Source organism: Streptomyces sp. ISL-11 (genome assembly GCF_018614525.1).
Taxonomy (GTDB): Bacteria; Actinomycetota; Actinomycetes; order Streptomycetales; family Streptomycetaceae; genus Streptomyces.
Map to the genome: position 1 here is coordinate 1 of NZ_JAGGOL010000090.1, position 52451 is coordinate 52451.

Consider the following 52451-nt stretch of genomic DNA (forward strand, 5'->3'; position numbering starts at 1 on the left):
CATGTAGCCGAGCACGAAGAGGATCATGCCGATGGTGGCCCACGTCAGGTACGGGAACAGCCACATCTTCACGACGTGCCGCTCCGGCATCTCGCGCTGGATGATGCCGCGCATCTTCAGCTGGGTGAAGCAGATGACCAGCCACACGAAGAGCGCGACGGCGCCCGAGGCGTTCAGCAGGAACTTGAAGACGGTGTCCGGCCACACGTAGTTGAAGATCACCGAGAGGAAGCCGAAGACGACCGAGCCCAGGATCGCGGCCCGCGGCACACCGTTCTTGCCGACGCGGGAGAACGCCTTGGGGGCGTCGCCGCGCTGGCCGAGCGAGAAGGCCATGCGGGAGGCGGTGTAGAGGCCGGAGTTCAGGCAGGACAGGACGGCGGTCAGAACGATGACGTTCATGATCTGGCCGGCGTGCGCGATGCCGATCGAGTCCAGGGCCGCGACGTAGCTGCCCTTGTCCGCGATCTCCTTGGAGTCCCACGGCAGCAGGCTGACCACGATGAAGATCGAGCCCAGGTAGAAGACGCCGATGCGCCAGATGACGCTGTTGGTCGCCTTGGTGACCGCGCGCCGCGGGTCCTCGGACTCGCCGGCGGCGAGGGTGACGATCTCGCTGCCCATGAAGGAGAAGACGACCATCAGCACACCGGTGAGGATGGCGCCCGGTCCGTTCGGCAGGAATCCGCCGTGGTCGGTGAGGTTGGATATCCCCGCCGTGTCGTTGTGCGAGCCCGGCAGCACGCCGAAGACGGCCAGCATGCCGATGACCACGAAGGCACCGATCGCGACGACCTTGATGCCGGCGAACCAGAACTCGAACTCACCGTAGGAGCTGACCGACGCCAGGTTGGTCGCGGTGAGCACGACCATGACGATCAGGGCCCAGCCCCACTGCGGCACCGCCGGGATCCAGCCCTCCAGGATCTTCGCGCCCGCGGTCGCCTCGACCGCCAGCACCACGACCCAGAAGAACCAGTACAGCCAGCCGATGGAGAAACCGGCCCAGCGGCCCAGCGCGCGGTCCGCGTAGGCGGAGAAGGAGCCGGAGGTGGGGTTGGCGGCGGCCATCTCACCGAGCATCCGCATCACGAAGACGACCATCGCGCCGACGAGTGCGTAGGAGATCAGGATGCCCGGGCCGGCCGCGGCGATGCCGGAGGCGGAGCCCACGAAGAGGCCGGCACCGATCACGCCGCCGATGGCGATCATGGAGAGGTGGCGGTTCTTCAGACCGGCCTTCAGGCCGTCCTGGCCCGCGGCGCCGGTCTGGCCGGGATCGCCGGAAGTCGACGCCTTTGTCATTGTCGGCGGTGTCGCGCTCATGGTGCGGGTTCCTTAGGTTCTCGGGTTACGAGCCTCCGCATTAGAACTTTTCGAAGGTGTGTTTAGGAAGGCCCGAATCCGTATCGTTGTGATCACCGGATGTACACCTGAACCTCCGGTGAACCCTGTGACCGGCCTTTCCCCCGGGACGTGCCACACTCGGTCGCATGCGCGTGTACCTCGGCTCCGACCATGCCGGCTACGAACTCAAGAACCACCTCGTCGAGTGGCTCAAGGCCCACGGCCATGACCCCGTCGACTGCGGCCCGCACATCTATGACGCCCAGGACGACTACCCCCCGTTCTGCCTCCGCGCCGCGGAGCGGACCGCCGCGGACCCCGACTCCCTGGGCATCGTGATCGGCGGCTCCGGCAACGGCGAGCAGATCGCCGCGAACAAGGTCAAGGGCGTACGGGCCGCCCTGGCCTGGAGCGAGCAGACGGCGGCGCTCGGGCGTGAGCACAACGACGCCAACGTGATCAGCGTCGGCGGCCGGATGCACACCCAGGAGGAGGCGACGAAGTTCGTCGAGATCTTCCTGGCCACGCCGTACTCGGGTGAGGAGCGCCACACGCGGCGCATCGAGATGCTCAGCCGGTACGAGCGCACCGGCGAACTCCCGGAGATTCCGGCGCACCACCCGCAGGGCTGACGTTTCCCGAACCGCCGGACGGGCTGAATGGCAGCCCGCCCGGCGTTTGAGGGCACCGCGCGAAGCGCGGTAGGGGGCCCGGGGCGGAGCCCCGATCTTTGACCGCAAGCACTCCGCAGGAGAAACCGTGCCAGAGGGGCATACGATCCACCGCCTCGCGGCGGACCACCGCACCCTCTTCCAGGGCGAGCACGTCCGGGCGACCAGCCCGCAAGGGAAGTTCTCGGACAGCGCCGCGTTGATCACCGGTCAGGAACTGGACACCGCCGAAGCCCACGGCAAGCACCTCTTCCTCGGCTTCGCCGAAACCGGCTGGATCCACATCCACCTGGGCCTCTTCGGCAAGTACGCCTTGGGCGGCACGCCCGTACCCCCGCCCACCGAGACCGTGCGCCTGCGCCTGGTCACCCCGTCGGCGTACGCCGACCTCCGCGGCCCCACCACCTGCGCGCTGATCACCGACGGCGAGAAGCAGGCGATACACGACCGCCTCGGCCCCGACCCGCTCCGCGACGGTGACGACCCGGACAAGGCGTGGCGGCGGATATCGAGGAGCCGCACCACCGTGGCCGCGCTCCTCATGGACCAGAAGATCATCGCCGGTGTCGGCAACGTCTACCGCGCCGAGGTCCTCTTCCGGCACGGAATCGACCCTTACCGCCTCGGCCGTGATCTCATCCGGTCCGAATGGGACGCGATGTGGGCAGACCTCGCCGAGCTGATGCGCGAGGGCGTCCGGCACAACAGAATCGACACCGTACGCTCCGAGCACACCCCCGAAGCCATGGGCCGTCCGCCGCGGGTGGACGACCACGGTGGCGAGGTGTACGTCTACCGCCGGGCCCACCAGCCCTGCCACATCTGTGGCGGCGAGATCCGCACCGCCGATCTCGCCGCCCGCAATCTCTTCTGGTGCCCCGGCTGCCAGCGGCGCTGACGTAGCGTCATCGCGCGCGGTCCCTCGCGCGGTGGCTGCTGCGCGTGCTCCTTCACGCCCCGCCGCAGGTGGACGTGTCGGCGCGGCGTGAGTCGACGCACCGCCGAATGGGTGGATAAGGTCACGATGCAATGACTGGCGGTGCGGAGACTCCGACGGCCCGGATGCGCAAAGCACTGCACCGGGCCCGCACGAGCCTGCGCAAAGCCGGGGTCGACTACTTCCGCGGCGACGGCTCCGACTGGATCGCCCTCGGCGCCCTGCTGTTCGCCGTTCCCGCCCTCGCGCTCGGCACCCTCGCGATGCCCGAGTGGTGCGCGCCCTCGGCCCTCGTCCTGCCCATCGTCGCCGGCGGACTGCTGCTGCGCCCCGCCAGCCTGCTGGCCCTCTACGCCGCGTCCGCCCTCGCGCTCATCGTGGAGGCCGCGGTCCTGAACCCCGGCGGGTACGGCGACGCCGACCGCGTCACACCGGGCACGATCCTCGTCGTCGCGGCCGTGGGCTTCCTCGGACTGCTCATCGCGCAGTTCCGCAGCCGGGTCGGCGTGCCCTGGCGGCGCGGCGGCACCATGCTCTTCGACCTCCGCGAACGCATCCGGGTGCAGAGCAAGCTCCCCAAGCTGCCGCGCGGCTGGCACCGGGAGATGGCGCTGCGGCCGGCCGGCGGCCAGTCCTTCTCCGGGGACTTCGTCGTCGCCGCCCGCACCAACGGCGGCCGCACCCTGGAGGTCGTCCTCACCGACGTCTCCGGCAAGGGCATGGACGCCGCCTCCCGGGCCCTGCTGCTCTCCGGCGCCTTCGGCGGCCTCCTCGGCTCCCTGCCGCCGCACGCCTTCCTGCCCGCCGCCAACGGCTATCTGCTCCGGCAGGACTGGGACGAGGGCTTCGCCACCTCCGTGCACCTGGTCCTCGACCTCGACAGCGGCGACTACGAGATGTACTCGGCGGGCCACCTGCCCGCCCTCCAGCTCAGCGCCGGCACGGGCCGCTGGGAGGAGATGGCGGCCGAGGGCCCGCTCCTGGGCGTGTACGACGGCGCGCAGTTCGACCCGATAAAGGGCACGCTGCGCCCCGGCGACGTCCTGATGCTCTTCACCGACGGGCTCGTCGAGACGGCCGAGCGCGATCTCACCGAGGGCATGGACCGCCTCACCGGCGAGGCCGACCGCTATGTCTCCGTCGGCTTCCAGGGCGCCGCCTGGCACCTGATCGAGGCGGTTGCCAAGGACGTCAACGACGACCGGGCCCTGCTGCTGCTCTGCCGGCACTGACGGGGGCCATGATCGCCCCGGGCCGGGCGAGCGGCGAGAATCCCCGTACGCAGGTACACACGGACGTACGTGGTGACGACGGCCGGACGCGAGGAGCACGAGATGTCGACCGATCCCCGGGCGGGTACGCACGCCGACCCGCCCCTGACCACCGGCCCGTTCGGCCTCGGCGCCGTCGAGGAGATCGCGCGGCGGGCGCACGCCGGGCAGACGGACAAGGCGGGCCGCCCGTACACCGAGCACCTGGCCGCCGTCGCCGAGGGCGTGCGGGAGCGCGGCGGGAGCGACGAGCAGATCGCCGCCGCCTGGCTGCACGACGCCGTCGAGGACGGGGCCGTGAGCGAGGAGTGGCTCGCGGCCGCCGGGCTGGCGCCGGAGACCAAGGACATCGTGCGGGCGGTGACCAAGCGGCCGGACGAGCCGGCGGAGGCGTACGCCGCGCGGATCCTCGCCACGCCCGGGGCGCTGATGGTCAAGGCCGCGGACCTCGCGCACAACTCCGACCCGAAGCGGGCGGCGGACCTGGAGCCCGCCACGCGCGAGCGGCTCAAGGAGAAGTACGCGCGCATGCGGGCGCTGCTCGGCCTCAAGGACCCCGACGACTGGCTGCTGCTCGCCCAGCTCGACCGCGACGACCACACCTCCTGGCGCACGCTGCGGGAGGCCACCGCCGCGCTCACCGAGGCCGACCGCGACGTGCGCTGGGCCGGCGGTGGACAGCTGCCGAGCGGTGCGTACCTGGTGAAGTACCCGGACTACGGCGAGGCGCTCAGGCGTGCGGTCGGTGCCCTCTCGAGCGTCGGGGCCGTGACGCCGCGCTATCACTGGATGGACCACCCGATGCCCACGCCGGGCCCCGACGGCCGCCTGGACGCCGCCGACGCCGTACGGGCGGCGACGGCGATCGTGCGCGGTGAGCGGTTCAGCGACGGAACGATCGCCAACGCCGCCGCGAACGGGCTGCTGGACGCGGTCTGGACGGCCCTGCTGGACTGGTACGACGCCGGGCGGTGACCGCGGGGCCTCACCGCTGCTTGCGGAAGGCCCACTCCATCCTCGGCTCCATCGCGAAGCGGAACACCCGCCGCACCGGCGTGGTGCACAGCGCGGTCATCACGGCGATCGCGAGCACCGTCACCACGACCTCGCCCACCGGCTCCCTGATCCACGCGTAGGCGTCGTACCACTCCCACCAGCGCGAGAGCTTGATCAGGAAACCGTGCAGCAGGTAGCCGTACAGGGTCCCCGCGCCGAGCGCCGTGAACCACGTGGTGCGGCGCGGGACCCAGGCGAAGAAGCAGGCGATGAGCACCGCCGCGCAGCCGGCCATCGCCAGCTGCATCACCGGCGCGCTCCACAGCGGCGCGGCCAGCTCCTGGACGCTGTCGTTGTGGTAGAACCACGAGCTGTTCATGCGCGGCGCCGCCCAGTAGGCGACGGCGATGGCTCCCGCGAACACCGGGACGGCCGCGACGCGCACCCAGCGCCGCCGGACGAGCCGGAAGTGCTCGGCCTTCATGTGCAGGCCGATGACGAAGAACGGCAGGAACTGCAGGATCCGCTGGAGGTCCAGGTCGTTGCCGACCTCGGGGGAGAGCGCCGCCAGGATCGCGACGGCGAAGGCCACCGGCACCGGCCAGCGCACGGTCTTCCAGATCGGCGTGGTCAGCCGCCAGACGAACAGCGCGGCCAGGAACCAGTTCAGGTACCAGGGATTGAGCAGTGAGACGGGCTCCGGCGGCTCGTCGTACTCCGCCCAGTGCTGGAAGTAGGTGTACGCGACCTCGAAGACCACGTACGGCACGACGACACCGGTGACGAGCCGCTTCACCTTGGCCGGGCTCAGGTCGAAGCCGCGCGAGAAGTAGCCCGAGATCAGGATGAACGCCGGCATGTGGAAGGCGTACACGGTGAGGTAGAGCGCCAGTGCGAAGCGGCTGCTGTGGGTGAGCGGCTCCCAGGCGTGGCCGAGCGCGACGAGGACGATCGCCAAGTACTTGGCGTTGTCGAAGAACGGGTCGCGGGCCCGGCCGTCCGCGGCCGGGGCGGGGGACGGGGCCGCTGTGGGGAGCGTCGGCGCGGGTGCCGCTGTGCGTGGGACCGGAGTGGCAGCGGGGGACATCCGAGGCACCCTAGTGGGGGAACTGGAAGCGGTAAAACCTCGTTCCACTTATTTGGTTAATCGCCGCGAATCGGGGCACTTTTTGGCAAGTCACCCGATACCCTTCCCCCACAGCTATCCGGCCGCTTCTCGACCAGGTGTCGACGAAACGTCACACTGCCCCTATAGCAGGCGAGTTGATGGCACGATGGTTGATGTGTGGGGGCTGCGGGGCAGCATGTTTCCGGGGCCGATCGGATGTTCCGACCGAGGGTGTGATCAGTTGTGGCCATTTCACTGTCAGTGGTGCTGCTCTTGGCGATCGTGCTGGTGGTGATGATCCGCGCCGGCAACATCAAGGGCGGCCCGGCGATCGTGGCCATCCTGTTCGGCTTCTTCCTCGCCTCCACGGGCATGGCACCGTCGATCCAGCGATTCCTGAACTCGATCGCCGAAACGATAAACGGCATCAAGTTCTGATCAAGATCTGCGCGTACTGATCGTGATCGGAGCAGGATCGGACAGGTTCGGAGCAGGATCCGCACGAGATCCCGAGCGGGGCCCCGGCATGAAAAACGCCGCCAGGCACGAAAAACGCCTCCGGCCGAGGCCGGAGGCGTTCATGGAGCGGGCGACGGGAATCGAACCCGCGTAGCCAGTTTGGAAGACTGGGGCTCTACCATTGAGCTACGCCCGCGTGCGCCGCGGGTCCGGGGACACCCGGGGCCGTGCGGCTACGTTGTGCATCGTAGCGGGTCGGGGCCGTGCCCCGCACACCCCGGTGGCGCCACGGGCAATCGGCAGCCGGAAGCCCCTGGGGCATGTACCCTACGTGTCGCACCGACGGGGTGTGGCGCAGCTTGGTAGCGCGTCCGCTTTGGGAGCGGAAGGTCGTCGGTTCGAATCCGGCCACCCCGACCATCAAGATCACATTGTGGGCCCCATCCTGCTTGCGGTTACTATGCAAGCTGCGCGCCCGTGTGTCTCTGTGCCGGGCGCGATCCGCTGAACCTCAGCGAATCCCAGAAGTCAGCCCCAAGGAGACCGAACCGTGAAGAGCGCCGTGGAGACCCTGAACCCGACTCGGGTTCGGCTCACTGTTGAGGTGCCCTTCGAGGAGCTCAAGGCCAGCCTCGACGCGGCGTACAAGAAGATCAACCAGCAGGTCACGGTGAAGGGCTTCCGTCAGGGCAAGATCCCGGCCCGCGTCATCGACCAGCGGTTCGGCCGCGGTGCGGTCCTCGAAGAGGCCGTCAACGACGCACTGCCGAAGTTCTACACCGAGGCGGTCAACGAGGCCGACCTGAACCCGCTGGGCCAGCCCGAGGTCGACATCACGGAGCTGAAGGACGGCGAGCTGCTCTCCTTCACCGCCGAGGTCGACATCCGTCCGACCCTGGAGATCCCGGACTACTCCGGCATCGAGGTCACCGTCGACGCCGCCGAGGTCACCGACGAGGACATCGAGAAGTCGGTCGAGCAGCTGCGCGACCGCTTCGCGACCACCTCCCCGGTCGAGCGCGCCGCCGCCGAGGGTGACATCGTCACCGTCAACCTGGAGGCCAAGGTCGACGGCGAGGTCCTGGAGGACGGCGTCGCCGAGGGTGTCGACTACACCATCGGTTCCGGCCAGCTCCTGGACGGCATCGACGAGGCCGTCACCGGCCTGGAGGCCGGCGGCACCGCCACCTTCACCTCCGAGCTCAAGGGCGGCACCGCCGAGGGCAAGGAGGCCGAGGTCAAGGTCGACGTCACCGCCGTCAAGGCCCGTGAACTGCCCGCGCTGGACGACGACTTCGCCCAGCTGGCGAGCGAGTTCGACACGCTGGAGGAGCTCCGCGCCGACAGCGCCAAGCGCCTCGCCCGCATGAAGAAGTACGACCAGGCCACCCAGGCCCAGGAGAAGGTCCTCGACGAGCTGATCAAGCTGGTCGAGGTCCCGATGCCCGAGAAGCTGCTCGAGGACGAGGTCAACACCCGCAAGCACAACCTCGAGCACCACCAGCTGGGCCAGATGGGCCTGGACCTGGCGAAGTACCTGGAGATCCAGGGCAAGTCCGCCGAGGAGTTCGACGCCGAGCTCAAGGAGCAGGCCGAGAAGGGCATCAAGACCCAGTTCATCCTCGACGAGATCGTCAACAAGGAGAAGCTGTCGGTCGGCCAGGAGGAGCTCACCGAGCACCTCATGCGCCGTGCCCAGTCCTCCGGCATGAGCCCCGACCAGTTCGCCCAGGCCGTCGTCGAGGGTGGCCAGGTGCCGATGCTCGTCGGCGAGGTCGCCCGCGGCAAGGCCCTCGCGGCCGTCGTCGAGGTCGCCGTGGTCAAGGACAGCAACGGTGAGGTCGTCGACCTGGACGACGAGGACGAGACCGCCGAGACGGTCGAGGCCACCACCGAGACGGTCGAGGCCGGCGAGGACAAGACCGAGGCCTGAGCCCCGGCCCCCTCGTAGCCGGTTCACGCACCGGTACGCGCCAAGGGCCCGGCCGCGACATCCCACCAGGGTGTCGCGGCCGGGCCCGCCGCGTCTGCCGGGCCCGGTGAACCTGCGCTCAGAGCGAACAGTTCCTGATGCGGGATGGCCGCCGCCTACCAGCGCGTTAGGGTCCGTAGATACGGGGGCAGGGGAGTCCCGGGAGCGCGCCACGGGGATCCGGACGGCACCGCCCGTACCCCGCCCTTTGAAGAAGACGCTGAGACGGCTCGCGGCCGTCTAACAACGAGCAGGTGGATACGTGACGAATCTGATGCCTTCCGCCGCCGCCGGCGAGCCGAGCTTCGGTGGCCTCGGCGACCAGGTCTACAACCGACTGCTCGGGGAACGGATCATCTTCCTCGGCCAGCCGGTCGACGACGACATCGCCAACAAGATCACGGCGCAGCTGCTCCTCCTTGCCGCGGACCCGGACAAGGACATCTACCTCTACATCAACAGCCCCGGCGGCTCCATCACGGCCGGCATGGCGATCTACGACACCATGCAGTACATCAAGAACGACGTGGTCACCATCGCCATGGGCCTCGCCGCCTCGATGGGCCAGTTCCTGCTGTCCGCCGGTACGCCCGGCAAGCGCTTCGCGCTGCCGAACGCCGAGATCCTCATCCACCAGCCCTCCGCGGGCCTGGCGGGCTCCGCCTCGGACATCCGGATCCACGCCGAGCGGCTGCTGTACACCAAGAAGCGGATGGCGGAGCTGACCTCCTTCCACACCGGTCAGACCGTCGAGCAGGTCACCAAGGACTCCGACCGCGACCGCTGGTTCTCCGCCGACGAGGCCAAGGAGTACGGCCTCATCGACGAGGTCATGAACACTGCCGCAGGCGTTCCGGGCGGGGGCGGCACGGGGGCCTGAACCCCGGCACACCCCATACCGAACCCCCCGGCCCCCCGAACGCCACCAGGATGGTGAAGAAGCAGATGAACAACCACGCCGGCAGCGGCCTGCACACCGGCTCCCGGTCCGAGTTCTCCGGACCCCGCGCCGAGTCCCGCTACATCGTTCCGCGCTTCGTCGAGCGCACCTCGCAGGGCGTGCGCGAGTACGACCCGTACGCGAAGCTCTTCGAGGAGCGAGTGATCTTCCTGGGCGTCCAGATCGACGACGCCTCGGCCAACGACGTCATGGCGCAGCTGCTGTGCCTGGAGTCGATGGACCCCGACCGCGACATCTCGATCTACATCAACAGCCCGGGCGGCTCGTTCACGGCGCTCACGGCGATCTACGACACGATGCAGTTCGTGAAGCCCGACATCCAGACGGTCTGCATGGGCCAGGCGGCCTCCGCCGCGGCCGTGCTGCTCGCCGCCGGCACGCCCGGCAAGCGGATGGCGCTGCCGAACGCCCGCGTCCTGATCCACCAGCCGTACAGCGAGACGGGCCGGGGCCAGGTCTCCGACCTGGAGATCGCCGCGAACGAGATCCTGCGGATGCGTGCCCAGCTGGAGGACATGCTGGCCAAGCACTCCACCACGCCGATCGAGAAGATCCGCGAGGACATCGAGCGCGACAAGATCCTCACCGCCGACGAGCTGCTCGCGTACGGTCTGGTCGACCAGATCGTGTCGACGCGCAAGACGTCCGTTTCGGTCTGACCTTTTCCGGTCCGGCCACCGTGCCGCCGGCCACCCCCTTGGACCGAGTAGGTCCAAGGGGGGCCCGCTCGGGGGGCCCGGCAAGGTACCGTCGATAGGCAAGCACCCGGGTTCGCAGAGCAAGGCGGATCCCAGGCGAAGGGGAAGCACCTCGTGGCACGCATCGGTGACGGCGGCGATCTGCTCAAGTGCTCGTTCTGCGGCAAGAGCCAGAAGCAGGTGAAGAAGCTCATCGCGGGTCCTGGTGTGTACATCTGCGACGAGTGCATCGACCTCTGCAACGAGATCATCGAGGAAGAGCTCGCGGAGACCTCCGAGGTGCGCTGGGAGGAGCTTCCCAAGCCCCGTGAGATCTACGAGTTCCTCGAGGGCTATGTGGTGGGCCAGGAGGCCGCCAAGAAGGCCCTCTCGGTCGCGGTCTACAACCACTACAAGCGCGTGCAGGCCGGCGAGAACGGCGGCCACCGCGACGACGGCATCGAGCTGGCGAAGTCCAACATCCTGCTGCTGGGCCCGACCGGCTCCGGCAAGACGCTGCTCGCCCAGACCCTCGCCCGGATGCTGAACGTCCCGTTCGCCATCGCCGACGCCACGGCGCTGACCGAGGCGGGCTATGTCGGCGAGGACGTCGAGAACATCCTCCTGAAGCTGATCCAGGCCGCCGACTACGACGTCAAGAAGGCCGAGACCGGGATCATCTACATCGATGAGATCGACAAGGTCGCCCGTAAGAGCGAAAATCCGTCGATCACACGGGACGTCTCCGGCGAGGGCGTCCAGCAGGCCCTGCTGAAGATCCTGGAGGGCACGACGGCCTCGGTGCCCCCGCAGGGCGGCCGGAAGCACCCGCACCAGGAATTCATCCAGATCGACACGACGAACGTCCTCTTCATCGTCGGCGGTGCCTTCTCCGGCCTGGAGAAGATCATCGAGTCGCGCGCGGGCGCGAAGGGCATCGGCTTCGGCGCCACGATCCGCTCCAAGCGGGAGATCGAGGCCAGCGACCAGTTCCAGGAGGTCATGCCGGAGGACCTGGTGAAGTTCGGGATGATCCCGGAGTTCATCGGCCGCCTCCCGGTCATCACCTCCGTCCACAACCTGGACCGCGAGGCCCTCCTCCAGATCCTGGTCGAGCCGCGCAACGCCCTGGTGAAGCAGTACCAAAGGCTGTTCGAACTCGACGGTGTCGAGCTGGAGTTCGACCGTCCGGCCCTGGAGGCCATCGCCGACCAGGCGATCCTGCGTGGCACCGGCGCGCGCGGCCTGCGCGCCATCATGGAAGAGGTCCTGATGTCGGTGATGTACGAGGTGCCGTCCCGCAAGGACGTGGCCCGCGTCGTCATCACCGCGGACGTCGTCCACTCCAACGTCAACCCGACCTTGGTGCCGCGCATCGTCCCGAAGGACGAGCGGCACGAGAAGAGCGCGTAGCGCTCGCCGTCGTACGCACGTGAGGGGGCGCCCGGCACAGCATGTGCCGGGCGCCCCCTTGTGCGTACCCACCCCATGGGGTGGTTTAGCGCACCTGAGAGGCTTCCGCCCCTGTTGGGTACGGTGTGACCACTTTCCGCGCCTTGCGGCGTTCGGCCGCCGTTGCCGCCCTGCTTCTGGCGGCCGTCGCCCTTCCCTCCACGCCCGCGGCCGCCGTCCCGCGGGCCCATGGCGTACTCCGTCCGGCCGATGTCATCGACCCACCCGTTTCGGCCCGCAGCCTTCCGGCACAGGTCAAGAACGCCTGTGACATCTGGCGAGGACTGAGCTGGCCGACGGCGGACCGGGCCGAGGACTACGCGGTGCCGGACACCCGCTTCGTCATCCGCGGCAGCAACGTCTACGTGAACCGCAACGGCGACCTCCCGCTGGAGGGCTACTACCGCGAGTACGACGTCAACCCGCGCTCGCCCGGCCAGCGCCGCGACGCCGAGCGCCTCGTCCGCGACACCGATTCGCACACGGTCTGGTACACCAACGACCACTACAACAACTTCCGGAGGATCGCGTCCGGTTGCTCCTGACGGGGGCGGGGCGCCGCCTGGACGACCCGTCGGCGGAAGGCCGTTGGGCGCCACGGTGTTCAGGCCCGGTCGCGGGAGACCGCAGAGCCGGGCGGGGCGGCATCGGTTCGCACCGCAGTAGCCACCAGCGTGGCGTAGCGCATGGTGAAGCCGCCTCCCGCCGCGTCGATGGCGGCGCCGACGCCTGCCAGCACCTTGTCCAGCTCGACCGGCGGGAGCCGGGTGTGGCCGCCGGTGGTGGGCAGCTGGTCCAGCCACTCGTTCTTGGTGTAGGACCGCTCCCAGCCGAATCGCCACTGTTCCGGGTCGCCGAAGGTGCCCACTTGACGCATCCCGTCGGCTGCCCGGGTGCACAGCTCCGTGTACCCGTCCACGGCCGGCGTCGCCCATTGGCGGGCGGCAAGGGAGTCGGGCAGCACCCGGCGGTAGACCTCGGCGAAGGATTCCGCCAGCTCGGAGGGGAGTCGGCCCGCGTTCCAGAACACGGCGAGCCGGCCACCGGGCCGCAGCGCCCGCGCCGCCTTGGCCGCTCCCGCGACCGGGTCCACCCAGTGCCAGGTCTGCCCGGAGACGACCGCGTCGAACTCCCGGCCGGCGGGGTCCCAGGCTTCGAACGCCGCCACCTCGACGTCCAGCCCGCGCTGCCGCGCCAGGTCGGCCATCCGCGCGTCGACGTCGACGCCCAGCACCCGGCAGCCGGCGGCCTCGAACTGCCGGGCCGCGATGCCGGTGCCACATCCGACGTCGAGGATGTCGGGGCCTGTGGCGGCTATCCGGTCCACCATGGCCCGGGGGTAGCGGGGCCGGGCCCGGTCGTAGCGTTGCGCGTCGGCACCGAACGATTCCGCCAACTGCCGGTGCCGATGGGGCTCGTGGTCGGAGAAGGACGCTCGCTCAGGCGGTAAAGTGGGCATGCGCCCACTATTAATGGGCAAACGCCCACTCGTCAACGGGTGCAGCGAGAGGAGACGCACGATGCCGACAGGGGTGGCCATCCGCGACGCGCGCGAGCAACTGTTCGACGCGGCTGAGCGTGTCCTGCTGCGTGCCGGGCCGAGCGCGCTGACCAGCCGAGCGGTCACCACCGAGGCAGGCTGCGCCAAGGGCGTCCTGCACCGGCACTTCGCCGACTTCGACGCCTTCCTCGCCGAGCTCGTACTCGACCGCGTCGCCCGGATCGACCACCAAGCCGCCACCCTGCGCGACTCCGCCGGGACCGGTACCGTCGCCGACAACCTCACCGGCGCTCTGAAGGGCCTGTTCGGGCCCGTCGCGGTGGCGATCGTCGGCCTCGTCACCTCCCGGGACGACCTGCGCGCCCGGCTCCGCCGGACCACGCCGACCGGCATCCCGCTGCTGACGGAGGCCACGACCATGATCGCCTCCTACCTCGCCGTCGAGCGTGAACTGGGCCGCATCGCGGCCGATGCCGATGTCGACACCCTCGCCCCCACGCTCATCGGGACTGGCCACATGCTGTTCGCCGACCGCAAGGGCGTGCCGCCGGAGGCGGAAGCCGTTCGCAAGGTCGTGACCGCGGTGGTCGCCGGCGTCGGCCGTTCGGCGGCTCCCTCGCTTGACCTCAAGTCGGGTTGATTGTCGAGACTGGTCCTCGTCCCCGGCTCCTGCCGGGGCGTGGTGACTGAAGAGGATCGACATGCACGCGATACGGCTGCACGCCTTCGGCCCTGCCGAGAACCTGGCGTACGAAGAGGTGCCCGACCCGGTGCCGGGTGCGGGGCAGGTGCGCATCGACGTGCGGGCGTCCGGTGTCCACCTGATAGAGGCCAGACTCCGGCGTGGCCTGCCCTTCGGTCCGCATCAGCCGCCCACCCTGCCGGTCACGCCGGGCAGCGAGGTCGCCGGTGTCGTCGGGGCGGTGGGCGAGGGCGTGGACCCGGACTGGCTGGGTCGGCGCGTGGTGGCCAAGCTGCGATCGGGCGGCGGTTATGCCGAGCAGGCCGTGGCTGACGTGGGCTCGCTCCACCGGCTCCCCGATCACCTGGACGACGACACCGCCGTCGCGATGATCACCACCGGGGCCACGGCCCAGGGCATCCTCGCGGTGGCGCGGATCTCCGTCCGTGACGTCGTGTTGGTGATGTCCGCGGCGGGCGGGCTGGGCAGCCTGTTCGTGCAAGCCGCGCGCCATGCGGGTGCGGTCGTGGTGGGAGTGGCGGGCGGCCCGGCGAAGGTCGACCGCGTCCGTACGCTGGGCGCCGACGTGGCGGTCGACTACCGCGACGGCGACTGGCCGGCCCGGGTCCGCGAGGCGCTGGACGGGCGCCGGGTGTCCGTCGTGCTGGACGGGGTCGGCGGCGCGTCCGGCCGCGCGGCGCTGGAGCTGCTGGGCTCTGGCGGCCGCTTCCTGATGCACGGCTGGGCGGCGGGCGAGCCGACCGAGATCACCAGTCGCGACCTGATCGAACGCGGGCTGACCGCGACGTGGGCGTTGGCCCGGCCGGAGATGACACCGCCGGGCGGCCAACGCGAACTGGAGACCCGCTCCCTGACGGAGGCGGCGGCGGGCCGCCTGATCCCGTTGATCACGAGCTTCCCGCTTGAGCGGGCGGCGGAGGCGCATGCGGCGCTGGAGGGGCGGGGGGCCGAGGGGAAGGTGGTGCTGACGGTGTAGCGGTTGTGCCGGACTATCGATGGCCCAGCACGTTGACCACGCGGCCGTTCGGGTCGCGGACGAAGAAGCGGCGGACTCCCCACTCCTCGTCCCGCAGCGGATACACGATCTCCGCACCGCTCTCCCGCATGGCGGCATGGGCCGCGTCCACGTCGTCCACCTCCACGCTCATGTCCGGCGGGACGGGCGCGGTCGCGTCGCTGGTCATGAAGCTCGCTTGCGCCGACGGTTCGGACGTGGAGGCGAGCGTCATGATCCAGCCGTGATTCATGACCTCCTCCAAGCCCAGCAAGCCGTAGAAGTCCCGGTTCGCCTCCATGGTTTCGGGGCTCGTCCGGATGTTGGGTACGACGCGGCGGACGGACATGGACGACTCCTGTCGGTGGGAGGGCGAGGTCATGAGCGCACCGATGCCCACGTTCTCGCCGACGCCGGGAGGGTCTGCGGTCAGCCGTCGCCCGGCTCGTATCCTCACGGCTCGGCGCATTCGACGAGCACCTGGCCCACGCTGCCACTCAAGCACAGCACCGTGCCGCTGAGGTCGTTCACCGACTACTGAGCTTGTAGTCGTGGTGTCGGCAGTGTCCGAGGCAGCACCCCGCAGGCGGGCCGACCAGGACAGGTCCACCCGCAGGCCGCCGGAACCCGACCGGAACCGCTGCGACACCCGCACTTTGCCGAGCACTGCCAGCGGCGCCCTGCCGAGCGCGGCCAACCGGCACACAGACCATCCCGCCCCCCGGCGGCCGGCCCGGCCAGCGCGTCGGCATCGTCATCGGTGGACCAGCCGGACAACCGGTCCTTCCCTTCCGCGTCGCCGCCGGGACCAGCCATGGGTCATCGAGGCGGAACCGGTGCGTACTGCCCCGGCGACGACGAGCGAGGCCGCCGGCATCCCCGTGGGGACGGCGATCGTGCCGGGGGCGAGGAGCCAGTCCATCGCCGCGCGCCGGTCGAACTGCGGACGCACGTCCGTGCCGCCCATCGGGTCCGGGAAGTCTTCGTGTTGGCGGCGCCAGTTCATCACCGCTGCCCGACCTACCCCCGCCAGCAGCACCGTGTCCCACCCGCCGGCGACCTGCGCGAGGGCGGCGAGCGGGGAACGACGGCCCGCCGCCACGGTGTGGACCGCCCGCCGGTCCACCTCGGGGTGCACCATGCGGACCAGGGCGACGTCCTCGGCCAAGTAGAGCCGGACTGTGGTCACGCCCCCGGGGTGCTTGTAGTCCACCTCGACCGAGGGTTTTCTGCGTCGGCGTTCGTACCGGTGCCGCCCTGGCACCGTGTGGCTGGTGGCCACATGGGGGCATGTACGAGGCGGTTTCCAGCCCTTCGCATGGGCTTTGGCGCGGGTGGATAGCGGGGAAGTGTGGGTGCGCGTAGCGTCCGGGCAGGCCGTGGGCGGTGTGCCCAGGGCTGGGCGGAAGGGGAACCGGGTGTCCACTGCGGGTCTGGCGGCGGAGGAGCGGCGGGAGTGGTTACGGTCGCTGTTGTCGGGTGAGCGTGCTGATTCGCGGGCGGCGCGGAATATGGCGCGCGTGGAGCAGGGCAATGTGCTGTTCGGGGCGGCGCTGCATGCTGCGGACCGGTTGCGGGCGGGTGAGCAGGCGACCGATCTGGAGGAGATGCTCCTGAAGGTGCTGCGGGCCGCGGTGCCGGATGAGGAGATCAAGGGCTGGGGTCAGGTCTACCGGGAGGCGGTGACCGCGCGTGGACGGCTGGCGGGGGTGCCCGAGGCCCTCACCGGCCGGCCGGTGTCCGAGGGCTACAGTCTCGCCGACTGGGCCAAGGACCTGGGGCCGGCGGGCGAAGAGTGGATGGCGCAGTCGAACACGGCGCTCATCGACCCGGAGGCCCTGGCCGCGGGCGAGGAGTTCGACAGCCCGGAGTTCATCGAGGGCATGCGCGAGTGGGGCTTCGCGGTCACCGCCTCCAACCCGGCGGGCCGGTCGGCGGGCCGGCAGCAAATCCTGGAGCAGGAGGCGGACGGTGAGCAGGCCGCGCAGGCGGCCTCCGACGGGGTCCGGGTGGAGTTCGAGAACTTCCACGTCCACCGGGTGGTGGGCGACGGGTGGCCCAACACCCGGGATGAGATCCGCTGGCTCTCCGGTGGCAGCAGCGCCACCACCCCAGCCCAGCCGTTCATGTCACGGGAGTTCGGGGACGACGAGGCCTTGGTGGGAATGACCCCGGAATTCCCCCCTTTTCTCTCTCAGCGGGTGGCCTTCGACGGCCGGGCAGGAACCGGGCTGGCCCTGAACATCGACTGCTGGGAGTGGGACACCGGCAACGGCAACAACGACGACATCGTTGAAGCCCTGCGGGCCTTCAACCGTGACGTCATGCTCTCTACGGCCTGGTCCGTCATCATGGAACTGTCGGGGATCGGAATCCTCGCGTTCCTCTCGGACATCACCTTTCTCGCCGTCAACTTTCTCGGCTGGCTGGCGAAGAACGACCTCTCCTGCCGGCGCGCCTTCTTCCTGGACCGCTACGACCTGGCCCTGCTGGCTCGCGGTGACGGCAAGGTGAACTGGCACTTCAACGGAGACGGTTATCACGAGCTGCGCGTGAAGTTCACCACCTCGATGCCGTTCCCGACCGGCTCCCTGGAGTACGTGGTCCACAACGGCCTCGACGCCTGGGGCACCCCGATCCCCCTGCCGTGGGTGTCGATGTCCGCCCCGGCCCTGGCCTCCTACGCAGGCGCGCTCCACGCCCTGTATGTCCGCCCCAGTGACCAGGCGGTGCTGTGGACCCGCCTGCGAGGCAGCTCCTGGAGCGAACCCGAACACATCCAGGGCTGGCGGTCCCTCCTCGCGCCTGCCCTCACCGCGTTCGACGGCAAGCTGTACGCCGTCCACGCCGGCCAGGACGGCAGGCTGTTCCAGTCCCGATACGACGGATCCGGCTGGACCACGGCGGCGGCGCTGCCTCAGGGCAAGGTCCACAAAGCGGGCCCCAGCCTGGGAGCCAACGCCCGGCAGATGGTGCTGTCGCACGTGGAGGCATCCGAGGTGACCTACGACCGGCTCGGCACGGCGGCGGGATGGCAGGCTCCGTACGAGTTCCCCTTCGGGAAGACGCAGAACCCCGTCTCCCTGACCTGCTCCGACCAGCAGATCTACAGGGCCGTCCGCACCTTGGACAACCGGGTGTCCATGATCACGGAGATGTCCAACTCCCCCAGCGGCTTCCCCTGGGCCAGAACGGATGCTCCCACGCGGGAAGTCACCTGCGGGCCCACCGTCGTCAAATGGGTCGCGCTGTGGATCCTCATGCGCGCAACGAACGGCACTCTGGTCGCCGCACGCCGCACCGCTGACAGCCACCCCTGGCACGAGTACCCCGTCAGCGCCGGCAGGGTCAAACCCCTGGACGAAGTGGCCGCAGCCATCCACCTGGGCAAGATGTACGTCATGTACCGCCGCTGATGCCTGGCCCCGGGGTGACGCCGCCCAGCCGGGCGGCGTCACCCGGAACCGGGCCGCCCCTCGCGACGCGAAGTAGGCCCGGCCCTGGTTTACGACGGGCCGGAACCTGATGACTCCAGCCATGCCGCCGCAGCATCTGGGAGATTCCCGACAGCGTCATGGACTTGTGAAACCGTCGGCCGATCAGGGTCTTGATCCTGGCCAGCGTCCATCTCTGGTCCGGCCGCCCATGCGCGGGAGGGCCCTTGGCCAGCTCTTCCGTCGTCAGCCCCTACGACAACCCGCCTTCAAGGTCAGTAATGGGGCATCGTCGTGGCCGTCGAGCGCGACCCCGAGCGCGCGGCGCGGTCCACGAGCTGGAAGCGGTGGTCGACGCCGGGCTCGACCCGGAGGCGGCACAGGGCGGCGGTCAGCGAGATCGGCGAGCTGGTCGACAAGGCCCGTGCGTCACAGCACTACGCCGGTTCCGCCTCCCCCGGCGGGCCGATGTAGAGCTCCGCCAAGCCCATCCCCTCGCGGAGGCCGGCGGGGGAGAGGCACGCCGTCGGCAGGTCGGTGTGGAGCAGCTGGGCGGTGCGGAAGGCGTGCCCGCCCTTGGCGTGGCCCTTGATCACCGTGCCTTCCAGTTTGATGAGGCTGACGGCGCCGGCGCGGGCCCGGACATTGGACGTGTACTCGATCACGGACTCCCGTCCATCCGCGAAGCGCACGACCTCGCGGAACGGTGAGGTGTTCACCCCCAGGCAGGACGCCGGAAGCGTGCCCTCGAAGCGCCCGGTGGCCTTGACCGCCTTCCCCGAGCCCTCGGCGCAGCTGTACGTCTCGGTCGTCGAGATCCTCGTCGGCCGGGTGGACAGGGTCAGCCCGGGAGTCCACGTCGTGCGGTACTGCCCGGCGCAGACCACGGGCTCCGGGCCGGTGTGGGCCTGGGCGGCCGTCGGGGACCACGTCAGACACATCGCGGCCGCCAACGCCGCCCCCGCCGCTCTCCGACCGAACATGGGTCCCTCCTCGGCTCGCGGGGGCGCCCCCTCACCAGCGGCGCCCTGCCGGCCCCTGCCTACCCGGGGACGCTTTCGGCGACCCGCGACGCACAAGGCGCCCCGAAGCGCGGTACCGCCGTGCGCGCCATGGTGCGCACGCCCTCAGCCGCCGGTCTCCCGCCGGACGGTCACGGCACCCGCGCCGTACGAGGAGTCCGTGCCCAGCCAGACACCGCCCTCGCCGCCCCGGTCGAAGGGCCGGAGATCCAGCGGTGCGTGGGCGTGGTGCGTGAAGCGCACGCAGACCTCGCTGATGAGCGGGCACGCGTCGAGCACGGCCGCCGCCGACAGGTACGCGGAATGCTGGGACGAAGCGCTGCGCCGGTCGGCCGTCGCCTCCATGAACGCCCGTAACGCCGTGGCGCGGTACTGGTCGTAGTCGGCCGGCGGGCCGCTGTACTCCCAGCGCATGTCGCCGGACATGCGCAGGACGCGGTCCTCGGCGTTCACCTCATCGGCGCGGGTGTAGTCGTCCACCAGAAACCCCGTGAAGCTCGACCCCGTCGTCACCGCCCGGTGCAGACCGCTGATCCCGCTCACCACCGTCGCCGGCCGTCCGCGCCGGGCCGTCGCATCGGCCAGCCATCGGTCGGACGGGCCGGTGGCGAAGATGTGGTGACTGTCCGTCAGGAGTTTCCAGGGGTGTTCGATGACGGCGACCCGCGCGGTCGTCGCGGCGGGGCACTCCTCCAGCAGGCGTTCGGAGAGCGCCAGGGCGAGCACTTCGACGGCGGTGTCCAGATGGTCGTGGACGAAGGCGGCAGCGGTGTTGGCCATGCTGCGGGTCGGCAGGATGCTCCGGTTGTCGCCGTCGGTGAAGGCGTCGGCGAAGCCGCCTTCGAGGTCCATCGTCAGCTGGAGATCACGGGCAGCGTGCGCGTCCGCGCCGGGACGGACGCCGAGCAGGCGTAACTCATGCCGTCCATAGCTCGTGGAGACGACCTGATGCATGGGCGGGGGGCTCCTTCGACGGGACGATCAGAGCGTGGGCAGGGCGGCGAAGGCCGCGTCCCAGGGGTAGTCGGGCGCCGCGAGCGGCCGGCCGTTCTCGTCGAGCAGGACCGTCACCCCGCACTCCCGGAGGAAGGACACGCTGCGGGCGAACGCCGGGTGAGCGGCCTGTCCGTCGCTCAGGTGGGGGAGCGCCACGAGCGGCAGGCGCAGGCCGAGCGCCTCGTTGACGAGGCTCATGACGAGCGTGTCGCTGATGCCCGCCGCCCACTTGTTGAGCGTGTTGAACGTGGCCGGTGCGACCACCATCGCGTCCGCCGGCGGCAGGACATCCGGCTCGTCCGGCATCTTGTGCGTGCTGCGGACCGGATGTCCCGTGAGCCGTTCCAGCTCCGGCATGTCCCCTTCGAGCCACCGGGCTGCCGACGGCGTGAGCACCAGGCATACGTCCCAGCCCGCCGCCCGCGCCTTCTCCACGCCGGTACGGACCTGCCGGGTCGGCGACGCGGCACACGAAATCAGGTACAGCACACGGGACTTTGTCATGCGCCCCAGTTCACAGGGGGACGCGGCCGGGCGCAATCAGTTGCGGTCAGGTGGTGTGCCACTGCTGGTGGGAACCCAGGTTGCAGTCCCACGTGAGGACCGAGGCACCGTTCCACCAATTGGCGTTCCCGATGGTCAGGCATTTGTTGTACGCCGGATTGCGCAGCCGGGCGCCGTCCCAGACCCACTGCTGGGGCGCTCCGCCGTAGCAGTCCCACATGTTCAGGGCGGCGCCGTTGTCCCCGTTTCCCGCGACGACGTCGAGGCACTTGCCGTTGAGGTCGCTGCGGATGGTGTTGCCCTGCCAGTACCACCGCTCGTTCGTCCCGCCGTGGCAGTCCCACATGCCGACGAGCGCACCGCTGCCCGTGTTTCCCGCTCTGATCTCCAGGCATCTGTTGTTCATGTTCGAGGCGATCATGAAGCCGACCTTGATCTGCTGCTCCGCGTACGCGGCCGAGGTGGTGCACACGCTCACCACCGCCAGACCTGTGGCAGCCAGCAGCGTTCTCAAGCGATGTGTCGTCCGCACAGGTACCTCCAGATGGATGTACACGCGTCTCGTCGGCGCCGACGCTATGGGCCGGGAGCGGGTTGCGGTGAGACGAGAACGCGCCGTGCGCGGCGCCCTGTGGCCGGCCGCCAAGCGGTCCCGTGGGAGATCCTCCTGGGCCGGCGAAACCGCTGTACGGATGCGTCACCGATGCGCGGAGGGCCTGTCCGTCCGGAGCGGACGATGAGGGCAAAGACGAAGGCAAGGAGGAATACCCACTCCTTGCCACTCTCAACTTATAGCGCACTGGGGGGCTTGCGGCAAGGCCCCGGTCGTGGGTCAGAATCGCGGACCGAAGTCAGAAGCTGCGGAAATGGGAGATTCACGAAGTGCCTTTGTTGTTGTCGGGTTATGGGTCGTGCGGTGACGTCGAGTCGACGGTGGGACGCGCACTGCGGGTGCGGGCACTCCGCACCGGGATACGGGTGTGCGTGCCGTCGGCCGTCGCGGCAGCGACCTCGGACCGGAGCTGATGACATGAACCCCTTGACCACCAGCGCGTTCGACCTTCCCGACCACCTTTCCCCCAAGGCCGACCCGGCGCTGATCGACGGCGACGAGCGGCACTTCACGGCCATCTCGGAGAGCCTTGAGCAGGCGATAGCCGAACTGTCCGACCGTCTGGAGGTCGCGCGCAAGGCGCCCGGCGGCATAGGCCGGGAGGCGATGGACCGGGACACGGAGATCCACCGCCTGACCGGTCGCCTGCGCACCCTGCGCCGCTTCGGTCTGGACCTGTGCCTGGGCCACATCGTCCCTGCGGACAGCCCCGAGCCCGTGTACGTGGGACGCCTCGGCCTCACCGACAGCGCGGGGCGCCGGCTGCTGCTCGACTGGCGCTCGCCCGCGGCCGAGCCGTTCTTCGCGGCGACCCACGCCAACCCGATGGGCCTGGCGAGCCGCCGCAGGTACCGCTGGACCCGCGGCCGGATCAGCGACTACTGGGACGAGGTGTTCACCGCCGACGGGCTGGACGGGCACGCCGCGCTCGACGACCAGTCCGCGTTCATCGCCAGCCTGGGCGGCAACCGGTCGGCCCGGATGCGCGACGTGCTCGCCACCATCCAGGCCGACCAGGACGCCGTCATCCGGGCGGGATCCCGCGGCGCTCTCGTCGTCGACGGCGGTCCGGGTACGGGAAAGACCGTCGTCGCTCTGCACCGCGCCGCCCACCTCCTCTACTCCGACCCCCGCCTCGGTCACCGTCGCGGCGGCGTGCTGTTCGTCGGTCCGAGCCGGCCCTACCTGGCCTACGTCGCCGATGTCCTGCCCAGCCTCGGCGAGGAGGGCGTGCAGACCTGCACCCTGCGCGACCTCGTCACCGAGGGAGCCGGAGCAACGGTCGAGAGCGACCCGGACGTGGCCCGTCTGAAGTCGTCCGCGGACATGGTGAAGGCGATCGAACCGGCCGTCGGCATCTACGAGGAGCCGCCCACCAAGGGAATGACGGTCTCGACCCACTGGTCCGACATCTGGCTGAGCGCCGACGACTGGGCGGCGGCGTTCGAAGCGGTGGAACCAGGCACTCCGCACAACGAGGCCCGCGACCAGATCCGCGAGGAACTGCTCACGATCCTGATGGACAAGGACGACAGTGACGTCCCGCCCGACCTGCTCCGGAGGTCGCTGCTGCAGGACCGGGAGCTGATCAGGGCCCTCAACCGGGCGTGGCCGATGCTGGAGGTGACCGACCTCGTCGGCGACCTGTGGTCGGTGCCCGCCTACCTGCGCAAGTGCGCTCCCTGGCTCGCCCCCGATGACGTCCGCAAGCTGCAGCGCGGGGACGCCCATGCCTGGACGGTGTCCGACCTGCCGCTCCTGGACGCGGCACGGCAGCGGCTCGGCGACCCGGAGGTGTCCGTACGCAAGCGTCGGCACGAGGCCGCCGTCGCCGCCGAACGCGCGCACCGGGCCGACGCCATGGACAGCCTGCTGCAGAACGTCGTCATCGACGAGAGCGAAGGCGCGCTGGGGATGCTGCGCGGACAGGACCTGCAGGACGCCCTGATCGACGAGAGCGCACTGCCCGGCACCGAACCGGACCTGCTCGCCGGCCCGTTCGCACACATCGTCGTGGACGAGGCCCAGGAACTGACCGACGCCGAGTGGCAGATGCTGCTGCTCCGCTGCCCGTCCCGGAGCTTCACCATTGTCGGTGACCGCGCCCAGGCCAGGCACGGGTTCACGGAGTCGTGGCAGGAACGGCTCGAACGGGCCGGGCTCGACCGGATCACCGTGGCCTCCCTGAGCATCAACTACCGCACGCCGGAAGAGGTCATGGCGGAAGCCGAGCTCGTCATCCGCGCCGCACTCCCGGTCGCCAATGTGCCGACCTCCATCCGCAGCAGCGGCATCCCCGTCGCGCACGGATCCGTCGCGGACCTGGACTCGGTCCTCGACACCTGGCTCGCCGCACATGCCGACGGAATCGCCTGCGTCATCGGCGCTGGTGACACCGAGGCCGGCACATTCCGGGCGACATCCCGCGTCCGGTCGCTGACGCCGGAACTGTCGAAGGGGCTGGAGTTCGATCTGGTCGTCGTCATCGACCCGGAGACGTTCGGCAAGGGCATCGAAGGAGCCGTCGACCGCTATGTCGCGATGACCCGCGCGACCCAACGACTTGTCGTCCTGACGAGCCCCTGAGGACAAGTTCCCTAGGAGTCGCCAGGTTCGGCGACGTCCGGCGGCAGCTGCTTGGAGACGAAGGAACCCATTCCGGGTTCGGTGTAGATGAGCCCTTCCGCGCGGAGTGCGCGGTGCACCTTGTGGGCAGTCATGCTGGCGATGCCGAACTCCTCCGTCAGCTGGACCACGGAGGGCACACGCGATCGCGGCTGATACGTGCCGTCCTCGATGCGTCGCCGAATCACCTCGGCCACCTGCCGCCAGCGCGGGATATCGGGAGCAAATTCGATCACTTGATCAATCTACGCACGCCATGGCGCGCCAGTCGAGATATGAAGTTGCAGCAGTTGTTGCCGTTGCACGGTGTTCTATAGGGCTCTTCGCTAGGCTGGATCTGAAACCCCGGCGGCCGCTGCCACGGCCCCGGGGCATGGCCCACGCCTTTAGGAGCGTCGACATGCACGACTTTATCTCTCGGTGGCATCGAAGGATCCGGAAGGTTTTCGCCGGCCCTGACGCCGCCCCGCCGTCCCCACCGGCGGAGCCGACCGTGACGTCCCCGCCAGAAGCGCCCCGCTCAACCTGCGGCGTCTACATGTGGGCCACCGCGCACGGAATCGACCTCAAGCCCAACAGCCCCCTCGCCGCCTGCACCTGCTCCGCGCACCTGAGCCAAGTCACCCCCGCCGTCGGCACATTCGTGCTCGACACTCGGAGGGACAAGGTCGGGGAGGTCATGGGTCACGACGGCCCGTACCTTCAGCTGCGGCCGCCTGCCGGTGGCAGGGAGTGGGACGCGGAACCCGGCAGCGTCCGGCCCGCCACCCAGGCCGAGCTGCTGAGCGCCAGAGTGCAAGCCGCCAACAGGGTCAGCCGGTGGGGGAAGTGAGCCCGCGCCCGTAGAGGAGATTCCGTCGCCGCGGCTCCGAATGCCGCGGCGACGGCCAGGCTACTTCTTGACCTCTACGCGCACGTCCGTCCGCAGCTTCGCGACCAGGCCGCCCGCCTCGTCGAACGGTATCTTCACGCCCAGTCCCGACCGCGCCGCGTCGACGACGAAGACCGTGCCGACCGTGCTGTGGTCGGCCCAGATGCACAGCGGCATCGTCACCGTCTTGCTGCCGGTGTAGGTGACGTACTGGCACTTCATCACGGCGTTGTCGAGCCCGGCGGGGGCCACCTTCTGCGGGCTGCCCTCGACCTTGGACGTCACCGAGGCGTCGTCGTCCTTCTTCGCGGCGTTCGCCAGGCTGATGAACATGCGGTCCACGACCTGCTCCGGGTTCTTCACCTCGCCCCAGACGCCGTTGAACTTCAGGCCCTTCGTCGAGACGCCGGCGCCGGACTTGTAGCCGGCGCCCACGCTCTGCGGATTGGCGACGCCCATCCGCCGGACGTCGGCCAGCTCCTCGGTGTCGAAGCCCTCCTTGCCCTCGGCGGCGCCCTTCTTGTAATCGCCGACCACCGTCTCGGGCGTCGTGAGCTGGTAGCGCTTGCCGTCGTCGCCGACCGTGTCCCGGTTCTTCAGGAGCACGTAGCCGCCGCCCGCGATCGCCCCGACCAGGACGAGCGCGGCGACGCCGATGCCGATCGCCTTGCCCTTGCCGCCGCGCTGCGGGGGCATCGGCGGCGGGTACGGCATCCCGGGCTGCGGGTACGGCTGCGCCTGCCCGTACGGCTGCTGTGGGGGATACCCGTAGCCGGGCTGCTGTCCGTACGGGTTGCCCTGCGGCGGCGACTGCGGCGGCTGGGGCTGCCCGTACGGGCCCGGCTGGCTGTAACTCACGTGGGTGTCCCCCTCAGGGCCTCAGGCCCTACTACTTGTTCTTGCGGACTTCGTTGCGCACCTTAACCGTGGCGTCGGAGAGCTCCTTGGCGGACATCACGTTGCCGGTGGCGGCCGCTGTGCCGGCGACCGAGCTCTTCGATACCTGGTGCTGGACCACGCCCACCGCGCTCTTGTCGCCCCAGATGCAGGTGGACGTCTCCGACGTGGACGAAATGGTGCCGAGCGTGCTGGTGATCTTCTGTGTCCTGCACTTCAGCACGGCGCCGTCGAAACCGCTCGGCGTGAACTCGGTGTAGGGGGTGACTGTTTCGATCTTGGCCTTGAAGGTCCCCGCCATCTTGTTCTGGTTCTCGTCGATCTTGGCGATCATCGCGGCGACCGTGTTCTTCGGGTCGGCGATCGTGCCGTAGACGCCGCTGACCCCGAGGGTCTGCTTCTCGGTGTTGGCGTAGCTCTGCGAGACCGCCGCACCGTTCTCGACGCCGAACGCCTTGGCGTCCTTGTCGTTGGTGAGGTCCTTGGGTGCCTGGTCCGGGCTCGTTGCCGACGACTTCGTGTACTTGCCGTCCAGCAACGTCTCCGGCATCACCATCGTGTACGGAGCGACGTCCCCGTCGCTCCCGCCGCCCGTGAAGAACACGATGCCCCCCACGATCGCCCCCACGACCACCACGGCCCCCACCGCGATCCCGATCGCCTTCCCCTTGCCGCCGCCCTGCGGCGGCACCGGCGGCGGGTACTGGCCCGGCATGCCCGGCTGCTGGCCGTACGGGGCCTGGGCGTACGGGCCCGGCTGCTGGGGGGCGCCGTACGGCGGCTGCGGCTGCTGGCCGTAGGGGGCCTGCTGCTGCGGCTGGCCCGCGTACGGCGGCGGGGGCGGCGGGTAACCGTAGCCGGGCTGTCCGGGCGCGCCGGCAGGCTGGCCGTACGGGCCGGGCTGCTGGGGAGGCTGTCCGTACGGGCCCGGCTGGTTGTAGCTCATCGTGTCTCTCTCGATCCGTGGGGGGACTCAGACGTCTCTCGTGACAGTCCGATCATCTTTCCCGATGTCTTACGCGGGCTTTACCACTGAGCCGCAACGGTTTCGGAACAGTTGACGGCTTCCGCCACCGCTCTCACGCCTCGACGCGTACGTCCTGGCGGAGCTTGGCCGACCGGTTGGCGGCTTCCTCCAGGCTGAGGTCCTGACCGCTCACGATCATCGACGCGTCCAGGGCGAACACCGTCCCGACCGTGTTCTTGTCGGCCCAGACGCACAGCGGCATCTTGAGAGCCTTCTCGCTGCTGTCGCGACTGCCGAACTTCGCGACCTGGCACTTCATGACGGCGTCGCCGAGCCCGTCCGGGTTCATCCGCTGGGGGCTGCCCTCGAACTCGGTCTTCGACTCCGGGTCGGTGTCCTTCGCCGCGGACGCCGCCGTGTTCTTGAACAGGCCGTCCACCAGCGCCTCGGGGTCGCGCACGTCATCGCCCCACGCACCGGTGAACCGGAGGAGCTTCTGGGAGCGCTTGTCCTCGCCGCCGCTCTTGTACGCGGCCGCGGTGCTCTCCGGGTTGGTCATGCCGAGCATCTTGAGGTCGTTCAGGTCCTTCGTCTCGAAGCTGCTGCCCGAGCCGTCCTTCTTGTACTCGCCGGAGATGACCGTCTCGGGGGTGACGAGCTTGTAGCGCTTGACGGCCGGGGTCGGGCTGGGCGTGCTGGTCCGGGGGGACGCCGAGGCCGACGCGCCGGCCTTCGCGCCGCCGCCCTTCTCCTTGTCCTTGTCGCCGCCCATGATCACGACCGCGCCGGCCACCAGCGCGCCCACCACCACGACCGCGCCGACGGCTATGCCGATCGCCTTGCCCTTGCCACCGCCCTGCGGCGGGGCCGGGGGCGGCGGCGGGTACGCGCCCCAGCCGCCCGGCTGCTGCGGCGGCGCGCCGTACGGCGGGGCGGGCGGCTGGGGCGGGAAGCCGGGGGCCTGGCCGGGGGCCGGCTGCGCGTAGGGGTTCGGCTGCTGCGGGGGCCGGCCGTACGGGCCCGGCTGGTGCTGGCTCATCGTTGCCTCGGTGTCTCGCTGAACGTCAGGTCCACGTCATCCTTACGGACGGCTCCAGCGGGCTCCGCCCCGGCCCCGAATGGATTCGTAACCCCCGCGCACGCCCCCGTAGACTTCACCCCGTGACCGAGAACACTCAGCGCCCCGACAGCGGGCCGAACGACAGCAACCCCGAACTGCCGACCCAGTACGCGCCGGCCGATGTAGAGGGGCCGCTGTACGAGCGCTGGGTAGAGCGGGGCTACTTCGAGGCCGACGCGAAGAGCGACAAGAAGCCGTACACCATCGTCATCCCGCCGCCGAACGTCACCGGCTCGCTCCACCTGGGCCACGCCTTCCAGCACACCCTGATGGACGCCCTCACGCGCCGAAAGCGCATGCAGGGCTACGAGGCGCTGTGGCTGCCCGGCATGGACCACGCCGGCATCGCCACCCAGAACGTCGTCGAGCGCGAGCTCGGCAAGGAGGGCGTCTCCCGCCACGACCTCGGCCGTGAGGCGTTCACCGAGCGCGTCTGGCAGTGGAAGGAGGAGTACGGCGGCAAGATCCTCGGGCAGATGCGCCGGCTCGGCGACGGCGTCGACTGGTCGCGCGAGCGCTTCACCATGGACGAGGGCCTGTCCAAGGCCGTCCAGACGATCTTCAAGAAGCTCTACGACGACGAGTTGATCTACCGCGCCGAGCGCATCATCAACTGGTGCCCGCGATGCCTGACCGCCATCTCGGACATCGAGGTGGAGTACCAGGACGACGACGGTGAGCTCGTCTCCATCACCTACGGCGAGGGCGAGGACACCCTCGTCGTCGCCACGACCCGCGCCGAGACGATGCTCGGTGACACGGCCGTGGCCGTCCACCCGGACGACGAGCGCTACGCCCACCTGATCGGCAAGCTGATCAAGCTGCCGCTCACCGAGCGTTCGATCCCGGTCGTGGCCGACACCCACGTCGACCCCGAGTTCGGCACCGGCGCGGTCAAGGTGACCCCCGCCCACGACCCCAACGACTTCGCCATCGGCCAGCGCCACGGCCTGGAGTCGATGACCGTCATGGACGAGCGCGGCGTCATCACCGTGCACGGCCCGTTCCTCGGCCTGGACCGCTTCGAGGCCCGTTCCGCGATCGTCGGCGCCCTGCGCGCCGAGGGCCGGATCGTTGCCGAGAAGCGCCCGTACGTCCACTCCGTCGGCCACTGCTCGCGCTGCAAGACGACGCTGGAGCCGCGGCTGTCCATGCAGTGGTGGGTCAAGGTCGACCCGCTGGCCAAGGCCGCCGGTGACGCCGTCCGCGACGGCAAGGTCACGATCCACCCGCAGGACATGTCGAAGCGCTACTTCGACTGGGTCGACAACATGCACGACTGGTGCATCTCGCGCCAGCTGTGGTGGGGCCACCGCATCCCCGTCTGGTACGGCCCGGACGGCGAGACCGTCTGCGTCGGCCCGGACGAGCAGCCGCCCGCCGGCGAGGACTGGACGCAGGACCCGGACGTCCTGGACACCTGGTTCTCCTCCGGCCTGTGGCCCTTCTCGACCCTCGGCTGGCCGGAGAAGACGCCGGATCTGGAGAAGTTCTACGCCACCGACGTCCTGGTCACCGGCCACGACATCATCTTCTTCTGGGTCGCCCGGATGATGATGTTCGGCCTGTACGCGATGGACGGCGAGCCGCCGTTCCACACGATCGCGCTGACCGGCCTGGTCCGCGACCAGTTCGGCAAGAAGATGTCGAAGTCGTCGGGCACCGCGGTGGACCCGCTGGACTGGATGAACGAGTACGGCTCCGACGCCGTCCGCTTCACCCTGGCCAAGGGCGCCAACCCCGGCACCGACGTCCCGATCGGCGAGGACTGGGTCCAGGCGTCCCGCAACTTCGCCAACAAGATCTGGAACGCCACGCGCTTCGCGCTGATGAACGGCGCCACGGTCGAGGGCGAACTGCCGCCCGTCGAGCAGTTGTCGGCCACCGACCGCTGGATCCTCTCGCGCCTGAACGCCACGGTCGCCGAAGCCGACGCGTACTACGACGACTACCAGTTCTCCAAGCTCACCGACGCCCTCTACCACTTCGCGTGGGACGAGGTCTTCGACTGGTACGTCGAGCTGTCCAAGACCACGTTCATGGCCGGCGGTGAGCCGGCGAAGGTCTCCGGCCGCGTCCTCGGCGAGGTCCTCGACGTCCTGCTGCGCCTGCTCCACCCGGTCGTCCCGTTCGTCACCGAGACGCTGTGGACGACGCTCACGGGCAAGGAGTCGGTCGTCATCGCCGACTGGCCGCAAGACTCCGGCTTCCGTGACGCGGGCGCCGAGCGGGAGATCGGGAACCTCCAGCAGGTGATCACCGAGGTCCGCCGCTTCCGCTCCGACCAGGGCCTCCAGCCCGGCCAGCGGGTTCCGGCGAAGCTCGGCCTGAGCGGTACGGCCCTGGCCGCCCACGAGGGCGCCATCCGTCAGCTGCTGCGGCTCCAGCCCGCCGGGGACGACTTCCAGGCCACCGCGACCCTGCCGGTCGCCGGCGCCACCGTCGCCCTCGACCTCTCCGGCACCATCGACGTCGAGGCCGAGCGCAAGCGTCTGACCAAGGCGCTGGCCGCGGCCGAGAAGGACAAGGTCCAGTCCACGGCCAAGCTGGGCAACGAGGCGTTCCTCGCGAAGGCCGCCGAGGTGGCCGTGGAGAAGATCCGCAAGCGGCTGGAGACGGCCGAGGCCGACATCGAGCGGATCACCGCCCAGCTGGCGGGCCTGCCCAAGGCCTAGTCCGGTCCGGGTCCCACATGGGACCCCACGGCCCTTCCACAGGCCCCTCGTCCATCCGGTCGAGGGGCCTGTTCCGTTCCCGGCGGTCACGCATCGGCCAGAACAGCACGTACGCCGTCGACACCGCCACGAAGGCGAGCCGGATCAGGCCCTTGGCGGACTCGCCGGGCACGATGAAGACGCTTCCGTAGAGGACGATCAGCGCGATCCAGCTCCACCACGGCACCAGGCGCCGCTGCCCGCACACGTCCCACAGCAGGGTGCCGAGCAGCACGGAGGCCGTGTAGTAGGTGTAGACGCTGGGGTCGAGGAGGATCCGGGCGTTGGCGCCCAGCAGGACGACGCCGGCCCAGCGGCCGCGCCACACCGCGATCGCGCCGAGCGTGAGGCCGAGGGCGGCCTGCGCGGGCCGGGCCCAGTCAGGTGTCTCGGGGTTGTTGGCGCCGAGCCAGCGCAGCGCGGAGGCGGGGTTGTTGGGGATGGTGAACTTGGCCGCGGCGAAGGAGTCCGGGGCCGCGAGGAAGAACGGCAGCCAGGCGACGGCCAGCAGGCCCGCGCACCACAGCACCGCCCGCAGCCAGCGGTCCCGGGGCAGGGCGAGGATCAGCGGCAGGAAGGCCAGCGCGGTCGGCTTGGAGTCCATGGCCAGGGCCAGGCAGGCGCCGACGGCGGCCGGGTCGCAGCGGGTCAGGAACCAGACGGCCAGCGCGGTGAAGAACAGCGCGAGCACGTCGTCCAGGTGCCCGAAGCGCACCGACACCTCGATCCACATGGGGATGAAGGCGAGCCCGGCGATCAGGACGCGCTGCCGCAGCCGCTGGTGGTTGGTGCCGGTGCCCAGGAAGTGCGTGGCCGCGCTGCGGCCCGCGAGGACGACGATGACCAGGCCGAGGCCGGACATGAAGGCCGCCGCGAGGAACTGGCCGGTGTGCTCGGAGAACGGGTTGAACAGCCCCGCCACCAGGAAGCTGATGGGTCCCATCTGCAACTCGGGGTGGTGGGCGTAGAGGTTGAGCCCGCCGGTGCCGTCGCCCGACGAGCCCTGGTAGATCAGCTCGCCGCCCGTGCGCAGGTAGTGCCAGGAGAAGCCGCCACTGGGCTCCACCACGGCGAACCACAGCACGGTCCACGCCGTGAGCAGCAGCAAGTGCATCCGTGTGCTGACTTCCGGTATCCGCACAACGCTCCCGTTCCGCTGCCCGGAACCTCTCCGGGCATGTTTCACCGGGGGTCAGATGTCGTACCGGCGGCGGAGGTTGCCCGGCGGGGCCGTTCTGTGACTCACCTCATGGTGCGGTGAGGTGTGGCTCCGTCAGCTCTCCACGGCGGTCGGACCGGAGACGACGACCTCGGCGTTGCGGCGCGTCTTGGCCCAGCCGTTGCGGCCGCGCAGCATCCGTACGAAGCCACGGGCGGACGCCGGGAAGAGGTGGTACGCGTACAGCCACAATGCCAGCCCCCACAGCAGGGAGACGAACAGCGACCGGTCGGCCGCGCGGTCCCGGCGGTAGACCGGGCCCCACAGCACGAACGGGGTGATCGACACGACGGCCAGGCCCAGCACCAGCGGCCACAGGGCGAGCATGCCGCCGAACGCCTCGCCGGGCCCGTCCTCGGCGGCGCGCACGCCGAGGAGCACGAACATCACGGCACACAGGGCGAGCGTCACCAGGTGGGCGACCGGCTGGAGGAAGGTGTAGAGGGTCTCCAGGACGCCCTTGCCGCTGTAGTGGCGGGAGGAGACGATGCGCGGCGCGTAGCGGACGCACTGGAGGTTGCCCTGCGCCCAGCGGGTGCGCTGGGTGAGGAAGCGGCGGCCGTGCGGCAGGCCCTCCTGGGAGACCCAGGTGTCGGCTATGTGCGCTATCCGGTCACCGCCGAGGATCATGTGCAGGCCGAGCTCGTAGTCCTCCAGGAGCGCACCGCGCTGCCAGGGCCGGCGCTCGGCCGCCGCGATGCGGTCCAGGGCGGCGAGGCGGGTGAACTGGCCGTTGCCGCCGAGCCCCACGGAGCCGGTGCGGCCGCGCAGCAGCTGCATGCCGGCGTTGGACACGGAGAACTCCATGTCCTGCATCCGTACGAGGAGCCGCGCGAAGGCGTTGCCCAGCCGTCCCCGATCGGCGAGCGGACGCGGGTCCTCGGCGTTGCGCATGTGCACGCTGACCTGCACCCCGCCGATCTCGGGGTCACCGAAGCCGCCGGGGCCGCTGACGCGGGCGAGGGCGCGCGGGTCGAGCTGGCCGTCGGCGTCGATGACACAGACCACGACCCGCTCCCGGTCGGTGCCCTTCGGCAGGAACTGGTTCAGCTCGTCGTACGCGGAGTTGAGAGCCGCGCCCTTGCCCTGGCGGGCGTTCGGGCGGTGCCGGCGTACGAGGTGGACGCGGCGGTCGGTCTCGGCGAGCTCGGCCACGATGGCGCCGGTGCGGTCGTCGCTGTCGTCGTCGATCACCCAGACGTGGGCGGCGGGGTGATCGGTGCGCAGCCGCTCGACGGTGGTGCCGATGACGGCCTCCTCGTCACGGCACGGCACGAAGAAGTGCCAGTCGTGGGTGGAGGGGTCGCCGTCGACGACGGCGGGGCGGCGGGTGAACGCGTGCCGGGCGCCGGCCCAGTAGAGGAGGAAACAGAGGAGGAGGAAGAAGGGGAAGGCGAGGAGGAGGGGGTTGGAGAACATAATTGAGCCCGTCCGGCGTTTGAGGACACCGCGCGCAGCGCGGTCGGGGGGCCGGGGCGAAGCCCCGGGAAACGGTGAAAGGGCGGGGCTGGGGAAGAACCCCCTACGCCGCAGCCGCCATTCGGTCCGGCGCCCCCACCGCCACCAGCAGATTCACGATCCGCTCCGACGCCAGCCCGTCCCCGAAGGGACTCCGCAAGCCGGCCAGCCGCTCAAGACCCGCAGGGCCTTCGGCCAGCCGTCGCCGCGCGGCGCTTCCGATTCCGGCCCCCGGCGAGACCAGCGACGCGAAGTCCCCCATCGCCTCCGGCCGCTCCGTCGAGCGCCGCACGACCACCAGCGGCCGCCCCAGCACCGTGCACTCCTCCTGGATGCCGCCGGAGTCGGACACCAGCAGCGCCGCGTGGCGGGCCAGGGCCAGGAACTCGGAGTAGCCCAGCGGCGCGGTCACCGTCAGCGGGGCCAGCAGACCGGTCAGGCCCGCCGCCTCGATACGGGCCCGCGTGCGCGGGTGCAGCGGCAGCACGACCGGGCGGTCGGCGCCGGCCAGGGCGCCCAGCTCGGTGAGGATCGCCCGCAGCGCGTCGGCGGAGTCCGTGTTCTCGGGCCGGTGCACGGTGGCCAAGACGTAGCCGTCGGCGGTCAGACCGTGCCGGGCCAGGAGCGCGGCGCGGTCGGCGTCGCCGGGGAGCTGGTTGCGTACGGCCTCGACGACGGTGTTGCCGGTGACGGCGATACGGGCGTCGTCGATGCCCTCGGCGAGGAGGTTGGCGCGGTTGTCCTCGGTGGCCGCGCACAGCACGTCGGCGATGCGGTCGATCAGGACGCGGTTGTGCTCCTCGGGCATGTTCCGGTCGTGGCTGCGCAGCCCGGCCTCGACGTGCAGCAGCGGGATGCCCCGGGCGTTGGCGGCGAGCGCGCCGGCGAGCGCGGCGTTGGTGTCGCCCTGGACGACGACGGCCAGCGGCGGCTCGGCGGTGAACAGCGCGTCGAGCTGCGCGAGCGCGGCGGAGATCTGCACGGCGCGCGGCTGGCCGCCGACGCCCGTCAGGAAGGTCGGCTCGGGCAGGCCCAGCTCGTCCAGGAAGCGGCCCGACAGCTCCTCGTCGTAGTGCTGCCCGGTGTGCACCAGGTGGGCGGCGGGGCCCAGGAGGCGGACGAGGTCGGTGAGCTTCACGAGTTCGGGGCGGGTGCCGAGGACGACGGCGACGCTGCGGGGCGGGAGGGGCTGCACGGGTGACTCGCTCCTGGGGCCGGGGGTGGGTACGGCTCCAGACGGTGCGGGGTGTTGGTTGTCGGTCCGTAGGGGGGACGGTTGCCGGACGGTTGCGGTTTGCCGCGGGGGCGGGGTTCGGGACCTTGGTCCCGGGGCGGGGCGGGCCTTACGGCGGTGCGTTCCCCGGACCCGCCCTTTCACCGTTTCCGGGGGCTGCGCGGTGTCCTCGAACGCCGGACGGCTGGGGGGTGGGGCTGTGCGGTGTCCTCAAACGCCGGACGGGCTGGGGGGGGGTGGGGCTGCACCCCTCGACCCCGGCCGCGCTGCGCGCGGTGCCCTCAATCGCCGGACGGGCTGGAGTGGTGCCCCCGGACGGGCTGAAGTGGTGCTGCCTAATCCGCCCGGTACCGGTACCCCAGCCCCCGTACCGCCTCCAGCGGATCCGCCGCCTCGTCGCCCGCCGCCTGGCGGAGCTTGCGGCGCAGGCGCAGGACGGCGAACTTCACGCGTTCGCGGCCCCTGCCCTCCGGGTCGTCCCAGACGCGGTCCAGCAGCTGGTCGGTGGTGATCACGCGGCCGCGGTTGCGTACGAGCACCTGGAGCAGCCGGTACTCGATGTCGCTGAGCCGGGCCTCGTGGCCCTGCCAGACCGCCGAGCGGCGCTCGGGCACCAGCCGCAGGCCGCCCTCGAAGGAGTCGCCGGCCCAGCGGGCGGGCGCGGTGCGCCGCAGCAGGGCCTCGACGCGGGCGAGCAGCTCGTCGTTGCCGAAGGGCTTGGGGAGGTAGTCGTCGGCGCCGGCGCGCAGGCCGCGCACCCGGTCGGTCTCGGCGCCGCGCGCGGTGAGCAGCAGGACGGGCAGGTCGCTGAGGTCGCGGGTGCGTTCCAGCACCTCCCAGCCGTTGAGCTGCGGCAGGCCGATGTCGAGGAGCATCAGGGCGGGGCGCTCGGCGAAGAGCAGCCGCAGGCCCTCGCGGCCGTTGGCGGCGTGGAGGACGTCGTAGCCCGCGCGGGTGAGGAGGGTGCGCAGGGCGAGGGAGAGGTCGGGGTCGTCCTCGACGACCAGGACGCGGGTCATGACGGGCCCGCCAGGGGCAGCCGGATCCGGAAGGCGGCGCCCTCGCCCTCCGTACCGCCGGCGGTGAGCGTGCCGCCGTGCAGCTTGACGACGGTGCGGCTGATGGCGAGGCCCAGGCCGGTGCCGGGGTAGCCGCCGGTGTGCGCGTTGGGGGCGCGGACGAAGCCGGTGAAGATCTCCTCCCGGAATTCCTCCGGGACGCCGATGCCGGTGTCGGCGACCTCGATCTCCCAGAACCCGCGGCGGGGCGCGGCGGTGACGGTGATCAGCCCATCCGGTGGAGTGAATTTCGCGGCGTTCTCCAGCAGGTTGGCCAGGACGTGCTGGAGGCGGTGCCGGTCGCCGTGGAGGGCGGGGCCGGGCGCGCAGTCCAGCACGGTGAAGGCGCCCGTGCCGTCGCCCCGGGTCATGTGCTCCAGCACGGCGTCCTGGAGCATCCCGGGCACGTCCACCGGGCCGAACTCCAGCTCCGGGGCCGCCCGCATCCGGGTGGCGAGCAGCAGGTCGGCGATCACCTGCTGCATCCGGTCGGCGTTGCGCCGGATGGCGTCGAGGAACGAGCGCTGCTCCGTGCCCAGGGTCCCGACGGACGGGTCGGTGAGCAGCTCGCAGAAGCTGATGACGGAGGTGAGCGGGGTGCGCAGCTCGTGGGAGGCGGCGGCGGTGAAGGCGTTGCGCTGCCGGGCGAGCTCGGTGAGGGCGAGGTTGTCCCGTTCCAGGTCGTGGTCGCGCCGCTTGCGCTCGCTGATGTCGTGGAAGACCCACAGGGCGCCCAGATAGGTGTCCTCGTGGCGCAGCGGCTCGACCTCCCGTCTGATGGTGCGCCCGTCGGGAAGGGTGATCTCGGCCGTCCGGTGGACGTGTCGCCCGGCCAGGATCCCGCCCGCGGTGTGGGGCCCGGTGTGATCGGGGGCGAAGAACGCGCGTACGAGCCGCGCGACCGGCCGCACGGGCGCACCGGGGGAGAGGTCGACCCGGCCCGCCAGATCGAACATGCGAACGAATTGCTGATTGACCGTCAGCACCTCGTCGGCGGGGCCCTGCATCAGCGCGCCCGCGGGCAGGGCCTCCAGGACGGCCTGGAGCCGGTCCCGGTCGGGATGCGGACCCTCGGACGGCATCTTCCTCACCCAGCTCTCGTGGAGGCGGGGAAACCGTGGCCCCCCTCGGGGGCATATCGGGAAAACCGTATGTCAGGGAGCGGGGCCGCGCCCCCGATGGCGCCGAACGCCTCGCCGGGGCCGCCCGGGCCCGCCCCCACCGCCTGATGCCCGCGCTGTCGGTCCCCCTCCGTAGACTGGTCGACGTGACCGAGCGCCCCCTGAACCACGACAACGGCGACACCGGCCCCGGCGAGGACGACCGGTTCGCCGAGATCGTCGAAACCGAGACCGATCTTCCCCAAGCTCTCGACTCCGCTCGAGCAGGGGATGCCCCAACCCCCGACCTCGCCGTCATCGAGGCCGGCAGCCGTACCCTGCGCGCCCAGTCCGGGCCGCCGCAGGGCGACGGCGTTCCCTCCCGCCCCGCCGACCCCGAGGTCGAGCGGGCGCTGCGGGAGGTGGAGGCCGAGCTGGCCGGGCGCTGGGGGGAGACCAAGCTCGACCCGTCGCGGGCGCGCATCGAGGCGCTGATGGACATCCTGGGGCAGCCGCAGCGCGCGTACCCCTCCATCCACATCACCGGCACCAACGGCAAGACCAGCACCGCCCGCATGATCGAGTCCCTACTGGGCGCCTTCGAGCTGCGCACCGGCCGGTACACCAGCCCGCACGTGCAGTCGATCACCGAGCGGATCAGCCTCGACGGCGCGCCCATCGCGGCCGAGCGGTTCATCGAGACGTACCGCGACATCGAGCCGTACGTCCAGATGGTCGACGACCGCGAGGAATACCGCCTGTCGTTCTTCGAGGTCCTCACCGCGATGGCCTACGCGGCCTTCGCCGACGCGCCCGTCGACGTCGCCGTCGTCGAGGTCGGCATGGGCGGCACCTGGGACGCCACCAACGTCATCGACAGCACGGTCGCGGTGGTCACGCCCATCTCCCTCGACCACACCGACCGGCTCGGCGCCACGACCGGCGACATCGCCGGGGAGAAGGCCGGCATCGTCAAGCCCGACGCCACGGTCGTCCTCGCCCAGCAGCCCGTGGACGCGGCCCAGGTGCTCCTCAAGCACTCGGTCGAGGTCGACGCCACGGTCGCCCGCGAGGGCATGGAGTTCGGCATCGTCTCCCGCGAGGTCGCCGTCGGCGGGCAGCTGCTGACACTGCGCGGCCTGGGCGGGGAGTACACCGACGTCTTCCTGCCGCTGTACGGCGCGCACCAGGCGCACAACGCCGTGGTCGCCCTGGCCGCCGTCGAGGCGTTCTTCGGGATCGGCGCGCAGCACGCCCGCACGCTCGACCTGGACACCGTCCGCCGCGCCTTCGCCTCCGTCACCTCCCCGGGCCGGCTGGAGATCGTGCGCCGTAGCCCCACCGTGGTGCTGGACGCCGCCCACAACCCCGCCGGTGCCGCCGCGGCGTCCGAGGCCGTCACCGAGGCGTTCGGATTCAGCCGTCTCATCGGTGTCGTCGGCGCCAGCGCCGACAAGGACGTACGGGGCCTGCTGGAGGCATTCGAGCCGATCTTCGCCGAGGTCGTGGTGACCCGGAACTCCAGCCACCGCGCCATGGACCCCGACGAGCTGGGCGCCGTGGCGGTCGAGATCTTCGGCGCCGAGCGGGTTCAGGTCGAGCCCCGTCTTGACGATGCTCTGGAGGCGGCCATCACCCTCGCGGAGGAAGAAGGCGAGTTCTCCGGCGCGGGCGTCCTGGTGACCGGCTCGGTGATCACGGTCGGCGAGGCCCGGCTGCTTCTGGGAAGGGACTGACATGCGAACGCTGTGCGCCAGCACTCTGATCGGTGAATTCTTCATCATCGGATTCGCCGGCCTGGTCGCCATGCAGACCTCGGACCTCTCGTCCGGCACGGTCTGGGCCGTCAGCGGCACGGCCATGGCCGTGAGCGTCCTGCTGTGCGGGATGATCTCCCGGCCCGGCGGCGTGCAGCTGGGCTGGCTGCTCCAGATCGGCCTGATCCTGAGCGGCCTCGTCGTCCCGACGATGTACATCCTCGGCGTGGTGTTCGGTGCCCTGTGGTGGGCGTCGGTCCACTTCGGCCGCCGGATCGACGAGACCAAGGCGCGGTTCGCCGCACAGGCCGCGGCGGCGGAGGCCGAGGCTCCCGCCGCCTGACGGGGGCGGTGCGGGGGGTGCCCGTCACCCCTGTAGCCTCTGCCGCAATACACCTGCCTGCCCCCAAGGAGCCGCACCATGACCCAGCGCACCCTCGTCCTCCTCAAGCCCGACGCCGTCAAGAGGCGCCTGGTGGGCGAGATCATCCGCCGTATCGAGAACAAGGCCGGCTGGACGATCGGGGCGCTGGAGCTGCGCACGCTGGGACGCGAGGTGCTGGAGCAGCACTACGCGGAGCACGAGGGCAAGCCGTTCTACGAGCCGCTGATGCAGTTCATGTCCTCCGGGCCGATCGTGGCGCTCGTGGTCGAGGGTGAGCGTGTGATCGAGGGCGTACGGGCCCTGGCCGGCCCGACCGACCCCATCTCGGCCGCTCCCGGCTCCATCCGTGGTGACTTCGGCACCATCACGCGCGAGAACCTCATCCACGCCTCGGACTCCGAGGAGTCCGCCCAGCGGGAAATCAAGATTTTCTTTCCCGGTCTCGCCTGATTGCTCATCAGAGGCACAAGCATTCTGATCAGGGGCGACCGATTTCTTTTCGGTCGCCCCCTGGCATATGCGCGGCGAACGAGGGAACCTCTCACTCCGACACGACGTCACCATTACTGGGGCGAGCTCGCGTTCCGCCCACAATGGCGGAGGAACCCTCGCACCGCGTTCGAGTCGTCGAGACTACGATGAAGCTTCCGCGCACCGCAGCGCACCGCACACCTGCCGACCTCAAGTAAGCACCCGCTCCAGCTGGGAAGGCCAGACGTATCCTCATGGGGAACAACATGTCGTTCATCGGCCGTGACATGGCTGTCGACCTCGGGACCGCCAACACGCTGGTGTACGTCAGAGGTCGCGGAATCGTCCTCAACGAGCCATCGGTCGTCGCCATCAACACCAACACCGGAGGCATCCTCGCGGTCGGTGCCGAGGCGAAGAAGATGATCGGCCGGACCCCGGGCAACATCGTCGCCGTGCGGCCGCTCAAGGACGGCGTGATCGCCGACTTCGAGATCACCGAGCGGATGCTCCGCTACTTCATTCTCAAGATCCATAAACGGCGCTGGATGGCCCGCCCGCGCGTCGTGGTCTGTGTGCCCTCCGGCATCACCGGGGTCGAGCGGCGCGCCGTGATCGAGGCGTCCACCCAGGCCGGTGCCCGCCAGGTGCACATCATCGAGGAGCCGATGGCCGCCGCGATCGGCTCGGGCCTGCCCGTCCACGAGGCCACCGGCAACATGGTCGTCGACATCGGCGGCGGCACCACCGAGGTCGCCGTGATCTCCCTCGGCGGCATCGTCACCGCCCAGTCCATCCGCGTCGCCGGCGACGAGCTCGACAACGCGATCATCCAGCACATCAAGAAGGAGTACAGCCTCCTTCTGGGTGAGCGCACCGCCGAACAAATCAAGATCACCATCGGTTCCGCATACGACCTGGAACAGGACGAGCACACCGAGATCCGCGGCCGCGATCTGGTCAGCGGCCTGCCCAAGACCGTGGTCATCTCCGCCGCCGAGGTCCGCAAGGCCATCGAGGAACCGGTCAACTCCATCGTCGACGCCGTCAAGACCACCCTCGACAAGTGCCCGCCCGAGCTGTCCGGCGACGTCATGGACCGCGGCATCGTCCTCACCGGCGGCGGCGCCCTGCTGCGCGGCCTGGACGAGCGGCTGCGCCGCGAGACCGGCATGCCCATCCACATCGCCGAGGACCCGCTGGACTCCGTCGCCCTCGGCTCCGGCAAGTGCGTCGAGGAGTTCGAGGCACTCCAGCAGGTCCTGGACGCCCAGCCCCGCAGGTGACCCCAGCGGCCGCCCGGGACTGACCGCCCGCCCCTCGCGCACGCCGGTGGCCGACCGGCGCGCGAGGGCGGCGCCCGGCGTACCCGCCGCCGGGAATCAACCTGATATACAGGCAGAACGCTCCCGATGACCGGCCCGGACCCGCAGCCGACCGGTCCGACGAGAAGGGCACGCCGCCGCACGTGAGGGACACACGAGAGAGCCGGCTGCTACTGGTGCTGCTGGTCGCCATCGCGTTCGCACTGATCACGGTGGACATCCGCGGCGGCGAGCATTCCCCGCTCGACAGCGTCCGGCACGCCGCCGCCTCGGCCTTCGGCCCGGTCGAGGAGGGCGTCGCCTCGGCCGTCGACCCCTTCGGCGACGCCGTCGCGGCCGTACGGGACTCCGGCGAACGGCACAACCGCATCAGCACCCTGGAGCGCGAGAACGCCTCCCTCAAGCAGCGTCTGGGCAGCGACGACCGCAACCGCGGCCGGGCCCGCGAGCTCGACGCCATGCTCAAGACCGCCGGCGCCGGCCAGTACGGCATCAAGGGTGCGCAGGTCGTCGCCATAGGAGCCGCCCAGGGCTTCTCCTGGACGGTCACCATCGACGCCGGGAGCAACGACGGCATCAAGCGCGACATGACCGTGCTCAACGGCGACGGTCTCGTCGGCCGCGTCACCACCGTCGGCCCCTCCACCGCCACCGTGCTGCTCGCCAGCGACCCCAAGTTCACCGTCGGCACCCGCATGGAGAAGACCGGCGAACTCGGCTTCGCCAATGGCCAGGGCGACCGCGACCTGCGCGTCGAACTCCTCAACGGCAAGGCCACCGTCCGCGAGGGCGACCGCCTCGTCACCTTCGGCTCCAGCCACGACAAGCCCTTCGTCCCCGGCGTCCCCGTCGGCGAGGTCACCCGCGTCGAACCCGCCGGCGGCGGCCTCACCCGCACCCTCCAGGTCCGCCCGTACGTCGGCTACAGCAAGCTCGACATCGTCGGCGTCGTCGTCCAGCCGCCGCGCACCGACCCGCGCGACACCGTCCTGCCGCCGAAACCCGAGCCGCCCAAGCCCACCCCCACGGTGACCGTCACCGTCACCCCCACCCCGAGCGCCAAACCCCAGGACTGACCGATGCGCCTGAACCGGATCCTGCTCTCGACCCTGCTCGTGGTGGTCGCCCTCGTCGTGCAGGTGACCGTCCTCGCCCGCCTCCACCTGCCCGGCGCGGTCCCCGACCTGCTGCTCCTCGTCGTCGTCGGCCTGGCCCTGGTCTACGGCCACACCAGCGGCGCCCTCATCGGCTTCGGCGCGGGCCTCCTCGCCGACCTCGCACCGCCCGCCGACCACGCCACCGGCCGCTACGCCCTCGTCCTCGCCCTCGTCGGCTACGCCGTCGGCCTCGTCAGACCGGAGACCGGCCGGCTCCGCTCGGCCACCGTCCCCATGCTCGTCGTCGTCGCCGCGGCCGTCGGTTCCACCCTGCTCTACGCGGGCGTCGGCTCCCTCGTCGGCGACACCTCCGCCCGCCACGTGGGCCTGACCGGCCTGCTGCTGAGCGCCGCCGTCTACGACCTGCTGCTCGCGCCCTTCACGGTGCCGCTGCTGATGGCCCTCGCGCGCCGCACCGAGAACGACCCGCTGGCCGGCGAGGGCCCCTCCACCATGGGCGGCGGCACCGGCGAGGCCGCGTACGGCTGGCTGGGCGGCGGCGGGCGCGGCAGCCGCATCGGCAGCCAGCGCGGCGGCCTGCTCGGCAAGTCCATGCGCGGCCGCAGCGGACGCGTCAAGGGAGTGAAGCGGCTGTGAGCCCGTACTCGTTCGAGGGACATCTCCGCGGGCGCCGCACCGCCAACCCGTGGGAGGCGCCGTGAGCAAGATCCCCGAGACCGGGCGGACCTCCCGGGTCACCATCCGCCTGGTCACCATCCAGATCCTCGTCTTCTCCCTCCTCCTCACCCTCGGCGGACGGCTCTGGTACCTCCAGATCCGCAACGGCGACCAGTACACCGCCGAAGCAGCCGACAACCACATCCAGCAGGTCGTCGCCCCCGCCACCCGCGGCTCGATACTGGACGCCCGCGGTGTGCCGCTCGCCGACAACGAGACCCGCCTCGTCGTCTCCGCCAGCCGCACCGACCTGATGAAGATGCGCGACCGCGGCAAGGCCGTCCTCACCCGCCTCGCCGGCGTCCTCGGCCTGCCGGCCGACGAGGTCGCCGCCAAGGTGCGGCTGTGCGACGCCAAGACCCCCAAGCCCTGCTGGGCCGGCTCGCCCTACCAGCCCATCCCCATCACCGACGAGGCCACCACCCAGCAGGCCCTCCAGATCCGCGAGCGCGCCGAGGACTTCCCCGGCATCACCGCCGAGCCCACGGCCGTACGCCGCTACGCCGGACCCGGCGAGTCCAACACCGCCCAGGTCCTCGGCTACCTCTCGCCCGTCACCGACGACGAGATCATGAAGGCCAAGAACAGCCGCTCCCCGCTGCTGCGCTCCGACCAGATCGGCCGCTCCGGCCTTGAACGCCAGTACGACACCGAGCTGCGCGGCAAGGCGGGCGTCACCCGCTACGAGGTCGACAACCTCGGCCGCGTCATCGGCAAGGCCAAGAGCGACAAGGCCGTCCCCGGCGCCAACGTCGTCACCAGCATCGACGCCCGCGTGCAGGCCATAGCGGAACGCGAGCTGGACCAGGCGATGAAGGACGCCCGCAAGGAGATCGACCGGAACACCGGCGTCCCCTACAAGGCCGACGCCGGCGCCGTCGTCGTCATGGAGTCCAAGACCGGCCGCGTCGTGGCCATGGCCTCCAACCCCACCTACGACCCCAACGCCTGGGTGGGCGGCATCTCCGGCAAGGACTACAAGGCCCTGACCGGCAAGGACTCCAACTACCCCCTGCTCAACCGGGCCATCCAGGGCCAGGCGGCCCCCGGTTCGGTCTTCAAGGTCATCTCTGCCACCGCGGCCGTCAACGCCGGCTACTCCTTCACCGACAACTACAACTGCTCCAGCTCGTACAGCATCGGCGGCCAGGTCTTCAAGAACTTCGAGTCCAAGGGCTACGGCCCCATCAACCTCGGCCGCGCGCTGGAGGTCTCCTGCGACACCGTCTTCTACGACCTGGCCTACCGCCAGTGGCAGAAGGACGGCGGCAACAACCCGAAGAACCCCAAGGACTGGTTCTACCGGACCGCCCACGAGTTCGGCCTCGGCAAGGAGACCGGCATCGACCTCCCCAACGAGGTTCGGGGCCGCGTCCCCGACCGCGAGTGGAAGAAGAGCTACTGGGAGGCCAACAAGGACGTCTGGTGCAAGGAGAAGGACAAGGGGGACAAGGGCAAGGCCGAGGACGACTACGCCGCCAAGATCGCCAAGGAGAACTGCGAGTCCGGCATGCGCATGCGCGCCGGTGACTCCGTCAACTACTCCATCGGCCAGGGCGACACCCTCGTCACCCCCGTCCAGATGGCCACCATCTACTCCGCCATCAGCAACGGCGGCACGCTCTACAACCCCACGGTCGGCAAGGCCGTCGTCAGCCCCGACGGCAAGAACGTCCGGCAGATCCCGCCGCAGTCCCACGGCAAGCTGCCCTTCAACGGCAAGACCCGCGACCAGCTCGACGCCGCCCTCGCCGGCGTCGCCACCAACGGCAGCGCCGCCTGGCGCTTCGAGGGCTGGCCGCAGAAGGAGATCCCCATGCACGCCAAGACCGGCACCGCCGAGGTCTACGGCAAGCAGACGACCTCCTGGTTCGCGACCTACACCCAGGACTACACGATCGTCATGACGATCTCCCAGGGCGGCACCGGCTCCGGCGCCTCCGGCCCCGCCGTCCGCAACATCTACAACGCGCTGTACGGCGTCGACGAGAAGGGCAAGATCGACGGGAAGAAGGCGCTGCTGCCGCACCCCGAGCAGAAGCTGCCCAGGATCGAGAAGGACGGCACGATCGAGGCCCAGAAGATCGAGCCTCCCGCCCCGCCCGCCAGGAAGGAGGAGGAGAAGCAGCAGTGAGCGCCACCGAGGGCTACAAGGTCCGCCGCTACACCCCCGAGCGCTCCGCCTGGGGCCGGCTCACCGCCCGCGACTCCGTCGTCCGCCGCCTCGACTGGGTGATGCTGTGGGCCGCCCTGGCCCTCTCGGCCATCGGCACCCTGCTCGTCTACTCCGCCACCCGCGGCCGCACCGAGCTCAACCACGGCGACCCGTACTACTTCCTGCTCCGCAACCTCCTCAACACCGGCGTCGGCCTCGGCCTCGCCGTCGCCGCCGTCTGGGTCGGCCACCGCGCGCTGCGCGGCGGCGTCCCGATCCTCTACGTCATCTCCGTCCTGCTCACCGTCGCCGTGCTCACCCCGCTCGGCGCGACCATCAACGGCGCCCGCTCCTGGATCCAGCTGGGCGGCGGCTTCTCCATCCAGCCCTCGGAGTTCACGAAGATCACCATCACGCTGGGGATGGCGATGCTGCTGGCCGCGAAGGTGGACGCCGGCGACCGGCACCACCCCGACCACCGCACCGTCATGGAGGCCCTGGGCCTCGCCGCCCTGCCCGTACTGATCATCCTGCTGATGCCCGACCTCGGCTCGGTCATGGTGCTGGTCGTCATCGTCCTCGCCGTGCTGCTGGCCTCCGGCGCCTCCAACCGCTGGATCGCCGGTCTGCTCGGCGCCGGCGTCCTCGGCTGCCTCCTCGTCTGGCAGCTCGGCGTCCTGGACGAGTACCAGATCAACCGCTTCGCCGCCTTCGCCAACCCCGCCCTGGACCCCTCCGGCGTCGGCTACAACACCAACCAGGCCCGCATCGCCATCGGCTCCGGCGGCCTCACCGGCTCCGGCCTCTTCCACGGCAGCCAGACCACCGGCCAGTTCGTCCCCGAGCAGCAGACCGACTTCATCTTCACCGTCGCCGGCGAGGAACTGGGCTTCCTCGGCGCGGGAGCCATCATCTTCCTGGTCGGCGTCGTGCTCTGGCGCGCCTGCCGCATCGCCCGCGAGAGCACCGAGCTCTACGGCACGATCGTCGCCGCCGGGATCATCGCCTGGTTCGCCTTCCAGGCGTTCGAGAACATCGGCATGACCCTCGGCATCATGCCCGTCACCGGCCTGCCCCTGCCCTTCGTCTCCTACGGCGGCTCCTCCATGTTCGCCGCCTGGATCGCGATCGGACTGCTCCAGTCCATCAAGGTGCAGCGGCCCATGTCCGCATAGGGCCCGCCGGCGGCCGGGGCCGACGCGCCCTCCCCAGCGGGCGCCCCGCGCACTAGATTCGATGGCATGGCGGACACCGTGCGAGAGATCGAGCGGAAGTACGAAGCCGGCGACGGCGCGGCCCCGGCCGGGCTGCCCGACCTGAGCCGGGCCGACGGCGTCGCCACCGTCGCCGACCAGGGCACGGACGAACTCGACGCCGTCTACTACGACACCGCCGACCACCGCCTCGCCCGCGCCGGCATCACCCTGCGCCGCCGCACCGGCGGCGGCGACGCCGGCTGGCACCTCAAGCTCCCCGTCGCCCCGGGCGTGCGCGACGAGATCCGCGCCCCCCTGTCCCCGGACGCCCCACGCGCCCTCACCGACCTCGTACGCTCCCGCATCCGCCGCGCCGAGCTCACGCCCCTCGTCCGCATCGTCTCCCGCCGCGAGGTCCGCCACCTCCTCGACGACCGCGGCACCCTCCTCGCCGAGGCGAGCACCGACGACGTCACCGCCGAACGCCTCACCGACGGCGGCGGCACGGCCCGCTGGACGGAGTACGAGGTCGAACTCGGCAAGGACGGGGACCCCGCCTTCCTCGACACCGTCGAGCGGCACCTGCGCGAGGCCGGCCTGCGGCCCTCGAAGGCACCCTCCAAGCTCGCCCGCGCCCTGACCGAGACCGGACCACCCGCGCCCGAGCAGCGCGCGAGACCGGGCAAGACCGCCCGAGCCACCGCCGGCCACCACGTCCTGGCCTACGTCCGGGAGCAGACCGCGACCGTCCTCGCCCTCGACCCGGCCGTACGGCGCGGCGTCGACGACTCCCTCCACCAGATGAGAGTCGCCACGCGCCGGCTGCGCAGCGCCTTCCGCACCTTCGGAGAAGTCCTCGACCGGCGCGCCACCGACCCCGTCGCGGCCGAACTGCGCTGGCTCGCCGCCGAACTGGGCGTCGACCGCGACCGCGAGGTCCTCGCCGAACGCCTCCGCGACCGGCTGGCCGAGGTGGACGGCACCCTCAGGCTCGGGGCCGTACGCGCCCGGCTGCGCATCTGGGAGGCCGCCCGCGGCAAGGGCTCCCGCGAGCGCCTCACCGCCCTCCTCGACGGCGACCGCTACCTCACCCTCCTCGACAGCCTCGACGCCCTTCTCGCCGACCCGCCGCTGCGCCCGGCCGCCGCCCGCCCGGCGGACACCGTCCTGGCCGCCGCGGTCCTGCACGACTACGGGCGCCTGGTCACCCGCGTCGAACACGCCCTCGCCACCGCCCCCGGCCCGGAGCGCGACGCCGTCCTCCACGACGTTCGCAAGGCCGCCAAGCGCACCCGCTACGCGGCGGAGGCCGCGCGGCCGGCCGTCGGCAAGCCGGCGAAGCGTTTCGCCGCGCAGGTGAAGTCCGTCCAGACCCTCCTCGGCGACCACCAGGACAGCGTCATGGCCCGCACCGCGCTGCGCGAGCTGGCGGTACAGGCCCACGCGGCGGGCGAGAGCACGTTCACCCTGGGCCTGCTCTACGGGCGCGAGGAGGAGCGGGCGGCGGCGGCCGAACGGGAGCTGCCGGAGCTGTGGGCGGAGGTCTCGCGGAAGAGGCACCGGGAGGCGCTGGGGGAGTGACCGCCGGCGCGGCCGGTCGTTCTGCCGGTGTCCGCTTCTGCGGTCCCCACGGTCGCGGGGGCACAAGGCAAGATCGCCGTGCGGGGGGTCATTGCGGCCGGGTTACGCTTGAGAGTCGCCCTTGTCAGCTCACTGAAGGTTCGCCCAGATGTCTGTCGAATCGGTCTTCCCGCGCCTGGAGGCCCTCCTTCCGCACGTCCAGAAGCCGATCCAGTACGTCGGTGGAGAACTGAACTCCACCGTCAAGGACTGGGACAGCGCGGACGTCCGCTGGGCCTTGATGTACCCCGACGCCTACGAGGTCGGGCTGCCCAACCAGGGCGTCATGATCCTTTACGAGGTCCTCAACGAGCGCGAGGGCGTGCTCGCCGAGCGCACGTACAGCGTGTGGCCGGACCTCGAGCAGCTCATGCGCGAGCACGGCGTCCCGCAGTTCACCGTGGACGCGCACCGCCCCGTCAGCGCCTTCGACGTCTTCGGGCTCTCCTTCTCCACCGAGCTCGGCTACACCAACATGCTCACGGCCCTGGACCTCGCGGGCATTCCGATGGAGTCCAAGGACCGCACCGTCGACCACCCGATCGTGCTCGCGGGCGGCCACGCCGCGTTCAACCCCGAGCCCATCGCGGACTTCATCGACTGCGCGGTCGTCGGCGACGGCGAGCAGGCCGTCCTGGAGATCACCGAGATCATCCGCGCCTGGAAGGCCGAGGGCCGCCCCGGCGGCCGCGACGAGGTGCTGCTGCGCCTGGCCCGGACCGGCAGCGTCTACGTCCCGCGCTTCTACGACGTGGAGTACCTGGCCGACGGCCGGATCGCCCGCGTGGTCCCCAACCGCTCGGGCGTGCCGTGGCGCGTCTCCAAGCACACCGTCATGGACCTCGACGAGTGGCCCTACCCCAAGCAGCCGCTCGTCCCGCTCGCCGAGACCGTCCACGAGCGCATGTCCGTGGAGATCTTCCGCGGCTGCACCCGCGGCTGCCGCTTCTGCCAGGCCGGCATGATCACGCGCCCCGTGCGGGAGCGCAGCATCACCGGCATCGGCGAGATGGTGGAAAAGGGTCTCAAGGCGACCGGTTTCGAGGAGGTCGGCCTGCTGTCGCTGTCCTCCGCGGACCACACCGAGATCGGTGACATCGCTAAGGGCCTCGCCGACCGGTATACCGAGGACAAGATCGGCCTCTCCCTGCCGTCGACCCGCGTGGACGCCTTCAACGTCGACCTGGCCAACGAGCTGACCCGCAACGGCCGTCGGTCCGGCCTCACCTTCGCCCCCGAGGGCGGCTCCGAGCGCATGCGCAAGGTCATCAACAAGATGGTCTCGGAGGAGGACCTGATCCGTACGGTCTCCACCGCGTACGGCAACGGCTGGCGCCAGGTGAAGCTGTACTTCATGTGCGGCCTGCCCACCGAGACCGACGAGGACGTCCTCCAGATCGGCGACATGGCGGTCAACGTCATCGCCGAGGGCCGCAAGGTCTCGGGGCAGAACGACATCCGCTGCACCGTTTCCATCGGCGGCTTCGTGCCCAAGCCGCACACCCCCTTCCAGTGGGCGCCGCAGCTCTCCGCCGAGGAGACCGACGCCCGGCTGCAGAAGCTGCGCGACAAGATCCGCGGCGACAAGAAGTACGGCCGCTCGATCGGCTTCCGCTACCACGACGGCAAGCCCGGCATCATCGAGGGCCTGCTCTCGCGCGGCGACCGCCGCGTCGGCGCCGTCATCCGCGCGGTCTACGAGTCCGGCGGCCGCTTCGACGGCTGGCGCGAGCACTTCTCGTACGACCTCTGGATCAAGTGCGCCGAGCGGACGCTGCCGCCGCAGGGCGTCGACGTCCCCTGGTACACGACCCGTGAGCGCACGTACGAGGAGGTCCTGCCCTGGGACCACCTGGACTCCGGTCTCGACAAGGACTGGCTCTGGGAGGACTGGCAGGACGCCCTCGACGAGACCGAGGTCGAGGACTGCCGGTGGACGCCGTGCTTCGACTGCGGGGTGTGTCCTCAGATGGACACGTCCATTCAGATCGGACCCACGGGCAAGAAGCTGCTGCCGCTGAGCGTGGTCAAGTAACGGTCACCGATGTCCGCGAACTCCCCCGGCTACCGCTGGGGGAGTTCGCGGATCGGGGCCGGCGCGGGCGGACAACGGGGAGAAGGCATGGAGCCCGCGGGGGGCGAGCGGCGGGGCGAGGTGTCGCTCGACAAGGGGCGGCAGGACCCCACCCGTTACGAGCCGGGTGAAGGGTGTGTGACCACGCTGGTCCGCATACCCGTGCGGATCGTCGTGCTGGTGCTCGTGGTGCCGGTGCGCATGGTGTGGGACGTACTGGCCGGCTGCGCCAAGACCGTGGACCGGGCCGTCCTGCGGCCCGTCGGCCGCGCGCTGCGGTGGCTGGGGCGGACCCTCGTCGTCACACCGCTGCGCGCGCTCGGCGCCGCGGCGGCCTGGCTCGGCCGGACCCTGATCGCCGCGCCGCTGGCCTGGCTGTACCGGCAGGTGCTCACTCCCGTCGGCCGGGTCCTGCGCCGGCTCGGCGGAGCCATCGCTGCCGGACTCGCCCTCGCCGGGCGGGGATTGGGCGGCGCGCTGGTGTGGCTGGGCAAGGCGGTGTTCGTGTGGCCGTGGGTGGGGCTGTGGCGGTTCGTCGTGGTGCCTCTCGCGTGTGGTGTCGTCTGGCTCGGCCGGACTGTGATCGTGGCGCCGGTGGTCTGGGTGTACCGGCGGGTATTGACGCCGGTCGGGCGCGGCATCGCGTGGCTCGTCCGCGTCCTGGGTGTCGGCATCGCGGCCGGTGCGCGCGGCATGGGTGCGGGCGGCACCTGGCTGGTGCGGCACCTGCTGGTGCTGCCCGCCCAATGGACGTACCGCCGTCTCCTCACCCCCCTGGGTCACGGCATCGCCTGGCTGGCCCGGGGCGCCGGTGTCGCCCTGGTGTGGCTGGGCAAGGCGGTGTTCGTGTGGCCGTGGGTGGGGCTGTGGCGGTTCGTCGTGGTGCCTCTCGCGTGTGGTGTCGTCTGGCTCGGCCGGACTGTGATCGTGGCGCCGGTGGTCTGGGTGTACCGACGGGTGCTGACACCCGTCGGGCACGGCATCGCCTGGCTCGTGCGGAATCTCGTCGCCGTCGTCGCCGCCCTGCTGCGCTGGACGCTCGTCGTGCCGGCCGTCGTGCTGTGGCGTCACGTCCTCCGGCCCCTCTGGCGCGCGCTCTCCGCCACCGTGCGGGTCGTCGTCCGCGAGACCGCCGACACGTTCGGGCACTGCTGGCGGGTGGCGGGACGCGTCTCGCGCGGCATCGGCCGGCTCCTCGGCACGCTCCTTCGGTGGATCTTCGTCGATCCCTTCCGCCGGGCCTACCGGACCGTCCTCACCCCCGTGGGCCACGCCCTGCGTGACAGCGTCTGGCGCCCGGCCCGCGAGGCCGTACGCGACGCGGGCCGCGCCGCCCGCCAGGCCCTGACCACCGCGCGCGAGACCGCGCGGCAGACCCGCCAGGAGATCCGCCGCGCCCTGTTCGGCAGCCGCGAGCAGCGGGTACGCGAGCCGGTACGCGCCGACGCGGTGCCGCCCCTCGCGGGACCCGGCGCCCCGGATGCACGTACTCTAGGTAGCAGTACGACCGCACTCACGAAGGATTGAGAGACACTGGGCAAGCGACAGCCCGAAGGCCCGCCGCCCGCACCCGCGGTGCAGCGCATTCGCCTGCGCTACACCAAGCGCGGCCGCCTCCGGTTCACCAGCCACCGTGATTTCCAGCGCGCCTTCGAGCGGGCCCTGCGCCGCGCCGAGGTGCCGATGGCCTACTCGGCGGGCTTCACCCCGCACCCCAAGGTGTCGTACGCCAATGCCGCACCCACCGGCACGGGCAGTGAGGCCGAGTTCCTGGAGATCCAGCTCGCCGAGGCCCGCGACCCGCAGGAGCTGCGCAAGCTCCTCGACGAGTCGCTGCCCGACGGACTCGACATCACGGACGCGGTGGAGGCGCACACCTCCTCGTTCGCCGACCGGCTGCAGGCTTCCGTCTGGGAGATGCGCCTCGACGGCGTCGAGGCGGAGGACGCGCGGCACGCCGTAGAGGCGTTCCTCGCGGCGGAGACCGTCGAGGTGCAGCGCAAGACGAAAAACGGGTTGCGGACCTTCGACACCCGCGCCGCGGTCGCCCGGCTGGAGGCCCTGGACGCCCCGGCCGATAGGCCCGGCGACGGTGCCTGTGCGATACTGCGGCTGGTTGTTCGGCACTTGACACCTGCCGTTCGACCCGACGACGTCCTGTCCGGTCTCCGCGTCACGGCCGACCTGGCGCCGCCGGTCCCCGCTGCGGTGACCAGGCTGGCGCAGGGGCTGCTCGATGAGGAGTCCGGCACGGTGACCGACCCGCTCGCGCCCGACCGCGACGCTTTCCCGGCCGCAACTACCACCACGGCCGCCGGACCGAGCGCCGGTGCCGCGCAGGTGCCGGAAGGTTCCGCGTAGGACGGCCGTCGCCGCGCCGCCGGTCGACCAGGGAGCCACCCGGGTCCGGCAGGCGCACTGACCAGGAGACTTTCGCCGGTGCCGCCCTTCGGACCGGCGAGCGAGACGACAGCTCCCGTGCGGCGCCCACGCCCCGGACGGCGGCATTCGCGCACTGCGCGGTGCCGCCGCCGGAACAAGGCCCGGCGCCCGGGAGCGTGACGGGAGAACCGCCCGCATGCTCGAACCCACTGAGCCCATCGAGACCGACAAGCACTCCGACAGCGGTCCTGGGGACACGCTGCCGCCGCGTCGCCGCCGCCGTGCGGCGTCCCGCCCCGCCGGCCCGCCGTCGGCGGGTACCGAAGCCGCGGAGCCGGTGACGGCCGCCGCCACGGAGGCCCAGCCGGCC

General features: G+C 70.7%; 46 protein-coding genes, 2 tRNA genes and 3 pseudogenes. 30 read left to right on the top strand and 21 right to left on the bottom strand.

Annotated elements, in window-relative coordinates; all coding sequences use genetic code 11:
- A partial coding sequence (locus tag J7E86_RS19155) for an amino acid permease (RefSeq protein ID WP_215082926.1) occupies positions 1-1326 on the bottom strand: 1326 nt, incomplete at its 3' end.
- 167 nt (positions 1327-1493) lie between these two features.
- Here J7E86_RS19155 and J7E86_RS19160 point away from each other — a divergent pair.
- The 5 genes and pseudogenes from J7E86_RS19160 to J7E86_RS31185 all read left to right on the top strand — a co-directional run.
- A complete protein-coding gene (locus tag J7E86_RS19160) occupies positions 1494-1979 on the top strand; it encodes a ribose-5-phosphate isomerase (RefSeq protein ID WP_215082927.1) in 486 nt (161 codons plus the stop codon).
- A gap of 127 nt (positions 1980-2106) precedes the next feature.
- The gene (locus J7E86_RS19165) at positions 2107-2916 is read left to right on the top strand and encodes an Fpg/Nei family DNA glycosylase (protein ID WP_215082928.1); all 810 of its coding nucleotides are present in this window, start codon (positions 2107-2109) and stop codon (positions 2914-2916) included.
- Between the two features lie 164 nt (positions 2917-3080).
- Entirely contained in the window at positions 3081-4187 is a 1107-nt protein-coding gene (locus J7E86_RS19170; RefSeq protein ID WP_251019364.1) for a PP2C family protein-serine/threonine phosphatase, read from the top strand.
- A 102-nt stretch (positions 4188-4289) separates the two neighbouring features.
- Positions 4290-4781: pseudogene (locus J7E86_RS31180) on the top strand (HD domain-containing protein); the annotation flags it as partial.
- A 105-nt stretch (positions 4782-4886) separates the two neighbouring features.
- Positions 4887-5201 (top strand): annotated as a pseudogene (locus tag J7E86_RS31185) (DUF6508 domain-containing protein); the annotation flags it as partial.
- 10 nt (positions 5202-5211) lie between these two features.
- On the opposite strand, the gene J7E86_RS19180 reads toward J7E86_RS31185, so the two are convergent.
- Positions 5212-6309 (bottom strand): acyltransferase family protein, encoded by a 1098-nt coding sequence (locus J7E86_RS19180; protein ID WP_215082931.1) that lies wholly within the window; start codon positions 6307-6309, stop codon positions 5212-5214.
- Positions 6310-6573: 264 nt separating this feature from the next.
- On the opposite strand from J7E86_RS19180, the gene J7E86_RS19185 reads away from it, so the two are divergent.
- Complete coding sequence (locus tag J7E86_RS19185; protein ID WP_095582535.1) at positions 6574-6768, top strand: hypothetical protein; 195 nt, start codon at positions 6574-6576, stop codon at positions 6766-6768.
- A gap of 143 nt (positions 6769-6911) precedes the next feature.
- Here J7E86_RS19185 and J7E86_RS19190 read toward each other — a convergent pair.
- Positions 6912-6985, bottom strand: a tRNA-Gly gene (locus J7E86_RS19190).
- 147 nt (positions 6986-7132) lie between these two features.
- On the opposite strand from J7E86_RS19190, the gene J7E86_RS19195 reads away from it, so the two are divergent.
- The 6 genes from J7E86_RS19195 (at position 7133) to J7E86_RS19220 (ending at position 12396) form a co-directional block, all read left to right on the top strand.
- Positions 7133-7209 (top strand) — tRNA-Pro (locus J7E86_RS19195).
- Between the two features lie 130 nt (positions 7210-7339).
- Positions 7340-8722 (top strand): trigger factor, encoded by a 1383-nt coding sequence (gene tig / locus J7E86_RS19200; RefSeq protein WP_215082932.1) that lies wholly within the window; start codon positions 7340-7342, stop codon positions 8720-8722.
- A gap of 301 nt (positions 8723-9023) precedes the next feature.
- Positions 9024-9641, top strand: a complete 618-nt coding sequence (locus J7E86_RS19205; protein ID WP_308312642.1) for an ATP-dependent Clp protease proteolytic subunit — start codon at positions 9024-9026, stop codon at positions 9639-9641.
- A 65-nt stretch (positions 9642-9706) separates the two neighbouring features.
- A complete protein-coding gene (locus J7E86_RS19210) occupies positions 9707-10381 on the top strand; it encodes an ATP-dependent Clp protease proteolytic subunit (protein WP_251019367.1) in 675 nt (224 codons plus the stop codon).
- 153 nt (positions 10382-10534) lie between these two features.
- Complete coding sequence (gene clpX, locus J7E86_RS19215) at positions 10535-11812, top strand: ATP-dependent Clp protease ATP-binding subunit ClpX (RefSeq protein WP_087928123.1); 1278 nt, start codon at positions 10535-10537, stop codon at positions 11810-11812.
- A 125-nt stretch (positions 11813-11937) separates the two neighbouring features.
- Positions 11938-12396, top strand: coding sequence for a ribonuclease domain-containing protein (locus J7E86_RS19220; protein WP_308312643.1), 459 nt, complete (start codon positions 11938-11940; stop codon positions 12394-12396).
- A gap of 59 nt (positions 12397-12455) precedes the next feature.
- Here the strand turns inward: J7E86_RS19220 and J7E86_RS19225 are convergent, their stop codons facing one another.
- Positions 12456-13310 (bottom strand): bifunctional 2-polyprenyl-6-hydroxyphenol methylase/3-demethylubiquinol 3-O-methyltransferase UbiG, encoded by an 855-nt coding sequence (locus J7E86_RS19225; protein ID WP_215082933.1) that lies wholly within the window; start codon positions 13308-13310, stop codon positions 12456-12458.
- A gap of 61 nt (positions 13311-13371) precedes the next feature.
- Here J7E86_RS19225 and J7E86_RS19230 point away from each other — a divergent pair, with 61 nt between their 5' ends.
- Together J7E86_RS19230 and J7E86_RS19235 are read left to right on the top strand one after the other, a co-directional pair.
- Positions 13372-13992, top strand: coding sequence for a TetR/AcrR family transcriptional regulator (locus J7E86_RS19230; RefSeq protein WP_215082934.1), 621 nt, complete (start codon positions 13372-13374; stop codon positions 13990-13992).
- 61 nt (positions 13993-14053) lie between these two features.
- Positions 14054-15031, top strand: coding sequence for a zinc-binding dehydrogenase (locus J7E86_RS19235; RefSeq protein WP_215082935.1), 978 nt, complete (start codon positions 14054-14056; stop codon positions 15029-15031).
- 13 nt (positions 15032-15044) lie between these two features.
- On the opposite strand, the gene J7E86_RS19240 is transcribed toward J7E86_RS19235, so the two are convergent.
- A complete protein-coding gene (locus J7E86_RS19240; protein WP_215082936.1) occupies positions 15045-15398 on the bottom strand; it encodes a VOC family protein in 354 nt (117 codons plus the stop codon).
- A gap of 405 nt (positions 15399-15803) precedes the next feature.
- Positions 15804-16238 carry a hypothetical protein gene (locus tag J7E86_RS19245; RefSeq protein WP_215082969.1) on the bottom strand — a complete coding sequence of 145 codons (435 nt, stop codon included), beginning with the start codon at positions 16236-16238 and terminating at the stop codon, positions 15804-15806.
- A gap of 331 nt (positions 16239-16569) precedes the next feature.
- Here J7E86_RS19245 and J7E86_RS19250 point away from each other — a divergent pair, with 331 nt between their 5' ends.
- Entirely contained in the window at positions 16570-18465 is a 1896-nt protein-coding gene (locus J7E86_RS19250; RefSeq protein ID WP_215082937.1) for a hypothetical protein, read from the top strand.
- A gap of 91 nt (positions 18466-18556) precedes the next feature.
- On the opposite strand, the pseudogene J7E86_RS19255 reads toward J7E86_RS19250, so the two are convergent.
- The 6 genes and pseudogenes from J7E86_RS19255 to J7E86_RS19280 form a co-directional block, all read right to left on the bottom strand.
- A pseudogene (locus J7E86_RS19255) lies at positions 18557-18724 on the bottom strand (winged helix-turn-helix domain-containing protein); the annotation flags it as partial.
- Between the two features lie 34 nt (positions 18725-18758).
- On the bottom strand, positions 18759-18902 hold the full coding sequence (locus J7E86_RS19260; protein WP_215082938.1) for a hypothetical protein: 144 nt from the start codon (positions 18900-18902) through the stop codon (positions 18759-18761).
- Between the two features lie 18 nt (positions 18903-18920).
- Positions 18921-19466: a hypothetical protein gene (locus J7E86_RS19265; RefSeq protein ID WP_215082939.1), complete on the bottom strand. Its 546-nt coding sequence runs from the start codon at positions 19464-19466 to the stop codon at positions 18921-18923.
- A gap of 144 nt (positions 19467-19610) precedes the next feature.
- The gene (locus tag J7E86_RS19270) at positions 19611-20459 is read right to left on the bottom strand and encodes a hypothetical protein (RefSeq protein ID WP_215082940.1); all 849 of its coding nucleotides are present in this window, start codon (positions 20457-20459) and stop codon (positions 19611-19613) included.
- A 27-nt stretch (positions 20460-20486) separates the two neighbouring features.
- Positions 20487-21005, bottom strand: coding sequence for a flavoprotein (locus tag J7E86_RS19275; RefSeq protein ID WP_215082941.1), 519 nt, complete (start codon positions 21003-21005; stop codon positions 20487-20489).
- 46 nt (positions 21006-21051) lie between these two features.
- A complete protein-coding gene (locus J7E86_RS19280) occupies positions 21052-21519 on the bottom strand; it encodes an RICIN domain-containing protein (protein ID WP_215082942.1) in 468 nt (155 codons plus the stop codon).
- Positions 21520-22035: 516 nt separating this feature from the next.
- Here J7E86_RS19280 and helR point away from each other — a divergent pair.
- Positions 22036-24204 carry an RNA polymerase recycling motor ATPase HelR gene (gene helR / locus J7E86_RS19285; protein WP_215082943.1) on the top strand — a complete coding sequence of 723 codons (2169 nt, stop codon included), beginning with the start codon at positions 22036-22038 and terminating at the stop codon, positions 24202-24204.
- An 11-nt stretch (positions 24205-24215) separates the two neighbouring features.
- On the opposite strand, the gene J7E86_RS19290 is transcribed toward helR, so the two are convergent.
- Positions 24216-24479, bottom strand: a complete 264-nt coding sequence (locus J7E86_RS19290; protein ID WP_308312644.1) for a winged helix-turn-helix domain-containing protein — start codon at positions 24477-24479, stop codon at positions 24216-24218.
- A 257-nt stretch (positions 24480-24736) separates the two neighbouring features.
- Between J7E86_RS19290 and J7E86_RS19295 the strand changes: the two genes are divergently transcribed.
- Positions 24737-25075, top strand: a complete 339-nt coding sequence (locus J7E86_RS19295; RefSeq protein WP_251019372.1) for a hypothetical protein — start codon at positions 24737-24739, stop codon at positions 25073-25075.
- 60 nt (positions 25076-25135) lie between these two features.
- Here J7E86_RS19295 and J7E86_RS19300 read toward each other — a convergent pair whose 3' ends face one another.
- The 3 genes from J7E86_RS19300 to J7E86_RS19310 all read right to left on the bottom strand — a co-directional run bounded on the left by J7E86_RS19300 (position 25136) and on the right by J7E86_RS19310 (position 28017).
- Positions 25136-25972 (bottom strand): hypothetical protein, encoded by an 837-nt coding sequence (locus tag J7E86_RS19300; RefSeq protein WP_215082944.1) that lies wholly within the window; start codon positions 25970-25972, stop codon positions 25136-25138.
- 31 nt (positions 25973-26003) lie between these two features.
- Entirely contained in the window at positions 26004-26957 is a 954-nt protein-coding gene (locus J7E86_RS19305; RefSeq protein WP_215082945.1) for a hypothetical protein, read from the bottom strand.
- A 133-nt stretch (positions 26958-27090) separates the two neighbouring features.
- Positions 27091-28017 (bottom strand): hypothetical protein, encoded by a 927-nt coding sequence (locus J7E86_RS19310; RefSeq protein ID WP_215082946.1) that lies wholly within the window; start codon positions 28015-28017, stop codon positions 27091-27093.
- A gap of 122 nt (positions 28018-28139) precedes the next feature.
- Here J7E86_RS19310 and J7E86_RS19315 point away from each other — a divergent pair, with 122 nt between their 5' ends.
- Positions 28140-30773: a valine--tRNA ligase gene (locus tag J7E86_RS19315; RefSeq protein ID WP_215082947.1), complete on the top strand. Its 2634-nt coding sequence runs from the start codon at positions 28140-28142 to the stop codon at positions 30771-30773.
- Here the strand turns inward: J7E86_RS19315 and J7E86_RS19320 are convergent.
- From J7E86_RS19320 to J7E86_RS19340, 5 genes are all read right to left on the bottom strand, one after another.
- Positions 30739-31926 carry a hypothetical protein gene (locus J7E86_RS19320; protein WP_215082948.1) on the bottom strand — a complete coding sequence of 396 codons (1188 nt, stop codon included), beginning with the start codon at positions 31924-31926 and terminating at the stop codon, positions 30739-30741. The genes J7E86_RS19315 and J7E86_RS19320 overlap by 35 nt on opposite strands.
- 159 nt (positions 31927-32085) lie before the next feature.
- Entirely contained in the window at positions 32086-33450 is a 1365-nt protein-coding gene (locus J7E86_RS19325; protein WP_215082949.1) for a glycosyltransferase, read from the bottom strand.
- A gap of 103 nt (positions 33451-33553) precedes the next feature.
- Positions 33554-34684, bottom strand: coding sequence for a non-hydrolyzing UDP-N-acetylglucosamine 2-epimerase (wecB, locus tag J7E86_RS19330; RefSeq protein WP_215082950.1), 1131 nt, complete (start codon positions 34682-34684; stop codon positions 33554-33556).
- A gap of 374 nt (positions 34685-35058) precedes the next feature.
- Positions 35059-35742: a response regulator transcription factor gene (locus J7E86_RS19335; protein WP_215082951.1), complete on the bottom strand. Its 684-nt coding sequence runs from the start codon at positions 35740-35742 to the stop codon at positions 35059-35061.
- Positions 35739-36863: a PAS domain-containing sensor histidine kinase gene (locus J7E86_RS19340; protein WP_215082952.1), complete on the bottom strand. Its 1125-nt coding sequence runs from the start codon at positions 36861-36863 to the stop codon at positions 35739-35741. The genes J7E86_RS19335 and J7E86_RS19340 overlap by 4 nt, the downstream gene beginning before the upstream one ends.
- A gap of 185 nt (positions 36864-37048) precedes the next feature.
- Between J7E86_RS19340 and J7E86_RS19345 the strand changes: the two genes are divergently transcribed.
- The 12 genes from J7E86_RS19345 to J7E86_RS19400 all read left to right on the top strand — a co-directional run bounded on the left by J7E86_RS19345 (position 37049) and on the right by J7E86_RS19400 (position 52060).
- Positions 37049-38617: a glutamate ligase domain-containing protein gene (locus tag J7E86_RS19345; protein ID WP_308312645.1), complete on the top strand. Its 1569-nt coding sequence runs from the start codon at positions 37049-37051 to the stop codon at positions 38615-38617.
- A 1-nt stretch (position 38618) separates the two neighbouring features.
- Positions 38619-38981: a DUF4233 domain-containing protein gene (locus J7E86_RS19350; RefSeq protein WP_215082953.1), complete on the top strand. Its 363-nt coding sequence runs from the start codon at positions 38619-38621 to the stop codon at positions 38979-38981.
- Positions 38982-39059: 78 nt separating this feature from the next.
- On the top strand, positions 39060-39473 hold the full coding sequence (gene ndk, locus J7E86_RS19355; protein WP_215082954.1) for a nucleoside-diphosphate kinase: 414 nt from the start codon (positions 39060-39062) through the stop codon (positions 39471-39473).
- 287 nt (positions 39474-39760) lie between these two features.
- The gene (locus tag J7E86_RS19360) at positions 39761-40780 is read left to right on the top strand and encodes a rod shape-determining protein (protein WP_004950903.1); all 1020 of its coding nucleotides are present in this window, start codon (positions 39761-39763) and stop codon (positions 40778-40780) included.
- A gap of 182 nt (positions 40781-40962) precedes the next feature.
- Positions 40963-41895, top strand: a complete 933-nt coding sequence (gene mreC / locus J7E86_RS19365) for a rod shape-determining protein MreC (RefSeq protein ID WP_215082955.1) — start codon at positions 40963-40965, stop codon at positions 41893-41895.
- 3 nt (positions 41896-41898) lie between these two features.
- Complete coding sequence (gene mreD, locus J7E86_RS19370) at positions 41899-42573, top strand: rod shape-determining protein MreD (protein ID WP_215082956.1); 675 nt, start codon at positions 41899-41901, stop codon at positions 42571-42573.
- A gap of 61 nt (positions 42574-42634) precedes the next feature.
- Positions 42635-44788, top strand: a complete 2154-nt coding sequence (mrdA, locus tag J7E86_RS19375) for a penicillin-binding protein 2 (RefSeq protein WP_215082957.1) — start codon at positions 42635-42637, stop codon at positions 44786-44788.
- On the top strand, positions 44785-45984 hold the full coding sequence (rodA, locus tag J7E86_RS19380) for a rod shape-determining protein RodA (protein WP_215082958.1): 1200 nt from the start codon (positions 44785-44787) through the stop codon (positions 45982-45984). Before mrdA ends, rodA begins: the two co-directional genes overlap by 4 nt.
- Positions 45985-46050: 66 nt before the next feature.
- The gene (locus J7E86_RS19385) at positions 46051-47586 is read left to right on the top strand and encodes a CYTH and CHAD domain-containing protein (RefSeq protein WP_215082959.1); all 1536 of its coding nucleotides are present in this window, start codon (positions 46051-46053) and stop codon (positions 47584-47586) included.
- Between the two features lie 148 nt (positions 47587-47734).
- On the top strand, positions 47735-49660 hold the full coding sequence (locus tag J7E86_RS19390) for a TIGR03960 family B12-binding radical SAM protein (RefSeq protein WP_215082960.1): 1926 nt from the start codon (positions 47735-47737) through the stop codon (positions 49658-49660).
- 87 nt (positions 49661-49747) lie between these two features.
- A complete protein-coding gene (locus J7E86_RS19395) occupies positions 49748-51226 on the top strand; it encodes a hypothetical protein (RefSeq protein WP_215082961.1) in 1479 nt (492 codons plus the stop codon).
- 48 nt (positions 51227-51274) lie between these two features.
- Positions 51275-52060 (top strand): TIGR03936 family radical SAM-associated protein, encoded by a 786-nt coding sequence (locus tag J7E86_RS19400; protein WP_215082962.1) that lies wholly within the window; start codon positions 51275-51277, stop codon positions 52058-52060.
- Positions 52061-52451: the final 391 nt, after the last annotated feature.

Excerpts from the sequence above, each read along its gene's own strand:
- J7E86_RS19275 (WP_215082941.1), bottom strand. The coding sequence starts at position 21,005 with ATGACAAAGTCCCGTGTGCTGTACCTGATTTCGTGTGCCGCGTCGCCG.
- J7E86_RS19310 (WP_215082946.1), bottom strand. The coding sequence starts at position 28,017 with ATGAGCCAGCACCAGCCGGGCCCGTACGGCCGGCCCCCGCAGCAGCCG.
- J7E86_RS19160 (WP_215082927.1), top strand. The coding sequence starts at position 1,494 with ATGCGCGTGTACCTCGGCTCCGACCATGCCGGCTACGAACTCAAGAAC.
- J7E86_RS19385 (WP_215082959.1), top strand. The coding sequence starts at position 46,051 with ATGGCGGACACCGTGCGAGAGATCGAGCGGAAGTACGAAGCCGGCGAC.
- J7E86_RS19340 (WP_215082952.1), bottom strand. The coding sequence starts at position 36,863 with ATGCCGTCCGAGGGTCCGCATCCCGACCGGGACCGGCTCCAGGCCGTC.
- J7E86_RS19225 (WP_215082933.1), bottom strand. The coding sequence starts at position 13,310 with ATGCCCACTTTACCGCCTGAGCGAGCGTCCTTCTCCGACCACGAGCCC.
- ndk (WP_215082954.1), top strand. The coding sequence starts at position 39,060 with ATGACCCAGCGCACCCTCGTCCTCCTCAAGCCCGACGCCGTCAAGAGG.
- J7E86_RS19270 (WP_215082940.1), bottom strand. The coding sequence starts at position 20,459 with ATGCATCAGGTCGTCTCCACGAGCTATGGACGGCATGAGTTACGCCTG.
- J7E86_RS19390 (WP_215082960.1), top strand. The coding sequence starts at position 47,735 with ATGTCTGTCGAATCGGTCTTCCCGCGCCTGGAGGCCCTCCTTCCGCAC.
- J7E86_RS19320 (WP_215082948.1), bottom strand. The coding sequence starts at position 31,926 with ATGCACTTGCTGCTGCTCACGGCGTGGACCGTGCTGTGGTTCGCCGTG.
- J7E86_RS19235 (WP_215082935.1), top strand. The coding sequence starts at position 14,054 with ATGCACGCGATACGGCTGCACGCCTTCGGCCCTGCCGAGAACCTGGCG.
- J7E86_RS19170 (WP_251019364.1), top strand. The coding sequence starts at position 3,081 with ATGCGCAAAGCACTGCACCGGGCCCGCACGAGCCTGCGCAAAGCCGGG.
- J7E86_RS19325 (WP_215082949.1), bottom strand. The coding sequence starts at position 33,450 with ATGTTCTCCAACCCCCTCCTCCTCGCCTTCCCCTTCTTCCTCCTCCTC.
- J7E86_RS19335 (WP_215082951.1), bottom strand. The coding sequence starts at position 35,742 with ATGACCCGCGTCCTGGTCGTCGAGGACGACCCCGACCTCTCCCTCGCC.
- J7E86_RS19265 (WP_215082939.1), bottom strand. The coding sequence starts at position 19,466 with ATGTTCGGTCGGAGAGCGGCGGGGGCGGCGTTGGCGGCCGCGATGTGT.
- J7E86_RS19180 (WP_215082931.1), bottom strand. The coding sequence starts at position 6,309 with ATGTCCCCCGCTGCCACTCCGGTCCCACGCACAGCGGCACCCGCGCCG.
- J7E86_RS19210 (WP_251019367.1), top strand. The coding sequence starts at position 9,707 with ATGAACAACCACGCCGGCAGCGGCCTGCACACCGGCTCCCGGTCCGAG.
- mreD (WP_215082956.1), top strand. The coding sequence starts at position 41,899 with ATGCGCCTGAACCGGATCCTGCTCTCGACCCTGCTCGTGGTGGTCGCC.
- J7E86_RS19360 (WP_004950903.1), top strand. The coding sequence starts at position 39,761 with ATGTCGTTCATCGGCCGTGACATGGCTGTCGACCTCGGGACCGCCAAC.
- helR (WP_215082943.1), top strand. The coding sequence starts at position 22,036 with ATGAACCCCTTGACCACCAGCGCGTTCGACCTTCCCGACCACCTTTCC.
- J7E86_RS19395 (WP_215082961.1), top strand. The coding sequence starts at position 49,748 with ATGGAGCCCGCGGGGGGCGAGCGGCGGGGCGAGGTGTCGCTCGACAAG.
- J7E86_RS19305 (WP_215082945.1), bottom strand. The coding sequence starts at position 26,957 with ATGAGCTACAACCAGCCGGGCCCGTACGGACAGCCTCCCCAGCAGCCC.
- J7E86_RS19230 (WP_215082934.1), top strand. The coding sequence starts at position 13,372 with ATGCCGACAGGGGTGGCCATCCGCGACGCGCGCGAGCAACTGTTCGAC.
- J7E86_RS19240 (WP_215082936.1), bottom strand. The coding sequence starts at position 15,398 with ATGTCCGTCCGCCGCGTCGTACCCAACATCCGGACGAGCCCCGAAACC.
- J7E86_RS19350 (WP_215082953.1), top strand. The coding sequence starts at position 38,619 with ATGCGAACGCTGTGCGCCAGCACTCTGATCGGTGAATTCTTCATCATC.